At 74.8% G+C, this 56,951-nt stretch carries 54 protein-coding genes; 19 read left to right on the top strand and 35 right to left on the bottom strand.

Going from position 1 to position 56,951, the window contains the following annotated elements:
* Positions 1–57: 57 nt before the first annotated feature.
* From IR158_RS11490 to pdhA, 3 genes are read right to left on the bottom strand one after another with little or no spacing between them, the layout of a single operon-like run.
* Positions 58–1,635: a dihydrolipoamide acetyltransferase family protein gene (locus IR158_RS11490; RefSeq protein ID WP_291813103.1), complete on the bottom strand. Its 1,578-nt coding sequence runs from the start codon at positions 1,633–1,635 to the stop codon at positions 58–60.
* 41 nt (positions 1,636–1,676) lie between these two features.
* The gene (locus tag IR158_RS11485; protein WP_291813101.1) at positions 1,677–2,747 is read right to left on the bottom strand and encodes an alpha-ketoacid dehydrogenase subunit beta; all 1,071 of its coding nucleotides are present in this window, start codon (positions 2,745–2,747) and stop codon (positions 1,677–1,679) included.
* A complete protein-coding gene (gene pdhA, locus IR158_RS11480; RefSeq protein WP_291813099.1) occupies positions 2,744–3,907 on the bottom strand; it encodes a pyruvate dehydrogenase (acetyl-transferring) E1 component subunit alpha in 1,164 nt (387 codons plus the stop codon). The genes IR158_RS11485 and pdhA overlap by 4 nt, the downstream gene beginning before the upstream one ends.
* A 222-nt stretch (positions 3,908–4,129) precedes the next feature.
* Between pdhA and IR158_RS11475 the strand changes: the two genes are divergently transcribed.
* A complete protein-coding gene (locus IR158_RS11475) occupies positions 4,130–4,615 on the top strand; it encodes a DUF2243 domain-containing protein (protein ID WP_291813097.1) in 486 nt (161 codons plus the stop codon).
* On the top strand, positions 4,612–5,496 hold the full coding sequence (locus IR158_RS11470; RefSeq protein WP_291813095.1) for a cytochrome c oxidase assembly protein: 885 nt from the start codon (positions 4,612–4,614) through the stop codon (positions 5,494–5,496). The genes IR158_RS11475 and IR158_RS11470 overlap by 4 nt, the downstream gene beginning before the upstream one ends.
* Here the strand turns inward: IR158_RS11470 and IR158_RS11465 are convergent.
* The 3 genes from IR158_RS11465 to IR158_RS11455 all read right to left on the bottom strand — a co-directional run bounded on the left by IR158_RS11465 (position 5,438) and on the right by IR158_RS11455 (position 7,627).
* On the bottom strand, positions 5,438–5,734 hold the full coding sequence (locus IR158_RS11465) for a DUF805 domain-containing protein (protein WP_291813093.1): 297 nt from the start codon (positions 5,732–5,734) through the stop codon (positions 5,438–5,440). The genes IR158_RS11470 and IR158_RS11465 overlap by 59 nt on opposite strands.
* A gap of 74 nt (positions 5,735–5,808) precedes the next feature.
* The gene (gene hisC / locus IR158_RS11460; RefSeq protein WP_291813091.1) at positions 5,809–6,888 is read right to left on the bottom strand and encodes a histidinol-phosphate transaminase; all 1,080 of its coding nucleotides are present in this window, start codon (positions 6,886–6,888) and stop codon (positions 5,809–5,811) included.
* 226 nt (positions 6,889–7,114) lie between these two features.
* Positions 7,115–7,627, bottom strand: a complete 513-nt coding sequence (locus IR158_RS11455) for a MarR family winged helix-turn-helix transcriptional regulator (protein ID WP_291813089.1) — start codon at positions 7,625–7,627, stop codon at positions 7,115–7,117.
* Between the two features lie 84 nt (positions 7,628–7,711).
* Between IR158_RS11455 and IR158_RS11450 the strand changes: the two genes are divergently transcribed.
* Both IR158_RS11450 and IR158_RS11445 read left to right on the top strand, forming a co-directional pair.
* Positions 7,712–9,022, top strand: a complete 1,311-nt coding sequence (locus IR158_RS11450; protein ID WP_291813087.1) for a multidrug effflux MFS transporter — start codon at positions 7,712–7,714, stop codon at positions 9,020–9,022.
* Positions 9,023–9,113: 91 nt separating this feature from the next.
* Positions 9,114–9,488, top strand: coding sequence for a phage holin family protein (locus IR158_RS11445; protein WP_291813085.1), 375 nt, complete (start codon positions 9,114–9,116; stop codon positions 9,486–9,488).
* 9 nt (positions 9,489–9,497) lie between these two features.
* On the opposite strand, the gene IR158_RS11440 is transcribed toward IR158_RS11445, so the two are convergent.
* From IR158_RS11440 to IR158_RS11395, 10 genes are all read right to left on the bottom strand, one after another.
* Complete coding sequence (locus IR158_RS11440) at positions 9,498–11,075, bottom strand: hypothetical protein (protein ID WP_291813084.1); 1,578 nt, start codon at positions 11,073–11,075, stop codon at positions 9,498–9,500.
* Entirely contained in the window at positions 11,072–11,341 is a 270-nt protein-coding gene (locus IR158_RS11435; protein WP_291813083.1) for a hypothetical protein, read from the bottom strand. The genes IR158_RS11440 and IR158_RS11435 overlap by 4 nt, the downstream gene beginning before the upstream one ends.
* Positions 11,342–11,436: 95 nt before the next feature.
* Complete coding sequence (locus IR158_RS11430; protein ID WP_291813081.1) at positions 11,437–12,057, bottom strand: hypothetical protein; 621 nt, start codon at positions 12,055–12,057, stop codon at positions 11,437–11,439.
* Positions 12,054–13,436 (bottom strand): DUF58 domain-containing protein, encoded by a 1,383-nt coding sequence (locus tag IR158_RS11425; RefSeq protein ID WP_291813080.1) that lies wholly within the window; start codon positions 13,434–13,436, stop codon positions 12,054–12,056. Before IR158_RS11425 ends, IR158_RS11430 begins: the two co-directional genes overlap by 4 nt.
* The gene (locus tag IR158_RS11420; protein ID WP_291813078.1) at positions 13,433–14,413 is read right to left on the bottom strand and encodes a MoxR family ATPase; all 981 of its coding nucleotides are present in this window, start codon (positions 14,411–14,413) and stop codon (positions 13,433–13,435) included. The genes IR158_RS11425 and IR158_RS11420 overlap by 4 nt, the downstream gene beginning before the upstream one ends.
* Positions 14,410–14,952, bottom strand: a complete 543-nt coding sequence (locus IR158_RS11415; RefSeq protein ID WP_291813059.1) for a hypothetical protein — start codon at positions 14,950–14,952, stop codon at positions 14,410–14,412. The genes IR158_RS11420 and IR158_RS11415 overlap by 4 nt, the downstream gene beginning before the upstream one ends.
* A complete protein-coding gene (locus IR158_RS11410; RefSeq protein ID WP_291813057.1) occupies positions 14,949–15,677 on the bottom strand; it encodes a DUF4129 domain-containing protein in 729 nt (242 codons plus the stop codon). The genes IR158_RS11415 and IR158_RS11410 overlap by 4 nt, the downstream gene beginning before the upstream one ends.
* Before the next feature lie 59 nt (positions 15,678–15,736).
* A complete protein-coding gene (locus IR158_RS11405; RefSeq protein WP_291813055.1) occupies positions 15,737–16,294 on the bottom strand; it encodes a hypothetical protein in 558 nt (185 codons plus the stop codon).
* A gap of 108 nt (positions 16,295–16,402) precedes the next feature.
* On the bottom strand, positions 16,403–19,189 hold the full coding sequence (locus tag IR158_RS11400; protein ID WP_291813053.1) for a DUF2804 family protein: 2,787 nt from the start codon (positions 19,187–19,189) through the stop codon (positions 16,403–16,405).
* Entirely contained in the window at positions 19,186–20,484 is a 1,299-nt protein-coding gene (locus IR158_RS11395; RefSeq protein ID WP_291813051.1) for an MFS transporter, read from the bottom strand. Before IR158_RS11395 ends, IR158_RS11400 begins: the two co-directional genes overlap by 4 nt.
* 173 nt (positions 20,485–20,657) lie before the next feature.
* On the opposite strand from IR158_RS11395, the gene IR158_RS11390 reads away from it, so the two are divergent.
* Complete coding sequence (locus IR158_RS11390) at positions 20,658–21,779, top strand: methyltransferase (RefSeq protein ID WP_291813049.1); 1,122 nt, start codon at positions 20,658–20,660, stop codon at positions 21,777–21,779.
* A gap of 67 nt (positions 21,780–21,846) precedes the next feature.
* Here IR158_RS11390 and IR158_RS11385 read toward each other — a convergent pair whose 3' ends face one another.
* From IR158_RS11385 to IR158_RS11375, 3 genes are read right to left on the bottom strand one after another with little or no spacing between them, the layout of a single operon-like run.
* Entirely contained in the window at positions 21,847–22,089 is a 243-nt protein-coding gene (locus tag IR158_RS11385) for a hypothetical protein (RefSeq protein WP_291813048.1), read from the bottom strand.
* A 45-nt stretch (positions 22,090–22,134) separates the two neighbouring features.
* Positions 22,135–22,659, bottom strand: a complete 525-nt coding sequence (locus IR158_RS11380) for a hypothetical protein (protein ID WP_291813046.1) — start codon at positions 22,657–22,659, stop codon at positions 22,135–22,137.
* On the bottom strand, positions 22,656–23,189 hold the full coding sequence (locus IR158_RS11375) for a hypothetical protein (RefSeq protein ID WP_291813044.1): 534 nt from the start codon (positions 23,187–23,189) through the stop codon (positions 22,656–22,658). The genes IR158_RS11380 and IR158_RS11375 overlap by 4 nt, the downstream gene beginning before the upstream one ends.
* 368 nt (positions 23,190–23,557) lie before the next feature.
* Here IR158_RS11375 and IR158_RS11370 point away from each other — a divergent pair, with 368 nt between their 5' ends.
* The gene (locus tag IR158_RS11370; RefSeq protein WP_291813042.1) at positions 23,558–23,794 is read left to right on the top strand and encodes a helix-turn-helix domain-containing protein; all 237 of its coding nucleotides are present in this window, start codon (positions 23,558–23,560) and stop codon (positions 23,792–23,794) included.
* Entirely contained in the window at positions 23,791–25,038 is a 1,248-nt protein-coding gene (locus IR158_RS11365) for a HipA domain-containing protein (RefSeq protein ID WP_291813041.1), read from the top strand. Before IR158_RS11370 ends, IR158_RS11365 begins: the two co-directional genes overlap by 4 nt.
* A 99-nt stretch (positions 25,039–25,137) precedes the next feature.
* Here the strand turns inward: IR158_RS11365 and IR158_RS11360 are convergent, their stop codons facing one another.
* The 9 genes from IR158_RS11360 to IR158_RS11320 are packed head-to-tail and all read right to left on the bottom strand — an operon-like array spanning position 25,138 to position 35,235.
* On the bottom strand, positions 25,138–26,379 hold the full coding sequence (locus IR158_RS11360) for an AGE family epimerase/isomerase (protein ID WP_291813039.1): 1,242 nt from the start codon (positions 26,377–26,379) through the stop codon (positions 25,138–25,140).
* Positions 26,380–26,422: 43 nt separating this feature from the next.
* Positions 26,423–27,340 carry a dihydrodipicolinate synthase family protein gene (locus tag IR158_RS11355; protein WP_291813038.1) on the bottom strand — a complete coding sequence of 306 codons (918 nt, stop codon included), beginning with the start codon at positions 27,338–27,340 and terminating at the stop codon, positions 26,423–26,425.
* Entirely contained in the window at positions 27,340–28,953 is a 1,614-nt protein-coding gene (locus IR158_RS11350; protein WP_291813036.1) for an FAD-dependent oxidoreductase, read from the bottom strand. The genes IR158_RS11355 and IR158_RS11350 overlap by 1 nt, the downstream gene beginning before the upstream one ends.
* Positions 28,953–29,747, bottom strand: a complete 795-nt coding sequence (locus IR158_RS11345) for an ATP-binding cassette domain-containing protein (RefSeq protein WP_291813034.1) — start codon at positions 29,745–29,747, stop codon at positions 28,953–28,955. The genes IR158_RS11350 and IR158_RS11345 overlap by 1 nt, the downstream gene beginning before the upstream one ends.
* Complete coding sequence (locus tag IR158_RS11340; RefSeq protein ID WP_291813032.1) at positions 29,744–30,751, bottom strand: ABC transporter ATP-binding protein; 1,008 nt, start codon at positions 30,749–30,751, stop codon at positions 29,744–29,746. The genes IR158_RS11345 and IR158_RS11340 overlap by 4 nt, the downstream gene beginning before the upstream one ends.
* Before the next feature lie 5 nt (positions 30,752–30,756).
* Positions 30,757–32,289: an ABC transporter substrate-binding protein gene (locus tag IR158_RS11335; RefSeq protein ID WP_291813031.1), complete on the bottom strand. Its 1,533-nt coding sequence runs from the start codon at positions 32,287–32,289 to the stop codon at positions 30,757–30,759.
* A 26-nt stretch (positions 32,290–32,315) separates the two neighbouring features.
* Positions 32,316–33,236, bottom strand: coding sequence for an ABC transporter permease (locus tag IR158_RS11330; RefSeq protein WP_291813029.1), 921 nt, complete (start codon positions 33,234–33,236; stop codon positions 32,316–32,318).
* Positions 33,233–34,162, bottom strand: coding sequence for an ABC transporter permease (locus IR158_RS11325; protein ID WP_291813027.1), 930 nt, complete (start codon positions 34,160–34,162; stop codon positions 33,233–33,235). Before IR158_RS11325 ends, IR158_RS11330 begins: the two co-directional genes overlap by 4 nt.
* Positions 34,159–35,235: a LacI family DNA-binding transcriptional regulator gene (locus IR158_RS11320; protein WP_291813024.1), complete on the bottom strand. Its 1,077-nt coding sequence runs from the start codon at positions 35,233–35,235 to the stop codon at positions 34,159–34,161. Before IR158_RS11320 ends, IR158_RS11325 begins: the two co-directional genes overlap by 4 nt.
* Before the next feature lie 213 nt (positions 35,236–35,448).
* On the opposite strand from IR158_RS11320, the gene purB reads away from it, so the two are divergent.
* The gene (gene purB, locus IR158_RS11315) at positions 35,449–36,897 is read left to right on the top strand and encodes an adenylosuccinate lyase (RefSeq protein WP_291813022.1); all 1,449 of its coding nucleotides are present in this window, start codon (positions 35,449–35,451) and stop codon (positions 36,895–36,897) included.
* 206 nt (positions 36,898–37,103) lie between these two features.
* A complete protein-coding gene (locus tag IR158_RS11310; RefSeq protein ID WP_227578871.1) occupies positions 37,104–37,958 on the top strand; it encodes a hypothetical protein in 855 nt (284 codons plus the stop codon).
* Positions 37,959–38,185: 227 nt separating this feature from the next.
* Here the strand turns inward: IR158_RS11310 and IR158_RS11305 are convergent, their stop codons facing one another.
* The 3 genes from IR158_RS11305 to IR158_RS11295 all read right to left on the bottom strand — a co-directional run bounded on the left by IR158_RS11305 (position 38,186) and on the right by IR158_RS11295 (position 40,824).
* The gene (locus IR158_RS11305) at positions 38,186–38,458 is read right to left on the bottom strand and encodes a metal-sensitive transcriptional regulator (RefSeq protein ID WP_291813020.1); all 273 of its coding nucleotides are present in this window, start codon (positions 38,456–38,458) and stop codon (positions 38,186–38,188) included.
* A 291-nt stretch (positions 38,459–38,749) separates the two neighbouring features.
* The gene (locus IR158_RS11300) at positions 38,750–39,109 is read right to left on the bottom strand and encodes a rhodanese-like domain-containing protein (protein ID WP_291813018.1); all 360 of its coding nucleotides are present in this window, start codon (positions 39,107–39,109) and stop codon (positions 38,750–38,752) included.
* Positions 39,106–40,824, bottom strand: coding sequence for an FAD-dependent oxidoreductase (locus tag IR158_RS11295; protein WP_291813016.1), 1,719 nt, complete (start codon positions 40,822–40,824; stop codon positions 39,106–39,108). Before IR158_RS11295 ends, IR158_RS11300 begins: the two co-directional genes overlap by 4 nt.
* A gap of 135 nt (positions 40,825–40,959) precedes the next feature.
* On the opposite strand from IR158_RS11295, the gene IR158_RS11290 reads away from it, so the two are divergent.
* Positions 40,960–43,011, top strand: a complete 2,052-nt coding sequence (locus IR158_RS11290; protein ID WP_291813014.1) for a thioredoxin domain-containing protein — start codon at positions 40,960–40,962, stop codon at positions 43,009–43,011.
* 560 nt (positions 43,012–43,571) lie between these two features.
* On the opposite strand, the gene IR158_RS11285 is transcribed toward IR158_RS11290, so the two are convergent.
* Together IR158_RS11285 and IR158_RS11280 are read right to left on the bottom strand one after the other, a co-directional pair.
* On the bottom strand, positions 43,572–44,039 hold the full coding sequence (locus IR158_RS11285) for an SRPBCC family protein (protein ID WP_291813012.1): 468 nt from the start codon (positions 44,037–44,039) through the stop codon (positions 43,572–43,574).
* Between the two features lie 97 nt (positions 44,040–44,136).
* On the bottom strand, positions 44,137–45,414 hold the full coding sequence (locus tag IR158_RS11280) for a glutamyl-tRNA reductase (RefSeq protein ID WP_291813010.1): 1,278 nt from the start codon (positions 45,412–45,414) through the stop codon (positions 44,137–44,139).
* Between the two features lie 26 nt (positions 45,415–45,440).
* Between IR158_RS11280 and hemE the strand changes: the two genes are divergently transcribed.
* The 6 genes from hemE (at position 45,441) to hemL (ending at position 52,666) form a co-directional block, all read left to right on the top strand.
* Positions 45,441–46,526 (top strand): uroporphyrinogen decarboxylase, encoded by a 1,086-nt coding sequence (gene hemE, locus IR158_RS11275; protein ID WP_291813008.1) that lies wholly within the window; start codon positions 45,441–45,443, stop codon positions 46,524–46,526.
* Complete coding sequence (locus IR158_RS11270; protein WP_291813005.1) at positions 46,523–48,001, top strand: FAD-dependent oxidoreductase; 1,479 nt, start codon at positions 46,523–46,525, stop codon at positions 47,999–48,001. The genes hemE and IR158_RS11270 overlap by 4 nt, the downstream gene beginning before the upstream one ends.
* A gap of 210 nt (positions 48,002–48,211) precedes the next feature.
* Positions 48,212–49,240, top strand: coding sequence for a hydroxymethylbilane synthase (gene hemC / locus IR158_RS11265; RefSeq protein ID WP_291813003.1), 1,029 nt, complete (start codon positions 48,212–48,214; stop codon positions 49,238–49,240).
* Positions 49,241–49,530: 290 nt separating this feature from the next.
* Positions 49,531–50,307 (top strand): uroporphyrinogen-III synthase, encoded by a 777-nt coding sequence (locus IR158_RS11260; protein WP_291813001.1) that lies wholly within the window; start codon positions 49,531–49,533, stop codon positions 50,305–50,307.
* On the top strand, positions 50,304–51,296 hold the full coding sequence (hemB, locus tag IR158_RS11255; protein ID WP_291812999.1) for a porphobilinogen synthase: 993 nt from the start codon (positions 50,304–50,306) through the stop codon (positions 51,294–51,296). The genes IR158_RS11260 and hemB overlap by 4 nt, the downstream gene beginning before the upstream one ends.
* Complete coding sequence (gene hemL / locus IR158_RS11250) at positions 51,296–52,666, top strand: glutamate-1-semialdehyde 2,1-aminomutase (RefSeq protein ID WP_291812997.1); 1,371 nt, start codon at positions 51,296–51,298, stop codon at positions 52,664–52,666. The genes hemB and hemL overlap by 1 nt, the downstream gene beginning before the upstream one ends.
* 85 nt (positions 52,667–52,751) lie before the next feature.
* Here the strand turns inward: hemL and IR158_RS11245 are convergent, their stop codons facing one another.
* Both IR158_RS11245 and IR158_RS11240 read right to left on the bottom strand, forming a co-directional pair.
* Positions 52,752–53,732 (bottom strand): sulfite exporter TauE/SafE family protein, encoded by a 981-nt coding sequence (locus IR158_RS11245; RefSeq protein WP_291812995.1) that lies wholly within the window; start codon positions 53,730–53,732, stop codon positions 52,752–52,754.
* 170 nt (positions 53,733–53,902) lie between these two features.
* The gene (locus IR158_RS11240; protein WP_291812993.1) at positions 53,903–54,361 is read right to left on the bottom strand and encodes an Rrf2 family transcriptional regulator; all 459 of its coding nucleotides are present in this window, start codon (positions 54,359–54,361) and stop codon (positions 53,903–53,905) included.
* A 95-nt stretch (positions 54,362–54,456) separates the two neighbouring features.
* Between IR158_RS11240 and IR158_RS11235 the strand changes: the two genes are divergently transcribed.
* The 3 genes from IR158_RS11235 to IR158_RS11225 form a co-directional block, all read left to right on the top strand.
* Positions 54,457–54,804 carry a metal-sensitive transcriptional regulator gene (locus tag IR158_RS11235; RefSeq protein WP_291812991.1) on the top strand — a complete coding sequence of 116 codons (348 nt, stop codon included), beginning with the start codon at positions 54,457–54,459 and terminating at the stop codon, positions 54,802–54,804.
* A gap of 123 nt (positions 54,805–54,927) precedes the next feature.
* A complete protein-coding gene (locus IR158_RS11230) occupies positions 54,928–55,158 on the top strand; it encodes a heavy-metal-associated domain-containing protein (protein ID WP_291812988.1) in 231 nt (76 codons plus the stop codon).
* A partial coding sequence (locus IR158_RS11225; protein ID WP_291812987.1) for a cation-translocating P-type ATPase occupies positions 55,155–56,951 on the top strand: 1,797 nt, incomplete at its 3' end. The genes IR158_RS11230 and IR158_RS11225, both read left to right, overlap by 4 nt.

Here is a 56,951-nt window from a genome sequence, read left to right as displayed (position 1 = left end):
GACGCCCCAGCCCGGTCTCGCGGAGCCCTCGTCCCAGCACGCGGACGGTGGCGGCGCTCAGCTCCAGACGAGCGCCTGGGACGGGTCCGCGAGCACCGCGGCGACGTCGGCCAGGACCCGGCTGCCGAGCTCGCCGTCGACGAGCCGGTGGTCGAAGCTCAGCGCGAGCTGCGTGACGTGGCGCGGCTTGACCTTGCCCTTGTGGACCCACGGCTGCTGCCGGATCGCCCCGAACGCGAGGATCGCGGCCTCCCCCGGGTTGAGGATCGGCGTGCCGGTGTCGATGCCGAACACCCCGACGTTGGTGATCGTGATCGTGCCGTCGGACATGTCGGCCGGCGACGTGCGGCCGGCCCGGGCGGTCGACGTGAGGTCGCCGAGCCCGCGCGCGAGACCCAGCAGGTCGAGACGGTGCGCGTCCTTGATGTTCGGCACCACCAGCCCGCGCGGGGTCGCCGCGGCGATGCCGAGGTTCACGTAGTGCTTGTAGACGATCTCCTGCGTCGTCTCGTCCCACGACGCGTTGATCTCGGGCCGCCGGTTCACGGCCATGAGCAGCGCCTTGGCCGCGACGAGCAGCGGCGTGACGCGCACGTCCGCGAACTCCCGGTCGGCACGCAGGCGCTCGACGAGCTTCATCGTCCGCGTCACGTCGACCGTGTGGAACACCGTGACGTGGGGCGCGCTGAACGCGCTGGACACCATCGCCTCGGCCGTCCGCTTGCGCACCGACTTCACCGGGACGCGCGTCTGGCGGCCGTCCGGGCTGACCACGCCACCGGCGGCCCAGGGCCGGTCGTCGCCGGGGTACGTCGCCAGCTCGCGGCCCTCGGCGCGGACGGAGTGCGCGAGCACGTCCTCACGCGTGACGATCCCGCCCGGGCCGGTGGGGGTGACGGCGTCGAGGTCGACGCCGAGGTCACGTGCGAGCTTGCGGACGGGCGGCTTGGCGAGCGCGTGGGCGGTGCCGTCGGGGCGGGTCGCCGACGCGTCGACGTTCGACACCGCTGCGCGCGAGGCCGATCCGCTCGACGACGTCGCCGCGCTCCGCGTGCTCGACGCCGCCGGGCTCCGCGTGCTCGAGCCCTGCGCGGCGACCGCGCTCGATGCCGCCGCCGGGGTCACCGCGCTCGACGCGGCCCGCGCCGCGCCCGCACGCGGTCGACGCGCCGTCCCCCCGTCGGCCACGCCGTACCCCACGAGCACCGCGCCGGAGCCGCCGCCGGAGCCGCCCGACGCCTCGTCCACCGCCGCGTGCACCTCGTCGCGCGCCGCGTCCACCTCGTCCGCTCCCCCGGGCTCGGCCGACGACCGGCTGGGGTGCGGGTGCCGGGCGCGCACACCCGCCGCGGCGCCGCCGTCGGACGGCGCGTCATCCGCGGTGCCGTCCGGGTCGACGTCCACCTCGATGATGGGCGTGCCGACCTCGACGGTCGCGCCGACGTCGACGAGCAGCCGGGTCACGACGCCCGTCCACGGGCACGGCAGGTCGACCAGCGACTTGGCCGTCTCGATCTCGACGATCGTCTGGTTGACCTCGACGCGGTCGCCGACGGCGACGTGCCACGTGACGATGTCCGCCTCGGTGAGGCCTTCGCCGGCGTCGGGAAGGGGGAACTGCTGGTACGTGGGCACGCGAGGCTCTCCGGTGGCGCGATGGGTCGGAACGCGAAAGTTCAGAACGCGAGGGCGCGGTCGACTGCCTCGAGCAGCCGGTCGAGTCCGGGCAGGTAGTCGTGCTCGATCTTGGCGACCGGGTACGGGGTGTGGAAGCCCCCGACCCGCAGCACGGGTGCCTGCAGGTGGTAGAAGCACTCCTCGGTGATGCGTGCCGCGACCTCGGCGCCCGACCCGTACAGCACGGGCGCCTCGTGGGTGACGATGCACCGGCCGGTGCGCCGCACGGACGCGGCGATCGTCGCGGTGTCGAGCGGCGAGATCGTGCGCAGGTCGACGACCTCGATGCTCGTGCCCTCGGCGGCTGCGGCGTCGGCGACCTTGAGCGCGGTGGCGACCGTGGGGCCGTACGCGACGATCGTGACGTCGGTGCCGGCGCGCACGACGCGCGCGTGGTCGAGGTCCGACGAGCTGCCGTGCGGTGCCGGCAGCGGCGCGTCGAGGTCGACGTCGCCCTTCTCCCAGTACCGGCCCTTCGGCTCGAGGAAGATCACGGGGTCCGGCGACGCGATCGCCTGCTGGATCATCGTGAAGGCGTCGGACGCGTTCGACGGGGACACGACGCGCAGGCCCGGCGTGTGCGCGAACAGCGCCTCGGGCGACTCGCTGTGGTGCTCGATGGCGCCGATGCCGCCGCCGTAGGGGATGCGGATCACGACGGGCAGCCGCAGCCGGCCCTGCGAGCGGTAGTGCATGCGCGACAGCTGGGTCGTGATCTGGTCGAACGCGGGGAACACGAACCCGTCGAACTGGATCTCGCACACCGGCCGGTACCCGCGCAGCGCGAGGCCGATCGCGGTGCCGACGATGCCCGACTCCGCGAGCGGGGTGTCCACGACGCGGTCGTCGCCGAACTGCGCGAAGAGCCCGTCGGTGACCCGGAAGACGCCCCCGAGCCGCCCGATGTCCTCGCCCATGAGCAGGGTGCGCGGGTCGTTGGCCAGCGCCCGGCGCAGGCCGAGGTTGAGGGCCTTGGCCATGGGCAGGCGCTGCGTGCCCGTCGGGAACGGGGCCGGGGCGGGCGCCGGCGGCAGGTCGGTGAGGCGTGCGCGCTCGCTGGTGACGGTCATCGGTGACCTCCTGCCGTCTGGCGGCCGTCGTGGTCGACGAAGGACTGCTCGTACTGGGTGAACCACGCGCGCTCGGCGTCGACGACGGCGTTGGGCGTGGCGTAGACGTGGTCGAACATCGTGTGCGGCGACGGGTGGCCCATCGCGCGGACGGTCGTGCGGATGTGCTCGCCGAACGCGTCGGACTCGGCCGCGAGCTGCGCCTGGAACACCTCCGGCAGCTCGCCCGTGCGCTCGAGGTGCACGCGCAGCCGCTCGATCGGGTCGCGGCGGCGCCAGTGCTCCTCCTGCTCCGAGGTGCGGTAGCGGGTCGGGTCGTCCGACGTCGTGTGCGCACCCATTCGGTAGGTGTACGCCTCGATGAAGGTGGGGCCGCCGCCGCTGCGGGCGCGCTCGAGCGCCTGGCGCGTGACGGCGTACGACGCGACGACGTCGTTGCCGTCCACGCGCACGGACGGGATGCCGAAGCCGGGGGCGCGGGCCGCGAGGGGGACGCGCGCCTGGCGCGTCGTCGGCTCGGAGATCGCGAACTGGTTGTTCTGGCAGAACAGCACGACCGGCGCCTGGTTGACGGACGCGAACACGAGCGCCTCGCTGACGTCGCCCTGCGCGGTCGCGCCGTCGCCGAAGTACGTGACGACCGCGGTGTCGCGCGTCGGGTCGCCGGTCCCGACGAGGCCGTCGCGCTGCACGCCCATCGCGTAGCCGGTCGCGTGCAGCGTGTGCGAGCCGATGACGAGGGTGAACAGGTGGAAGTTGTGGTCGGCCGGGTCCCAGCCGCCGTGGTCGACGCCGCGGAACAGCCGCAGCAGGTCGGTCATCTCCAGGCCACGGACGTGCGCGACGCCGTGCTCGCGGTAGGAGGGGAACACGTGGTCCTGCGGTGCGAGCGCGTGGCCGGAGCCGACCTGCGCCGCCTCCTGCCCGAGCGACTGCGCCCACAGGCCCAGCTCGCCCTGGCGCTGCAGCGACGTGGCCTCGGAGTCGAACCGGCGCGTCAGCACCATGTCGCGGTACATCGCGCGCAGCCGCTCACCGTCGAGGTCGTCGGCCCACGTGTCGTACTCGGGGTGTGCGACGCGTTCGCCCGCTGGGGTGAGCAGCTGGACGAGACCGTCGTCGGTCAGGGGGCCGTCGGCCGCGGGTGCGGACGTGCTCACGCGGTTCTCCTTCACCTGGGGTGCGAACCTACGTCAGCGTAGGCTACGCATCCGTAGGTTAGAAGGACCCGAGACCGACAAAGCCCACGGCACCGCTCTTGTCGGGATCCCACACCTCACCACGGGGGCCCGGCGGCACGACGTCGGCCCAGCCGTCCCCTGCGGTGGCGCACGCCCCGCACCTGCGGCACCCTCGGCACACCCGTCCTTCGTGGAGGAGCCGTGACCACCGACGCCGCACCCCTGACCGTCCCCCGCCGGTCCGCCGGTGCGGCCGCGCTGGTCGGTGCCGGGGTCATGGCGGGGATCGACGAGATCGTGTTCCACCAGGTCCTCGCGTGGCACCACTTCTACGACCGTGGCACCCCCGACGTGGCGCTGCTGTCCGACGGGCTGCTCCACGCCGCCGAGCTCGTCGCCCTGGTCGCCGGCTTCTTCCTGCTGCTCGACCAACGCCGCCGCGGCGTGCTCGCCGTGCGCGCGGCGTGGGCCGGGTTCCTGCTCGGTGCCGGCGCCTTCCAGCTGTTCGACGCGCTCGTCGACCACAAGCTGCTGCGCGTGCACCAGATCCGCTACGGCGTGGACCTGCTGCCGTACGACGTCGCGTGGACCGCCAGCGCGGTCGTGCTGCTCGCGGCGGGCGCCGCGCTGTGGCCGCGCGCGCGGCGGCAGGCGGCACGGGAGGCGGCGCAGGACGCGACGACATGACGTCGGCGGTGGCGGTGGCGCACGCCGGGCACGGCGCGGGCGCGCCGGCGTGGCCCCCGGGGGTCGTCGTGCTCGTCGCCCTCGCCGTGACGGCCGCGCTGACGTACGTCGCCGCGACCGCCGCCTACCGTCGCCGCCGCCTGCGTCCGTGGCGCGTGACCCGCACGGTCACCTGGCTCACCGGGTGCGCGCTGGTCGTCGCCGCGATGTCGCCCGCGACCGCCGTCGCCCCGGACGACGCGAGCCGGCACATGCTCCAGCACCTGCTGCTCGGCATGCTGGCGCCCCTGGCGCTCGTGCTCGCAGCGCCGGTCACGCTGCTCCTGGGCGTCGCGCCGCCGGGTGCGCGCCGGACTGTCGGCCGGGTGCTGCGAGCGCGGCCCGTGCACGTCCTGACGCACCCGGTCACGGCGGCGTTCCTGCACGTCGGCAGCATGGCCGTGCTCTACCTGACGCCGCTGTACGCGCTGACGACGCGCTCACCGCTGGCCCATGCCGCCGTGCACGTGCACTTCCTGGCCGCGGGGTACCTCTTCGCGTGGGCGCTCGCGGGACCGGACCCGGCCCCGCGACGCCCCGGGACGACGACGCGGCTCGTCGTGCTCGTCGTCGCGGGCGGCGCCCACGCGGCGCTCGCCAAGCTGCTGTACGCGCACGCCGACCGGCTGCCCCCGGGCGGGGTGCACGCCCCGGCGGACGTCGAGGTCGCCGCGCAGTGGATGTACTACGGCGGGGACGTCGCGGAGGTGCTGCTGGCGGTCGCCGTGCTGGCGGGCTGGTACGGGTCGCGCGCGCGGCGTGGCCGCCCGGTGCCCGGTCCGCTCAGTAGCGCCCCTGCGCCCGCAGCCGCTCGTTCTCCTTCAGCACGGGCCACGTGCTGAACGCGAACACCAGGAACATCACGAGGTTGAGCACGGGGACGAGCCCGACCAGCACCCACCACCCGGAGTAGCCGGCCTTCTGGATGATGCGCACGTACGCGACGAGCATGATCACGTAGGCGCCGATGACGACGGCCAGCCCGATGCCCCCGGCCAGCCAGTCGGTCCACTGCGTGGCGGTATCGACGCCGTCGGAGGGGTCGACGACCGACGGCAGACGCATCAGCACGGTGTCCATGGGTTCATGGTGCTCCCGGCCGTTCGGCACGGCGAGGCGAAACCGGGCGGGGACGGGCCAGACGTCCGTCGAGGTCAGCGCGGTGCGTGCGCTGCGGCGACCTCGAGGAAGATGTCCGTCGCCTCCCGCTCGCCGACGCTGACGCGGACGCCGTCACCGGCGAAGGGCCGCACGATCGTCCCGGCCTGGCCGCAGCGCTCCGCGAACGTCGTCGCCCGGTCGCCGAGCGGCAGCCACACGAAGTTCGCCTGGCTGTCCGGCACGTCCCAGCCCTGGGCACGCAGCCCGGCGAGCATGCGGGTGCGCTCGGCGACGATCGTGTCGACACGCGCCAGCAGCTCAGCCTCGACGCGCAGCGACGCGAGCGCCGCCAGCTGCGCGACGTGGGAGACGCCGAACGGTGTCGACGCCGTGCGGATGCCCGCCGCCAGCCGGGGCCGCGCGACCGCGTAGCCGACCCGCAGCCCGGCCAGCCCGTACGCCTTGGAGAACGTGCGCAGGACGACGACGTTGGGGTGCTCGGCGAGCAGGGCGAGCGCGTCGGGCGCGTCGGGGTCGCGGACGAACTCGACGTACGCCTCGTCGAGGACGACGAGCACGTCGCGCGGCACGGCGGCCAGGAACGCGCGCAGCTCGGCGTCGCGCACGGCCGGACCGGTCGGGTTGTTGGGCGTGCAGACCAGGACGACGCGCGTGCGCTCGGTGACCGCGGCGGCCATCGCGGGCAGGTCGAGGCGCCCGTCCGCGCCGACGGGGACGCGGACCTGCTGCGCGTGCGCGAGCGTGACGGCGATCGGGTACGCCTCGAACGACCGCCAGGGCAGCACGACCTCGTCGCCCGCCTCGCACATCGCGGTCAGCACGTGCCCGAGCACCGCGACCGACCCGGTGCCCGCGACCACGGACTCGGGGGCGACACCCAGACGGTGGGCGATCGCCTCGGTGAGCTCGGTCGCGTACATGTCCGGGTAGCGGTTGACGTCCACGGCCGCGTCCGCGATCGCCGCGACCACCGACGGCAGCGGCGGGTACGGGTTCTCGTTGGACGACAGCTTGTACGCGGCGGCGCCGACGGCGGCACGCGCACCCGGCACGTAGGAGGGCAGGTCGGCGAAGGCACGACGGAGAGGGACGCGGCTCACGGCGGCCAGCATGCCACCGCCCCACCCCCGACGCGCTCACCGTCCACCCCACCCCCCCAACCCAGGCCGTGAGACGTCAATCCAGTCCCACCAGCCCCCCACCCCAGGCCGTGAGATGTCAATCCAGTTCCACCAGCCCCCCAAACCAGGCCGTGAGAAGTCGATCCAGTTCCACCAGCCCCCCGAACCAGGCCCTGAGATGTCAATCCAGTTCCTCCTCCGCCCCCGCGACGCCCGGTCAGCGCTGCGGGTGGTCGGCGCCCGGGACGGCCTGCTGGGCGCGGAGCCGGCGGTCGAGCGCCTGCAGCGCCCCGACCGCCGCGTCCAGGGCCGCGACGTGCTCGGGGGCGAGCGCCGCACGGGCCTCCGCAATGGGTCCGGCCCAGGCGTCGGCGATGGCCTCGTGCTCGACCTGCGCGCGCTCGGTGGGGACGAGCCGGGTGACGCGACGGTCCTCGGCGTCCGGCTCGCGCGCCACCAGGCCGCGCTCGTCGAGCGTGCGCAGGGCGGCGCTGGTGTTGCTCTGCCGCAGGCCCAGGTGACGGGACACCTCACCGACCGACACCCCCGGCGACTCCAGGACGTGCATGAGCACGGCGAGCTCGGTGGTGGGCAGTGGCTCCACGCCCGCGACCTGCGGGCTGCGACGGTGGACGGTCCACGCCAGGTCGCGGATCACGGCGCTCACGTCCGCCCTCGTCGAGCCCGGCCCGACCTCGGGCCGACCGGCGCTGGGGTGCGGTGTCGCCATGCTCACATCGTACTTCATATGTTGACATACGTATGTTCTCGTAAGTAATCTCGCACGATCCCCCTGCCGTCCGAGAGGTCACCCATGCCCGCGTCCGCCGACGCCCCTGCACGTCCCGCAGCCCCCGCGCTCCCCCTGGGCCCCGCGCTGGTCGCGGTCCTCGCGCTGCTCACCGCCGTCGCCCCGCTGTCCATCGACATGTACCTGCCCGGCTTCCCGGCCATGGCGGTCGAGCTCGGCACCACCGCGAGCGGCATCCAGCTCACGATGACGGCGTTCCTCGTGGGGCTCGGCCTCGGGCAGCTCTTCATCGGGCCGCTCTCCGACGGCATCGGGCGTCGCCGGCCGCTGCTCGGGGGCACCGCGCTGTGCCTCGTCGCCAGCGTCGCGTGCGCACTGGCCCCCACCGTCGAGGTGCTCGCGGGCGCACGGTTCCTGCAGGGCGTGGGCGGCGCCGCCGGCGTCGTGCTCGCACGCGCCGTCATCTCCGACACCTCGCGCGGCCCGGCGGCCGCCAAGCTGCTCGGCGTCCTGATGATCGTGAGCGTCATCGCGCCCGTCGTCGCGCCGCTGGCCGGCGGACTGCTGGTCGCGCAGTCGGGCTGGCGCCTGGTGTTCTGGGTGATCAGCGCGCTCGTCGCCGTCATGCTCGTCGGTGCAGCGGCCTGGGCGCGTGAGACCGTGCCTCCCGCCGACCGCACGCGCGGCGGCATCCGCACGACCCTCGCGACGGCCCGCGAGGTGCTGTCCAACCGCCACTACACCGGGTACGTCCTGACGTTCTGCTTCTCGTTCGCCGGCCTGTTCGCCTACATCTCGGCGTCACCGTTCGTCGTGCAGACCATCATGGGCCTGTCCGAGAGCCGGTACTCGCTGGTCTTCGCGCTCAACGCCCTGGCCATCACCGCCACCTCGGCGATCTCGGCGTCGCTCGCGGGCCGCGTCCCCTACCGCACGATGATCGGCACCGGACTCGTGGCCGCGGCCCTCGCCGGCGCGGCCCTGCTCGTCGCCGTGCTCAACGGCGTCCCGACGGTCCCCACCCTCATCCTGCTCGCCGTGTTCCAGGGCTCGTTCGGCCTGGTCTTCGGCAACGCCACCGCCCTGGCGCTCGGCGAGGCCGGCCGCCACGCCGGCACCGGGTCGGCGTTCCTCGGGTTCCTGCAGTTCGCGCTCGCCGCCGTCGTCGCGCCGCTCGTCGGCATCGCGGGCGAGGCGACCGCCGTGCCCATGGGTGTCGCCATGGTCGCCTCGGCCGCGCTCGCCATCGTCGCGTTCGTCGTCCTGACGCGCGGCGCGACCGAGCCGTCGCCGCACACGGACGAGGCCGTCGGCATCGAGCGCGATACCGACCCGTCGGACGAGGCCCCGGTTCCCGTCGCGCTGGGGGCATGAGCGCCCGCTCGCGGGGGTGAAGACCACCCGCAGGACTCGCCGGAACGCGCTGGACCTGCGCGATCGGTCCCGGACAGGGCAGGATCAGGTCATGGGATTCGTCGTGCGAGTTCTCGTGAGCGGGGTCGCCATCTGGCTGGCGTCGCTGATCCTGCCCGGTCTGGAGATCATCGGCGGGCAGACCACAGCGGGCAGGATCGGCGTGATCCTGCTCATCGCGCTGGTGTTCGGCATCGTCAACGCCATCGTCAAGCCGATCGTCGCGCTCGTGTCGATCCCGCTGTACATCCTCACGCTCGGTCTGTTCACGCTGGTCGTCAACGCGCTGATGCTGATGCTGACGTCGTGGATCACGGAGCAGACGGACTGGGGCCTGCGGATCGACAACTTCGGCACGGCGGTGATCGGTGCGCTCATCGTGTCGCTCGTCAGCTTCGTGCTGTCGTCGGCGATGTCGAACGACTGAGGCGCCGGCTCATCGGGCCCACGGCACCCGGGGCTCCGGAGGCCACGGTTCCCGAGCCCCGAGTGGCAGGACGACCGACGGCGGGACGACCGACGGCGGAACCTCGCGCGGGCGGATCACCACCGGCGCGACCGGTTCCGGCGCGACCAGCGGCGCCGCCGTCACCGTGGTCTGCGTCGTCGTCGCACCCGCGGGCGCGCGTCCGAGCACGTCGGTGAGCGCGCGCCGCACCGGGTCGTCCGCGGGCAGGTCGCCGAGCGCGTCGTCGACCATCGCACCGGTCCGCACGTAACCGGCCACGGCGTGCGCCTCGCTGAACGACGGGCGGGCGGGCCCGCCCGTCGCCGCCAGGTCGCGCACCACCGACAGCGCGCGCGGACCTCCGCGCTCACCGACCTTGCCGTCCAGGAGCGAGACCGCGTCCTCGCGGTGGCGCAGCGTGACGGTCGCGACGCCGGGTGGTGGTGCCGCCGGGACGTCGGGAGACCCCGCGGTCACGACCAGCCGCACCGCGTACGTCCCGACCGCGGCAGCAGCGACGTTGGCCGCGACCATGCCGCCCTGGCTGTGCCCCACGAGCGCGACGGGCTCGTCGGCCCCGATCCCCGCCTCTGCCATCGCGGCGAGCACCGCGCGTGACATGACGTCGGGCACGCCGCCCTCGAGCGCGAGGTTGGTGCCGTTGTCGGTCGGCACGTCGCCCGTGAGCCCGGCGGCCCGGGTGCCGGGCACGGCGACCACCCATGAGCGCGTGCCGTCGGCGTGATCGAGGCGCTGCACGGTGACCGTCGCGAGCGGCGTGCCCGGCTCACCCGTGGCCGTGTCCTCGTCGTAGGTGCGGGCGACGAGGTCCACGAGGTCCTCGACGCCGCGCGGCGCGGGCAGGTCCGGCGGGTCGGCGCGCGGCACGAGCCGGACGTCGCGCGCCGGGAGCAGGCCCGCGACGTGCGCCGAGAACCGGCGCACCGGGTCCAGCTCCGGTGCGAACGCCCCCGTCACGGACCCGAGCGCGGCCGCCAGGAGCTGCAGCACCAGGGCCCCGCGCCCGTCGGCGACCACGCGCTGCGGCACGGAGGCGAGCCGCGCCAGGTCGTCCGGCAGCCCCGCCGGTGACATCGCACCCCACGGGTCGACGGCGAGCTGCCGCGCCTCGTCGAGCAGCAGGTCCCCCACCGCGACCCCGAACGCCGCGCTGCTGAGCAGCGCGGCCCCGACCGGTCCGGCACCGAGCACGAGCCCCAGGCCGCCGACCACCCGCGTCCACCGCGCCTGCGCGTCGGTCTCCGCGAGGTCGTAGGCACCGGCCGCGTCACGCGTGCGCGTCGCGAGGTCGACCAGGTCCCGCGCCAGCCGCGCCGGCCCCCACGTCGCACGCCGCAGCGCGTCGAGCGCGTCGGCCAGGGGCTGCACCTGCGGCACCTCGGTGGCGAGCGTCGCCGCGTGCCACGCCGCAGCGCGCAGCCGCGCGTCCGCCACGTCGAGGCCGTCGCCCGCCCCGCGCAGGCGCTGCGCCGCGACGCCCAGCTCGGCCGCGTCGACGAGCACGCGGCCACCGCTCCCCAGCGTGAGCGACCGACCCTCCCTCACGCCCACGCCGCCACCCCCGCGTGCACGAGCGGCCGGGGCGGCAGGCACTGCTGCTCGGCCCGACGCGCGACCTCCGCGAGCCGGTCCGCCGCGTCCAGCGCGTCGAGGCAGCGCCGCAGGTCGGTCAGGACCTCCTGCCGGTGGACCGCTGCGGCGTCGGCGGCGCCTCCCGTCCACGTGGCAGCGCCCGCCCGCACGACGGCGACCTGCGCGGCCCACACCTGGGCGCGCACGTCGGCGAGCGCTGCTGCGATGACGGTCGACATGCCGTCGACGCTAGGGCGGTCACACCGGCAACGACCGGTGCGGTGGCGGATCTGGGGACGGGCCCGCCGACGGACATGGCTGGGGTCGGCTCAGGTCACGGCCGGGCGCTCCACCACGGCCGCGCAGGCCGGGTGAGCGCCAGCACCGACAGGCCCAGCACGGCGACCAGCCCGGCCACCCGCCACACGTCCTCGTCGGCCGCCGCCGCCCCGCCGGCCACCAGCGCGAGCACCTGCGCACCACCCTGCACGACGAGCGCCGCGCGCCAGTCGTCGGCCAGCACGGCGAGCTCGACGCGCGTGCGCCACGTCGTGCGCGCCGCCACGGCCGCGAGCCGCAGCACCGCGTGCAGCAGCAGCACCAGCGCTGCCAGGACCAGCGGCGACGCCGGGTCCGCGATCAGCACCCGCGCGCCCACGACCAGCAGGAGCACCGCCGTCACGGGCCACCGCGGCACCACCGCGGGCAGCACGCCCACGGCCACCATGAGCGCCAGCACCTCCACAGGCACGACGCGCCCGGGCATCGTGGCGGCGACGAGCACGGCCGCGACCCCCGCCAGGGCGAGCGCGAGCCGCAGGGTCACGGCCGGCACGGTCGGCCCGGTGCGCACGTCGACCTCGGTGGGCTCGCCGCGGCGCCGCGGCGTACGCGCGCCCGGGACACGGTCCAGGACCCACGCCCCCAACCCCTCGGAGCCGAACCTCAGGCTCATCGCGGCACCCCCGCCCCGGCGTGCCGCTGGGCGCGCCGCGCGAGGACCCGCAGGGCGACCGCGGGCTCGTCGCGCCACGTCACGAGCTCGACGTCCTGGTCGGCGAGCTCGGCCATGCGGTCCTCGCGGGTCAGCGTCATCATGCGCAGCGCGAGCCGCTCGCGGTCGTACAGCCCTGAGACGCGCAGCCGCGGCAGCACGTCGACGGCCACCACGCGGTGCCCGGCGTTGCGCCAGCGTGCGGCGACGGCCGCGGACTCGTCGTCGAGGAACGTCGAGAACACGACGACCAGTGCGCCCGACGGCAGCCGCGGGGGCCGCAGCCGCGCGGCGGGCTGGCCCTCCGGTGCCGTGAGCGCGAGCGTGTGCCGGATGCGGTCGAGCTGCCGGCGTCCTCCGCCGGGCGGCACCGGGCGGCGCCGCACGCCCAGGTCGTCCAGGCCGACGCGGTCCCCGCCCTCGAGGTACGCGCGGGCCAGCGACGCGGCGGCCTGCCGGGCGCGGTCCAACGAGGTGGCGTCCTGCGGGCGCGGCGCGACGGACCCGCGCCACGTCCGCGGGTCGGGTCCCACGTCGTCGCGGGAGTCGACGACGAGCACGACGACCGCCTCGGCCTGGGCGTGCTCGCGACGCACGTACAGCTCCGACAGGTCGGGCGACCGGCGCGCCGTCACCCGCCAGTCGATGCGGCGCAGCCGGTCCCCGGGGACCCAGGGGTGCACGTCGCGCAGCCCGCCACCCTCACCGGGACGGCGCGACTCGTGCGGGCCGGTCAGCCCGCGCAGCCGTCGGGGCAGCGGCAGGTCGAGCAGCGGGGTCGTGGCGGGCAGCACGACGGTCGAGCGGGTCACGGGCGGGGTCGGCTGGGCGACGGACACGCCGTCCGGCCCGACGCCCTGCACGTCGGCCGTCGCGACCTCCTGCGGCCCGGTGCGCACGGTCCGCGCGACGACGGGGAGCCGACGCGGCCCGACGGTGCGCACGAGCACGTCGGCGCCCGGGCGGCCCTGGCGGGTGGTCGTGACGGCGGCCCACCGCCCGGGCCCGTCGACGACGAGCGTCGCCTGGAGACGACCGGCCCGGCCCCGCGCGTCCGGGTCGTCCTCGTCGTCGCCCGCCTCGAACCTGACGTCGACCGCACCCGTCGGCCGCGCGCGCAGCGCCCGCACCGCCAGCACCAGCGGCGCGGCGCCCAGCACCGCGACGTCCGGCCGCGCCGCCAGCACGCCGAGCACCACGAGGACCAGGCACGCCGCCGACGCGCACGTCACGGCCAGCGCGGGCGTCCACGGCCCGGCGGCCACGCCCGCCGCCACGTCGGGACGCCGGTCCGGCTCCCACGTGGGCGGGCGTGCCGGGAGCGGCTCGGGGACGCTCACGCGCGGCGTGCCGTCGTCGGCCCGGCGACCTGCGCGAGCACCTCCCGCACGACCGCCTCGGGAGCCAGGCCCGCGGCCCACGCCTGCGGCGTCAGGGACAGCCGGTGCGCGAGCGCGGGCGCGGCGACGGCCTTGACGTCCTCCGGTGCCACGAAGTCGCGCCCGTCGAGCACCGCGAGCGCCCGGGCGACGAGGACGAGGGCCTGCGACCCGCGCGGGGACGCCCCGACCTCCACGGCCCGGTGCGCGCGCGTCGCCGCGGCGAGGTCCACGCAGTACGCGAGCACGTCACCGTCGACGGCGACGGCCTCGACGCCCGCCTGCATCGCCAGGAGCGTCTGCGCGTCCACGACCTGCCGCACGGACGCACCCTCCTGGCGCCGCGCCAGGCGCCGTGCCAGCACGTCGACCTCCGACGCGCGCTCGGGGTACCCCACGGCCAGCCGCACCATGAAGCGGTCGAGCTGCGCCTCGGGCAGCGGGTACGTGCCCTCGTACTCCACGGGGTTCGACGTGGCGACGACGTGGAACGGCGCGGGCAGCAGGTGCGTGGTCCCGTCGACGCTGACCTGCCGCTCGGCCATCGCCTCGAGCAGCGCGGACTGGGTCTTGGGGGCCGTGCGGTTGATCTCGTCGGCGAGCAGCAGGCCCGTGAAGACCGGGCCGGGGCGGAACTCGAACTCCGACGTCTTCGGGTCGAAGACGCTCGACCCCGTGACGTCCGACGGCAGCAGGTCCGGCGTGCACTGGATGCGCCGGAAGTCCAGGCCCAGCGCCGTGGCCAGGCTGCGCGCGGCGAGCGTCTTGCCGAGCCCCGGCACGTCCTCGAACAGCACGTGCCCGCCGGCCAGCAGCGCCGCGAGCGCGATCCGCAGCGGCTCCGCCATGCCGACGACCGCCGTGGCGACCTCGTCGAGCACGGCACGGCCGCTGCGCTGGACCTCGGCGACGGGCAGCGGCTCGGGGGTCGACGTCATCGGGTGCTCCTCGGTTCGGGGTCGGGGTCGGGCGTCGCGGGGCGCGTGCGGGTCGCGCCCAGGCGTTCCAGGACGCCCAGGGTGTGCACGAGGTCGGAGACGCTCGGCAGCGGGTGGCTGCGTCGCGTGAGCGTCGCGTGGGCGCGCGTGCCGAGCAGGTCCTTCAGTGCGTCGGCCTGCTCGGGGTCCCTCAGGTCCAGGCCGTGCCGGGCGACGCGTCGGGCGCCGGCGTCCCGCAGGCGGCGCAGCGCGCGCTCACCGGCTCGCCCGTCGCGGCCGACCATGGTCCACGCCAGCTCCAGCACCTCGCCGCGGGCGCCGTCGCTGGCGTCGTGGTAGCGGCGGGCGGGCCGGGGCTCGGCGGTGGCGTCGACGCGCTGCAGGACGGCGGCCAGCGTGGCGGCAGCGAGCGCGACGACGGCCGCCGACGACGGCTTCATCCCCAGCGCCCAGACGACGATGCCGACCGCCGCACCGACCACGAGCGGACGCCACACGAGCGCCCACCCGGCTCGCACCACCGGTCGGACGCGGGTCACGGCGCGCTCCCGTCGTCGGCGCGCGGCACGAGCCCCTCCCCGACGACGGTCAGCAGCTCGCGCGCCAGCCGGACGTCGTCGGCGTCGACGCCACGGGCACTGAACCGTGCCCCGAGGTACAGGGCCAGCAGCTCGCGGGTCGCCGAGGGGTCGGCGCGCGTGGCGCCGAGGACCCGCACGGCGAACTCGCTGGCCGTCTCCGCGGGGTCGCGGACGACGCCCGTGCGCGCCGCCGCGGTCTCCACCGCGACCCACGCGCCGATGACGGCGTCACCCGGGGGGACGTCGTCCTCCAGCGCCCGCGTCGCGGCGCGGACGCCCTCGCGCAGGACGGCGACGGCCGTGTCGCTCAGCTCGTCGCCCGTCTCGTCACCGGGCGGCACGTCGTCCTCGCCGTCGTCGCCGCGGACTCCCCGCCAGCCGCGGGCCGCGTGGCGCAGCAGCAGGGCGAGCGCCGTCAGGACGGCGAGCACGACGAGGGCCTGCACCACCCAGACGAGCCAGACGGCCCAGCGCGGGGTCGGCGGCACCTCCCCCGGGCCGTCCTCGGACGGCGGGAGGGTCGCCGTCGTGGTGACGGTCGGTGCGGGCGGTGGGGTCCACGTCGGCCCGTCGTCCGGCCGCGCCTCGAGCGACACCGGCCCGCTCAGCGCCGCGGCGAGCACGCCCACGACCACCAGCAGCGCGGCCAGGACCGTGGCCACGCTGGTGCGGCGTGCCGGCACAGGACTCCTCGGGGCGATCGGCGGCGATCGGACGGGTCGTCAGGCTACCGGGCGCGAGGTCAGCAGGTGTGACCCGCCTCGCACCACTGGTGCGCCACGTCGACGACGAGCCGTGACCCGCCCCCCGGCCCCGCGAGCACGAACGCGCGGAACGGCAGACGTGCCCGGACACCGAGCCCGACGGTGCTGACGCCCTCGAAGCTGCCCGCCCAGCGCACGTCGCGGAACGTCGAGTAGGAGGACGTGTCCACCAGCGAGCCGCTCGGCGTGAACCACGAGTCCGTCGGGACGACGCCGACCCGCGCGACGACCTCGAGCCGCGCACCGCCGCGCACCGGGACGACGAACCCGGAGCCGTCCTGCACGACCTGGTCGACGTACCGCACGGACCAGCCCGTCAGCGGTGCGTCGACGTCGAGGACGAGACGGTCGTAGCAGGCGTTGCGTCCGGCGCGGACGTTCGTGAGGGAGCCGGCGGACATGCCGCCGGCGGCCTTGTCGTGCGACCCCCACGTCAGGCCGCAGTACGGGTGGGCGGCGGCGCCGGGTGCGAGCGCCAGTCCCGGCACGACGACCAGGAGCAGCGCGAGCACGACCCGCCAGGTGCGGTTGCGCATGATGGACCCCTTCTCGAGACGACGGTCGAGCGGGGACCGGGTGGTTCCCGGGCCGTCACCCCAGAGGAATCGCCCGGCCGGCCGCCTGATACGTCGGGCGGCCGCACGTCACCAGCGGTTGTGCACGTCCTCCGCCCACCCGACGACGTCCCGCACCGGCACCCACGTGCCGCTCGAGTCCCGCACGCGCCCCTCCCAGTGCCCGAAGCACTGCGAGGTGCGCGCCGCGAAGACCGTGAGGTCGGTGACCGACTGCTTGAGGTGGAACGGCGTGAGCGTGAGCTCGACGTCGGTGCCGGTCACGTGCCACGGCGCGAGCCAGTCGTCGCGGTCGTACTCCCAGACCAGCTCCTCGCTGATCTTCGTCAGGCGCCCGTCGACCACCAGGGAGTTCTCGACCGACCCCGTGCCGTCCGTCCACCGCCCGCCGACCTGCAGGCCGATGACGCGGCCGTCGGTGCGTCCCGACCCGGCGCCCCAGTTCCAGCGCACGTCGTAGGGCCAACGGCCGCGGCCGTGGTCGAGCGTCGCCCACGACTCGCCCGCGGGCACGTCGGCCGCGACGCCGTCGACCCACACCGTGCCCGTCGCAGGGCGGGCCACGTCCTTCACCGTGTACTGGAACAGCGTCTCGCTCCAGGGCACGACGACCCCGAGGGACTCGTGACCCTCGGGCCGGTGCGCGACGACGTCGACGCGCACGCGGTCGCCGCGGGCCCGCAGCCGCGTGCCGCCGGGGACCTCGTCGATCGCGATCTTCACGGCGCGCGTGCTCGCGCGGACCTTGCCGCCGCCGAGCGTGCCGGGCAGCGTCGCGGACCCGGTGAGCACGCCGATCGCGTCGTGCGCGACCGCCTGCCCCGTCGTGCGGTCGAGCACCCAGATGCCGTGCACGGCCGCGTAGTCGATCGCGGAGACGACGAGCGCGACGACGTGCGTCGGCGTCGTGACCGCCCAGTACTCCCACCGCTTGTTGCGGCCGAGCCCGCGGGCGCCGCGGCCGATGCCGTCGGTGGTGACCAGCGGGGTGCGGGTCCAGCCGACGGCGTCGGGGTTGAGGCGGCCGTCGGGCAGCGTGAGGCTCACGGGCGCGGTGATCTCGCGCTCGGTCACGGCCAGCGGCGGCGCGGCACGGACGCCCGCGGCGGCGTCGTGCCGGGCGCGCAGCCGCCGGTTCGAGGCGCGGACGGCGTCGGCGCCCACCTTCACGACCCGCCGGTCGTACGTCAGCAGGCCGTTGGTCTCCTCCTCGACGTCCGCGAGCTGCGTGTAGACGAACGCGGCGAGCCCGTCGTCGACGGCCGGCCCGACCTGCGCGTGCTGCAGCCGCAGGAACGCGCGCTCGAAGGCCCCGCGGTCGCGGTAGCGCCGGTACCCGAACTCCTGCTCGGACCACGTGTGGCCGGCGACGCGGTGCGAGTAGCCGCCGTACTCCGAGAGCACGGCGGCGCGTGGGTCGGCGGCGTCGGCGCGCGACAGCCGGTAGGGCCGGAAGTAGACGTGCCGGCTGACCAGGTCGCCGGCGCCCTGGTCGTGCCAGCCGGACGCGTGGTCGACGGGCCGCGTGGGGTCGAGCGCGGCGACGCGGGCCGCGGCGGCGGCGGCGTCGAACTGCCCCCAGCCCTCGTTGAACGGCACCCACACCGCGACGGACGGCACGCTGCGCAGCAGCTCGACGGTGGCGTCGGCCTCGGCGAGGAACTCGTCGCGACCCTGCGCGTCCTGCCGGCCGAACACGCGGTACCGGGAGTCGTCGAGGCGCAGCGGTGTGACGACGGGCGCGGTCACGACCGCCGGGTGGTACGTCCGGCCGCCGTTGACCATGTCCTGCCACACCAGCATGCCGAGGCGGTCGCAGTGGTGGTACCAGCGCAGCGGCTCGATCTTGATGTGCTTGCGCAGCATCGTGAAGCCGAGGTCCTTGGCGGTGCGGATGTCGTGGACCAGCGCGTCGTCGGACGGTGCCGTGTACAGGCCGTCGGGCCAGTAGCCCTGGTCGAGCAGCCCGGCGTGCAGGTACGGCTCGCCGTTGAGCAGCAGGCGGGTGCGGCCGTGCGCGTCGGGGCCGACGCCGAACGAGCGCATCCCGACGTAGGAGGTGACGCGGTCGTCGCCCAGGCGGACCTCGACGTCGTAGAGGTGGGGGTCGTCGGGTGACCAGGTGCGCACGTCGTCGCCGAGCGGCAACCGCGTCGGGACGCCGGTCGGGACCGTCCGGCGCACGACCTCGCGTCCCCCGGTCGAGACGACGACCTCTGCCTCCCCCGCGCCGCCGCCCGCCACGACCGTCACCTCGACCTCGCGCTCCGCGAGGTGCGGCGTGAGGACGAGCCGGTCCACCCACCGCGCGGGCACCGACTCCAGCCACACGGTCTGCCAGATGCCCGACTGCGCGGTGTACCAGATGCCCCCGGGCGCGAGCTTCTGCTTGCCCCGGCCGCGGTACGACGTGTCCGTGACGTCGCGGACGCGCACGACGACCTCGTGCTCGTCGCCGACCAGGGCGTCCGTCACGTCGAGCGTGAACGGCAGGTACCCGCCGCGGTGCCCGCCGACGTCGGTGCCGTCGACCCACACCTGCGCGTCCTGGTCGACCGCGCCCAGGTGCAGCAGCACGCGGTCGCGCACGAAGCCGCCGGGCAGCGTGAACGCGCGGCGGTACCACAGCGCCTCGTCCGGCTGCAGCGTGCGGCCGACGCCCGACAGCGGCGCCTCGGGCGAGAACGGCACGACGATCGGGCCGTCCCAGCGGTCCGGGGTCGGCGCGTCGGCGGACGTGAACGCGTGGTCCCACCGGCCGTTGAGGTTGACGTACGAGTCGCGCACGAGCTGCGGGCGCGGGTGCTCCGGCAGCGGGGCGTCGTCGTCCAGGGCCTCGCCCCAGGGGGTGATCACGGCACGACCTCCACGTCCTGCGTCCGGTCGGCGCGGGCCAGGCGCCGCGCCGGGATCACGACGAACGCCACGACGACGGCCGCCGCGAGGAACACCCACGGAGTGGGGACCTGCTTGACGACGCCCAGGTCGACGTACGTCTCGTCCGCGCCCGTGATGACCGCCGCGCCCAGGAACGGGCCGACGACCATCGGGATCAGCACCGCCGCCACCATGCGCAGGCCCTGCACCTGGCCCGCGCGGTCCGGCGGCGTCAGGTTGCGCACGGTCGCGGAGATCGCGGCGACGCCCAGCATGAAGCCCGACATCATGACGATCCCCGCGCCGATGACCGCGAGCATGCCGCGCGCCGGGAGCATCAGCAGCAGCCCCGCCGCGTACACCCCGACGACGGGCAGGATCGCGCGGTGCGGGCCGACGCGGTCGAGCACGCGGCCACCGAGGACGCTGACGACCGCGGCGCCCAGCAGCACCGACGCCAGCACCACCGCGTAGCCGTCGATCTGCAGGTACCGCTGCACGTAGATGATGAGGAACGGCATGAACACCTGCGTGCTGGTCCCGAGCACCGCCCACGCCGCCAGCGCGACGTACAGCCGGGGGTGGGCGCGCACCGTGCCGGGCCGCAGCCCGTGCACGACGGACGCGAGGTACGTGCCCCCGGGGCGCGGCACGCGCGGCGCCCGCAGCCCGAACCACGCCACGACACCCACCACGGCCGTCACGCCGCCGACCACCGCGAAGAACACGGACCAGCGCCCGTCGCGCGTCAGCGGGTCGAGCGCCCCGAACACCAGCAGCATCGCCAGCAGCGGCAGGGTGGCCAGCACGCCCTCGACGCGTCCCCGGTTGGTCTCGTCGGTCGCGTCGGTGACCCACGCGTTGAACGCCGCGTCGTTGGCCGTCGCGCCGAGCACGCTCATGACGCAGTCCAGCAGGACGATCGCGACGACCGCGACCACCACGGCGTCCAGCGCCGGGGCCAGCGACGCGGCCGTGTCGACGCCGACGACCCCGAACGCCGCGGTGCACGCGCCCCACAGCACGTACCCGCCCGCGATGAGCTCGCGCCGCCGGCCCGTGCGGTCGGAGTACGCGCCCGCGAGCAGCGTCGCGAGGGTGGCCGCGACCGCGCTCGTCGCCACGATGACCGCCAGCACCGTCGCCGACCCGGTGATCGTGTCGTGGACGAAGACGTTGAGGTACATGTTCTCGACCGTCCACGCCAGCTGTCCGGTCAGCCCCAGCAGGACCACCCAGACCCACAGGCGACGGTCCACGTGGCTCCGTTGCACGGCGCGACTGTAACCACGCGCACGGCCCGGCGGGCGTTGCGGCGCGAGAGGCGGGCGATACGTCCGCATCGGGCGGCCGGGCGCACGTCGTCGTCGGGCACGGCAGGACGCCTCCGGAGCGCGACCGGCCCCGTTGCTAGCCTCGGCCGGGTGACCCGATCCCGGTGCCTGCGATGAGCGACGTCCTCGACGACCTGCGTCGGTACCCCGACGTCGAGGCGCCGAACCTCTACGCCGTGGACGCGACGGACCGGCTGGTCCTCGACGAGGCGGCGGCGGCGCTCGCGGACGCCCCGGACGGGACCGTCGTCGTGATCGGCGACCGGTACGGCGCGCTGACGCTCGGCGCGATCGCCCGCCACGGCGTCACGGGCGTCCGCGTGCACCAGGACCGGCTGACCGGCGAGCGGGCGCTGCGCGCGAACGCCGAGCGGCTCGGGCTCGGTGGGTTCACGTCGCACGGGCTGACGCCCGAGCTGGTCGCCGGCGCGCGCCTCGTGCTGCTGCAGCTGCCGCGCTCGCTCGACGCGCTCGACGAGGTCGCGGCGCTCGTCGCGGAGCACGCGGACCCGTCGGTCGTCGTCGTGGCCGGCGGGCGGGTCAAGCACATGACGACCGCCATGAACGACGTCCTCGGGCGGCACCTCGCGGTCGTCGAGGCGCGGCTCGCGCGGCAGAAGTCGCGCGCGCTCGTCGCGTCGTCTCCGCGCCCGGCGTCCGAGCGACCCGCGCGACGCTGGCCCGAGTGCGCGACCCACGGGGACCTCGTGGTGTGCGCGCACGGCGGCGCGTTCGCCGGCACCGGCATCGACATCGGGACGCGCGCGCTGCTCGCTCACCTCGACCAGGTGCCGCAGACCACCGGCACGGCCGTGGACCTCGGGTGCGGCACGGGCGTCCTGGCCGTCGCGGTCGCCCGCCTGCGCCCCGGGATGGCCGTGGTCGCGACCGACGAGTCCGCCGTCGCCGTCGCGTCGGCGCGCGCGACCGTCGAGGCGAACGGCGTGGCCGACCGGGTGACCGTGACGCGCGCCGACGGCGCGGGCGACCTGCCCGAGGCGAGCGTCGACCTCGTGCTGCTCAACCCCCCGTTCCACGTCGGGGCGGCGGTGGTCCCCGCGGCGGCCTGCACCCTGTTCGCCGACGCGGCACGCGTCCTGCGGCCGGGCGGCGAGCTGTGGACGGTGTGGAACTCCCACCTGCACTACCGGCCGACGCTCGAGCAGGTCGTCGGGCCGACGCGGCAGGTCGGGCGGGACCCGAAGTTCACGGTGACGGTGTCGACGCGGCGGTGAGCGCTGTCCGACGCATGCGGACGCACGCGGACGAGCACCGCCGCTGACCGTCGCCTCCCCGGTGCGCTCAGAGCAGGCCGGGGACCGCGTCCAGCTCCGCGAAAGCCGGCGCCATCCTCTCGACCTCGGTCGGCGTCAACCAGCGCGCTGCGACCTCACGCCAGGGGCGCACGGCCGCGCCGACCTCCCGCAGGACGCGTCCGGCGTCTGCCGCGGAGAGCCGGAGCATGGGCGCGACGGACATCGCGAGGGCGACGGACGCCGTGCCGTCACCTGTGTCGATGGCGGTCGAGAGGTGCTTGGGCCCCAACGGACGGAGCACTGCTCGTGACCACGTCCGCTCCACGCGAGCCGCTCACTGGCGTGCGGCGGCACCGTGGTGGATCCGCAGCCTCTCCGCGGCGATGTTCCGGATCTTGCGCGTCCGTCCGTCGCGGGCCAGTTGCTCGAGGACGTCGGGAACGGTCGACTGCTCGGCCGACGTGCGCTGCAGCCAGTGCGTCCACGCAGTGACGTCCGGGACGTCGGTGAGCGAACCGTCGCACACGCCTTCCAGGACGGACAGGTCGTCGGCCCGGCGCGCGACGAACGCCCGCCGGTCCGCCGGTAGCGCGTCGACCCACCGGGCCCGGTGTTCCCGCACGGGATCGCGGTCGAACGCCAGCAGCACCACGCTGGTCGCGACGCCCTCGTCGGGCTCCGACGCGAGCGCCTCCCGCAGCGACGGGCCCAGTGCGCACAGCGCGACCGCCGCCTGGTAGACGTGCCAGCGGTCGTGCTCGTCGGCCCAGCCCGGCACACGGGCGGACGCCGTGGCATCGGCCATGTGGTCGAGCAGCTGCCGCAGGCGGGCGCTGGGCAGCCCGTCGGTCACGCTCACGGGCAGCCAGCCCCCTCGTCGCCCTCGCGTCGGACGTCGAACCACAGGGTCCGGGCGAACGACCACCCGTTCGTCCGCTCGGCCTGGTCTCGCCAGCAGCTGTACGACGCCTCCACCCACAGACCGTCGCCCAGGTCCCGGACGACGCGGTCGTAGCCCACGCGGTACTCCTCCCACCCTCCCGTCAGGCGTTCCAGGTTGCGGCGGACGACGTACAGGCCCGGCGGGTGGAAGGTGTCGTGGAGCGTCTCGACGTCGTCGAGCGCGGGCGCCCGTGCGTCGAGGGTCGGCGACCCCGCCAGCGGCACCGCCAGTCGCGGCGCGACGTCCGGCGCGTCGGCGAGCGTCGCGTGCGCGGCCGCGAGGACCTCCAGGCCGGTCGGGACGGCGGTCCGCACGTCGTAGGCGGTGCCCAGCAGGTCGTCCAGGTCGATCTGGTCGACGTACGACGTGCCCCCGCGGAGGGCGGTGACCGCGTCGGCGGCCCACCGCCGCACCGGGTCCTCGACCGTCACGGCCGGTCCTGTCATGCCCCCATTCTGCCTGGCCGAGCCGCCACCTCGTCCGCGTCCACGCAGGTCACGCCCGACGTGCGCCGGTATTCACCCTTGGTGGGGGCACGGGCACGGTCAGCCCGCCCGCCGGGCCACACCGTGACCGCCGGGCGGTTGGCCGCGTGGAGCTCGGGGTGCCACGAGCCACCTCGCGGTCGTCGAGGCGCGGCTCGCGCGGCAGAAGTCACGTGTCCTCGTCGCCTCGGCGGCGCGATCGCCGGCACCGGCATCGACATCGGCACGCGTGCCCCGCTACGTGCGCGGATATCTACCCGTGGGCGGCACGGGCTGATATCGTCGCATCCGTGTGATGGGCGAATATTCGCGCAGCGACGGGAGCTCTCGTGAACGATCAAGGCACACCCACGTGGGCCGCGGTCAACAGCGCGGCCGAGCTCGGGATGTACCTGCGCCACGTCCGTGAGCGCCGAGGGCTCTCCCAGGAGGACCTCGCGGACGAGCTCGGCATCGACCGCCGCTACGTCTACCAGATCGAGTCGGGGACGCCGACCCTCTACACACGACGCCTGTTCGCGCTGCTGCGTCTGCTCGAGGTGCGCATGGAGGTCCACGCGCGATGAGCCCCCGCGCCCTCGACGCCTGGCTCTACGGCACGCTCGTGGCGCACGTCGAACGCGATCGCGAGGACGGCGTCAGGCTGACGTTCTCACCTGAGGCGCTCACCCGGTGGGGCCACGGCTCCGCCGTGATGTCGGGTCTGCTGCCGTTGTCCGAGCGGTCACCGTCCACAACCGCGGTCGCCGCCTGGCTGCGCGGTCTCATGCCCGAGGGCCGCGCGCGCGGCCACCTCGCCGAACGCGCGGGGGTCCCGCCGGACGATGTCGTCGGATTCCTGGCCGTGTACGGCCGAGACACCGCCGGAGCGGTCACGCTGGTGCCCCGAGGCGCCGCCCCCGACCGACCGAAGGTCCCGCTGCGGACACTCGACGACGCCGAGATCGGTGAGCTCCTCGACGAGGCCACCGCCCAGGGTGTCGCCGACCAACCCACCTCCATCGCCGGCCTCGAGGCCAAGGCCGTCCTGACGAGCACCGTCGACGGGTTCGCGCACCCGACCCCCGACCGACCCTCGACGCACATCCTCAAGGTCGCCCGACCGGCCGACTCGCGCTCGGCCGACCTCACCGACACCGAGGCGGCAGCGCTCGCACTCGCCCGCGCGTGCGGACTCGGCGACGTCGAGGCCCAGCACCGCGAGTTCGCGGGGCGACGCACGCTCGTCGTGCGCAGATACGACCGCGTCGTCCTCGACGACCGGACCGAGCGGGTCCACCAGGAGGACATGGCGCAGCTGCTGGGGCTCGACACCTCCGACCCCGAACGCAAGTTCCAGTACGGCAAGCGCCTGCCCGCCCTCCGGGAGATCGCTCTGCGGCTCGACCGCCTCGGTGTCCCCCTGCGCGACCTGCTCGCCCTGACGACGTTCAACCTGGCCATCGGCAACGCCGACGCCCACGCGAAGAACGTCTCGGTCCTCCATCTCGAGGACGGCACCCACCGACTCGCACCTGTGTACGACGTCGCGATGCACATGCACCACGAGCATGCCGAGCAGCGGTTCGCGATGGACGTCGACGGCGGACGCGGGATGCACGAGCTGTCGTCCGCGCACCTGACGGCCGAGGCGGCGTCCTGGGGCGTGCCGCCTCGGCTCGCCTCCAGGGTCGTACGCGAGACGCTCGAACAGCTCGACCGGACGCTCGCGGCGGTCGCACGCACCGATCACCCTGGCGTCGGTGAGAGCGCCTGGGCGACGGTCGAGAGCAGGGTTCGACGTCTGCTCGGTGGCGATCCGGCTCGCTGAGGCCCACCGCCGCACCGCAGGCGAGGCCGCCACCGATCTTCCACGCCATGAGGCCGGCGCCCGGCCCGCGCGGTCATCCAGCGTCGGGTTGCCGCACCGTCATCTCAACGCGCCGTCACGCAGGGCGCCCGCCACCATCGGGGCGAGCGGCAGACGCGGGATCAGGGTGCACTGCAGCGCGTGGTAGACGTCGGGCTTGCCGGGCCACACCGTGGCCGCCGGGCGGTTGGCCGTGTCGAGCTCGTGGTGCCAGGAGCCCTTGCGCTCGTCGACCAGATGACGCTCGGCGTAGTCCCACCAGGTCGCGTACCGGTCGGCGAAGCGCGTGTCGCCCGTACGCTCGTAGAGGGCCGCGGCAGCCGCGATCGCCTCCGTCGCGACCCAGTGCATGCGGGTGCGCACGACCGGGGCGCCGCTCCAGTCGGTGGTGTAGACGAACCCGTCGGCGCCGTCGACCGCCCACGCGTCGGCGGCCGCGCGGTCGAAGAGCACCGTGGCCGTGTCGAGGAGCTCCTGGGAGCGTGCGGTCATCGCCTCGAGGTGCAGCAGCAGCCGCGCCCACTCCAGCCCGTGACCGGGCGTCGCGCCGTAGGGCTTGAACGGGTCGTCGGGCCGGTCGGCGTTGAGCTCGAGGTCCGGGACCCAGTCGGCGTCGAAGTGCTCGGGCAGGCGGCCGTCGTGGGTCCGTGCGAGGTCGACGACGAACGACGCGGCCCGCGCCGCCCGGTCCAGCCAGGCACCGGACTCCTCCGGAGGGACGGCTGACGCGACGGCGAGCATGGCCTCGACCGAGTGCATCGTGGCGTTCAGACCCCGGTAGCCGTCGAGGTCGGTGAAGGCGACGTCCCAGGTGTCGACGGGCCGCCCGTGCACGTCGTCCCAGAACCGCTCCAGGTAGGTCGACGTGGCGACCGCGAGCAGGTCCGCGCCCCCGCGCAGGCCCGCGGTCGTGGCGGAGGCCCCCGCGAGCATCACGAAGGCGTGGTCGTACGCGGACTTGCCGGCGGTGACCTCCGGCGTCCCGGACTCGTCGACGGAGTGGAACCAGCCGCCGTCGCGCGCGTCGTGCAGCGGACCGGTGAGGCCCGCGAGCGCCGCCTCGGCGACCGCTGCGCACCCGGGGCGCCCCAGGAGGTGGCCGAGCGCGTACGAGTGCACGGTGCGGCACGTGATCCACGTCAGGGTCCCGCGCGCCGGGTCCGGGTGCCCGTCGGCGTCGAGGTACGCGGCGCCGACGCGCCCGGGGCGGGCGGCGCCCGCACCGAACGCGAGCAGCCGGGCCGCCTCGCGGTCGAGCCGTGCCCGGTGGTCCGGGCTGGTGATGAGGGTGTCGGCGGTCATGCGGGTCCTCCTGAGGGGGGCGTCACCGGTCGGAGCGGGCTCCTCACCCGTGGTGCGGACGGATCAGGTGCTGCTCGAGGGGGTCGAGGACGTCGCGCAGCCGCTCGTACTCGGCGTCCGTGCAGGGCACGAGCGGCTCCGCCACGACCGGCGACCCGAGTCCACGCTCGCTGAGGATGCGCTTGACCGTCGGGACCCCGGGGCGGACCCGGTGGATCGCGACCAGGGCCGTCGTCACGTCCTGGAGCCGCTGGGCCGTGTCGCGGTCGCCACGACGCCACGCCTCGTACAGCCCGACGGCGAGCTCGGGGGCGATGTTCGCCGTCCCCGGCAGCAGGCCGACGGCACCGCGGTCCAGACCGTCGAGCAGTCGGGTCTCGTCCCCCTGGCTGACGCCGAAGCCGGGCCTGCCTGCGGCCGCGGCGACGACGGCCGCCAGGCCCTCGATGTCACCCGAGGAGTCCTTGACCCCGATGACCCGCTCGTCGGCCACGAGACCGTCGACGACCTCCGGCGAGAGCGGCCCGGCGACACGGGGCAGGTGGTAGACGATGACGGGGATGCCGATCCGGGCGACGGCGTCGACGTGGCGGAGCACCTCGTCAGGCCGGTGCCGGAAGTACGACGGCGCCGTCATGGTCAGCGCGTCGGGCGCGGCGTCCGACGCCGCCCGGGCACGGTCGACGGCCTCCGCGGTGCCGGCGGCCGACACGTTGACGATGAGCCGCCCGCCGGGCCGCGCGGCCCGCCACCGCCGCGCGATCCCCTGGACGAAGGCACCGGTCTGCTGCGGCGGGACGAGCGCACCCTCACCGTTCGAGCCGAGGAGCATCAGGCCGTCCACCCCGGCGACGGCGAGGGCCTCGAGGTGGTGGCCGGCGAGCTCGGCGTCCGGAGCCCCCGGGCTCGCCATCTGCGTGGCGAGCGGGACGAACACACCCGCCAGGACGTGGTCGCTCATCAGTAGCCCCCCACCACGGGCCAGTCGATCTCGACCCCGTCGGCGACGACGACCCGCTGGAACTCGGCCACGTTGTCGGCATCGGCGTGCACCTCGTGCGGCGTGAGCCCCCTGTCGAGGCAGTGCACGGCCAGGAGGCCCGCCGCCTCGCCCGCGTTCCACTCCACGGGGTGCAGGCGGTAGCACCCGTTGGTGATGTGGGTCGTGCCGATGTTCTTGGCACCGGCGAGCACGTTGGTGACCCGCTGCGGGATCAGCGCACCCAGCGGCAGGTAGAACGGTGTCGAGGCGACGTCGACGTAGTTGTCCCCACCCGTCGACGGGTGCAGGTCGATGCGGTACATGCCCACGCCGACGGAGTCCGGGTAGCGCACGGCACCCTGCTCCCCGCGCACCTCCAGGGAGACGTCCTGCTCGCGGACCGTCGTCAGCGCCTTGATGCGGCGCCCCTCACGGATGTACGGCGCGAGCGCGAAGCCGTCGGCCGACCCCATGACGTCGCCGCGCGGGCGCAGGCCGGGGAAGCCGGTACCGCCGTCGGCGCGGGGCGCCTCCGTCTGCAGGTAGTAGAGGAACGAGCGCGCCTGCTCGTAGGCGCCGGCGACGTGCCGGGCCACCTCCGCCGGGTCCGGCGACATCGGGTGGCCGTCCAGGTAGTCGATCATCGGCCAGTTCACGATGGTGACGTCCGAGTCGAGGAAGCCCGGCTGGAACGTGGAGCGGGCCAGGATGCGGCGGAACGCCCACAGCTCGCGGTCACCGGGGTCCTTCGACTGGTCGGCGACGACGGGCCCCTCGACCCCGTTGGGCACGAACGCGCGCTCGAGCGGCTCGAGGGTGCGCGGGTCGGGCGCCGTCAGGCTGAGCAGCGGCGCCGGCCAGAACTCCGGGTGGACGGACCGGAAGTAGTCGTAGCGCTCGGGGCGCTCGATGACGTGGTTCTCGCCCTCGCGGTGCTCCAGGGCGAACACCCAGGACATCGCCTGGACGTTGTCGGGCTGCGCCTCGTCCGGGGCCGACGGCTCCCCCGTCTCCGCACGGGACTCGAAGCCCGTCACGTGCTCGATGCCGGCCAGCGGGAGCAGGTCGCCCAGCTCGGTCGCGTCGATCACGTACGGGGCACGCACCCACGTGTGCGTACCGTCGGCGTCCCGGAGCCGGACGGCGGTGACGACGTCGCCGTCGCACGTGGCCTCCACGGGCTCGGTGTGCCGCAGCACCCGCAGGCGCCCGGCGGCCTCGTAGGGGCCGACGAGGCTGTCGATGACGGCGGCCGCGACGCGCGGCTCGTGGCACAGCCGGCTGACCCGGCCCTGGCCCGGGTTCAGGTGCGGGTCGTTGCGCGCCGCCTCCGTCAGCGGGTACCAGGTGCGGTAGTGCTCGCGGATCGCGTCGCGCAGCCGGCGGTACGACGCGGTGCAGCCGAACATCTCGATCCACGGGTGCTCGTCCGGCGGGACCGCCTGGCTGGTGAGCTGGCCGCCGAGCCACTTGGTGGGCTCGGTGAGCACGACCCGCCTGCCATGACGCGCTGCGGCGAGCGCCGCCGCGACGCCACCGAGTCCACCGCCGACGACGAGGACGTCGGTGTCGATCTCCTGCGTGCTGGTCATCAGAGAAGTCCTCGTGTTCCGATCGAGTCGTCGGCGACGTCCAGGGCAGCCTGGAGCAGCTCGACGGTGTAGGGGTCCTGCGGGTCGGTGAAGACGGACTCGGTGTCGCCGAACTCGACGATCCGACCGTGCTGCATGACGGCGACACGGTCCGAGATCTGCCGGACGACGCCGAGGTCGTGCGTGATGAAGAGGAGCGAGAGGTCGAGCTGCTCGCGCAGGTCGACGAGCAGCCGCAGGATCTGCGCCTGCACGGAGACGTCGAGCGCGGAGACGGCCTCGTCGCAGACGAGCAGCTTCGGCTTGAGCGCCAGCGCACGGGCGATCGACACCCGCTGGCACTGCCCCCCGGAGAGCTTGGACGGGCGCCGGTCCATCACCGACGGGTGAAGCCCCACCTGGGTGAGCAGCTCGGCCACGGCGGCGCGCCGGTCGCCCGCGGGACGGGCGGAGGGATGGACCCGCCACCCCTCCGCGACGATGTCGACGACCGTCATGCGGGGGTTGAGGGACGAGCGGGGGTCCTGGAAGACCATCTGCATCAGCTGGCGCACCTCGGACGAGCGCGCCGATCCGACGAGCTGCGTGCCGTCGAACGAGATGACGCCCTCGGCGGCGGGCAGCAGCCCGACGACGACGCGGGCGACGGTGGTCTTGCCGGAGCCCGACTCCCCGACCAGCGCGACGACCTCGCGCGTCCCGACGTCGATGCTGACGTCGTCGACGATGGTCGGACCGCGGCTGCCGTACCGGGCGCGGAGGTTCCTGACGCTCAGGAGCGGTTCGTCGCTCATCCGAGTACCTCCTCTGCGAAGTGACAGGCCACGGTGCGGTCGGGCGCGACCTCCCGGACGGGTGGCACGACCTCACGACAGATGTCCTGGGCGATGGGGCACCGCGGGTTGAAGGCACACCCCGAGGGCCGGGCGTACGGGCTCGCCGGAGCGCCCGGGAGCGGCGACGGCAGCGCCTTCTTCTGGTGCACCGACGGGATCGACCTCGTCAGGGCCCGCGTGTACGGGTGGGCGGGGCGCCCGATGACCGTCGAGGCCGGACCGGCCTCGCACACCCGCCCGGCGTACATGACGACGAGGTCGTGGGCGACGTGCGAGACGACGCGCAGGTCGTGCGAGACCAGGAGCATCGACATGTGCCGCTCCTCCTGGAGCCGCTTGAGCAGCGCCAGGATGCGCGCCTGCACGGTGACGTCGAGGGCCGTCGTGGGCTCGTCCGCGAGGAGGAGCTCCGGCTCGCCCGCGAGCGCGAGCGCGATCATGACGCGCTGGCGCAGACCGCCGGAGAGCTGGTGCGGGAAGACGTCGAGCCGCTGTGCCGGCTCCGGCACACCTGCCTCGGCGAGCCTGTCCAGCGCCAGGCGGCGCGCGTCGGCGCGCGAGGCGCCGTCCCGCCGCGGGATCTCGGAGATCTGCTTCCAGATGCGCTGCGTGGGGTTCAGCGCGGACAGGGGGTCCTGGAAGACCATCGAGATCTCCCGACCCCGGACCGCCCGTCGGCGGGCGGCGGGCACCGCGGCGAGGTCCTCGCCGCGGAACAGGATCTCGCCCCCGACCACGGCCGCGTCGGGCAGGAGACCGATGAGGGCGTTCGCGAGCATCGTCTTGCCGCTGCCGGACTCACCGATCAGGCCCAGGGTGCGGCCGGTCCGGATCGTCACGTCGACCTCGTCGACGACCGCCACCGGCCCCACGGCGGTGGGGAACGACACGGACAGCCGCCGCGTCTGGAGGAGGGCACCGTCGCCCGGCCCGGCCGAGGGCCGGGCGACGGTGGGGCTCACTGAGCTCATCGGACCGATGCGCCCCGGAAGTCCGGGAGGAAGGAGCCCGAGAGCTCGATCCCCTGGACCCCGTCGACCCACGCGTACGGGATCTCCATGAACATCGGGTACATGCCCACGGCGTCGTCCCAGATGATCTCGATCGCGTCGGCGTAGGCGGCCTCGCGGACCGCGAGGTCCGAGCTGGAGCCGGCCGCTGCGAGCAGCTCGTCGAGCTCCGGGTTGCAGTAGCCGTTGCGGCCCGCGGCGCACGTGTAGAGGCGGCCGAGGTTGGTCGCCGCGTCGAACGTCGGGGTGGACAGCGCCTGGAAGTTGATGTCCCAGCGCATGGCCAGCAGGTCCTCCGTGAACACCGCCGACTCCTTCTCGACGGCCTCGGCCTGGACGCCGATGGCGTTCAGGTCGGACGCCACCGCGGCGGTGAACTGCCGCCAGTCCGCACCGGAGAACTGCAGCTCGAGGCGCTGGCTGAAGTCGAAGCCCGCGTCCTCGAGCGCGGCCTTCGCCGCGTCGGGGTCGTGCTCGACCGGAGACTGCGGGGCGTGACCCAGGATCGCCGAGGCGACGACCGAGTCCGCCGGGCTGCCGGTCTGCGGGAACAGTGCCGAGATGATCGTCGGGAAGTCGATGGCCTGCCACAGGGCGCGGCGCACCTCCGCGGAGCCCAGGGCGTCGCGGCCCGAGTTGAACCACATGGTGATGACCGACGTCGCGGGGATCGTCTCGACGGTGATGCCGGCGTCACGGATCGCGGGGACCTGGTCGTCCGGCAGGTTCCAGGTGGCCTGGATCTCACCGGCCTGGAGCGCCGCGACCCGCGACGAGACCTCGGGGATGTTGCGGACCACGAGCTCGTCGAGGATCGGGACGTCGCCGAAGAACTTCTCGTTCGGCTTCAGCACCATCTGCTCGCCCGGCGCGAACGACTCGACCGCGAACGGTCCCGCCCCGACGGGGCTGGTGAACGAGTCCTCGGTGACGTCGCCCTTGGTGACGAAGAAGAGCGAGAGCTTGCCGAGCAGCGCGGCCTCGGGGTTGGCGGCGGTGAACACGACGGTGGAGTCGTCCGTCGCCTCGATGGTGACGCCGGCGAAGTTGCCGGACACCGGGCCACCGAGCTCCAGGACGCGCTCGAACGAGCCGGCGACGTCGGCGGAGGTCACCGGGGAGCCGTCGGAGAAGGTGGCGTCACGCAGGGTGAACGTCCACTCCTTCGCGTCCTCGCTGGCCGTCCACTCCGTGGCGAGGTCGGGGATGACCTCGCCCTCGGGGCTGACCCGCACGAGGCGGTTGAAGATCGCCTGCGCCGCGAAGCTCGTGCCGCTCGACGCACCGAGCGGGCCGTGCGGGTCGAGCGACTCCACCGGGTAGGGGCTGGCGACCGTGAGGGTCCCGCCGGCCTCCGGCGTGCTGCTCGTTGCTGCGGCGTCGGGTTCCTCCGCCGCACCTTGGGCCCCGCCGCACCCCGACAGGGTGAGAGCGAGCGCCAGGGTGGCGGCCGCCAGCAGCGAGGACCGCGTCTTCGAGGTCTTCCGCATCAGTCTTCCTTTCCTCGGGCGCCGCTTCACGGCGCCGGCTTCTGGTTCGTCTCCGCGGTGGCGATGTCGCCGCCGCGCTGGTAACGGGAGTTGAGGTGGTCGCCGAGCAGGCCGACGCTGACGACGAGCAGGGCGAGCGCGAGGCCGGGGAAGGCGGAGATCCACCAGGCCGTGTCGAGGTAGTCGCGGCCGTTCGCGATCATCTGGCCCCACGACACGACGGTCGCCGGCAGGCCGATCCCGAGGAAGCTCAGGCCCGCCTCGGCGAGCACCACCAGACCGAACTCGATGGTGATCAGGGCGGCGATCGGGCCGACGAGGAACGGCAGGATGTGCCGCGCCATGATCGAGAGCGACCGGACGCCCAGGACGCGCGCCGCCATGACCCAGTCGCGCTCGCGCAGGGCGAGCGTCTCGCCGCGCGTGAGCCGCGCGAACCTGATCCAGCCCGTCAGGGCCAGCGCGATGACGACGACGGCGATGCTGCGGGTGAAGAGGCCCGCGACGACGATGGCCAGCACGATGCTCGGGAACGCGAGCAGCACGTCGATGAGGCGGCTGAGGACCGAGTCGGTGATGCCGCCGCGGTAGCCGGCGACGATGCCGACCACCACACCGATCACCAGGCAGACCACGACGGTGAGGAAGCCGATCAGGATCGACGTGCGGGCACCGTGGACGAGCATGGCGGCGATGTCGCGGCCGACGGCGTCCGTGCCCATCAGCGCGAGCGAGCCGGCCGCCGTGGTGGAGCCGGGAGCGAGGAGCCGGTCGGCGAGCTGGACCCGGACCGGGTCGAGCGGGACGAGCACCGGGCCCAGCACGGCCACCAGGACGTAGAGGCCCACGACCGCCGCGGGGACCACCGCGAACCCGGGACGGCGGCGGCGGCGGCGACGCGGGGTCGCGACGGTGTCGGGCTCCGAGGTGCGGTCGACGGTGGTCATGAGCGGCCTCCCACTCGGATGCGGGGATCGATGAGCCCGTAGGAGATGTCCGTGAGCAGGTTGAGGACGACGACGAAGCCCGCGATCAGCAGGGCGGCGGCCTGCACGACCGCGTAGTCACGGTTGGCGACGGCCTGCACGATCAGCGAGCCGAGCCCCGGCCACGCGAAGACGTTCTCGACGACGACCGCACCACCGAGCAGCGCACCGATCTGAAGGCCGACGATCGTGACGACCGGGGCCATGGAGTTGCGCAGCGCGTGGCCGCGCACCGTCTGACCCTCGGTGAGGCCCTTGGAGCGAGCCGTCTGGATGTAGCCCGACTGCATCGACTCCGAGATCGACGCCCGGGCGATGCGGGCGACGATCGCGATGAACGGCATCGAGAGGCTCACCGCCGGGAGCACCAGGTGACGCCAGGTGCCCGTGCCGGAGCTGGGCAGGACGCCGAGCCGGACGGTGAACAGCAGGACGAGCATGATGCCGACCCAGAAGGTGGGCATGGCCTGGAAGGTGATCGCGAGGGCCGACACGGCACGGTCCATGCGGCTCTCCGGCCGACGACCGGCGGCGATGCCGAGTGCCATGCCGACGACGACGGCGATCACCGTCGCGGCCGCCGTGAGCATGATGGTGGCGCCCAGCCGGCCGGTGACGACCTCCATCGCAGGCGCCCGGAAGCGGAAGGAGTCCCCGAAGTCCAGCCGCACGACCTGACCCAGGTAGTTCACGTACTGCTGGAGCATCGACTGGTCGAGGCCCAGACGCGTCCGCATCTGCGCGATCTGCTCCGGCGAGGCGTCCGTGCCGAGCATGAGTGTGGCCGGGTCACCGGGAGCCAGGCGGAGCAGGACGAACATCAGCGTGACTGCGCCCCACAGCACGAAGACGCCCACGGCGAGGCGCTTGAGGACGAGGCGGCTCATGCGCGGGCACCGCGCGGCGCGAAGGTGTCGCCGACGACGAGCGTGCAGGCCATGAGCTGGTGGCGGGGTGCGTCACCGTCGTCGAGGATGTCGGTGAGCAGGCTGACCGCGGCGCGGCCGAGGTCGGCACGCGGCAGCTCCAGACGCATCCAGTCGGGGCTGCCCGGCGTGCGCTGCGGGTCGCCGAGCACGGCGAGCGTCAGGTCGGCCGGGACCGCGACACCGGCAGCGGCGCAGGCCAGCTCGACGGCCTCGAGCGCGCTGTCGTCCTCCGAGGGCTCGACCAGCAGCGCGTCGGCGCCGTCGCGGTGCCAGGCTGCGACCTGCTCCGCCGTGGGCACGCCCTCCACGACCTGGGCGTCCTCGACCTCGAGCCCGGCCTGGTTGCAGCCCGCGAGGAACCCGGCCAGCCGGTCCTCGCCCGGCTCCTCGCCGTCGGGCTGGCGGATCAGCACCGGCCGGCGGTGGCCGGTGTCGGCCAGCGTCCGCACCAGCTCCGCGGTCGCCCCGCGGTAGTCGGGTGCGACGTAGTCGATGGCGCCGGTCTCGGTCTCGCGGCGTCCGATGAAGACGAACGGGAAGCCGTCGGCGCGCATGCGCTCCAGGACGTCGCGGTCCACGTGACGTCCCAGCAGGACGCACCCGTCGGCCACCTTGAGCCGGTTGGACCCGTCCTCGTAGACGCCGCGACGTGCGCGCCCGGCGGACGCGCTGAAGAGCAGCAGGTCGTACCCGAGCTCCGCGGCTCGCTCCTCGACGCCGAGCAGGAAGGGGAAGTAGAAGTCGCGCTGGTCCACGGGGAACATCGCCTCGAACGTGTACAGCCCGAGCAGGTGGTTGCGCCCACCCTTGAGCGCGCGCGCCGCGGCGTTCATCGTGTACCCGAGCCGGGCGGCCGCCGACAGGACACGCTCGCGCGTCTGCTCCGAGACGCGCGAGGGGCGGTCCGGCGTCTCGTTGATGATCAGGGAGACGGTCGCCTGCGAGACCTCGGCTGCGCGGGCCAGGTCGACCTGCGTCGGGCGCCGCGGCGGGCCGCTGTGCGGATCGGGGTGCGGGGGTGTCGTTGCCACCGAGACTCCATCGGGTCGGTTATACGTACCAGTGGTACGTATAACGAATCGTCGGCGACGCCGAGTCGCCATGTCAAACGGCGTCGCCCGAACGCACCAGTCCGCGCGCCGGACCACCCCTCGCGACCGCCGTCCGCACGCCTACCTCCACACGCCGACCGGCCGTCGCGGACACGACGACGGACCCCCGCCGCGCTCTGAAACACTGACCCCATGCCGCTCGACGACGCCCCTGCCCCCCGCGTCCCCCTCGCCGACGTCACCCCCGCCATCGCGCTCGGCCCGCTCGACGGGCGCTACCGCCCGACGGTCGCGCCACTGGTGGACCACCTGTCGGAGGCGGCGCTCAACCGGGCGCGCATCGAGGTCGAGGTCGAGTGGGTCATCCACCTGACGTCGCACGCCGTGGTGCCGGGCGCCCCGGAGCTGGCCCCGGACGAGGAGCAGTACCTGCGCGACGTCGTCGCGACGTTCGGCGCCGCGGAGATCGCGGAGCTCGCGGAGATCGAGCGCACGACGGTGCACGACGTGAAGGCCGTCGAGTACTTCATCAAGCGCCGCATCGCCGCCGCGCCCGACGCCCTGCGCGCCGACACCGTGCTGCCCCAGGTCAACGAGCTCGTGCACTTCGCGCTGACGAGCGAGGACGTCAACAACCTGTCGTACGCGCTCATGGTGCGCGGTGCCGTGCGCGAGGTCTGGTTCCCCGCCGCGGTCGCGCTGACGGACGAGGTCGCGGCGCTCGCCGCGCAGCACGCGTCCGTGCCGATGCTCGCCCTGACGCACGGCCAGCCGGCGACCCCGACGACGCTCGGCAAGGAGCTCGCGGTCCTCGCGCACCGCCTGCGCCGGCAGCTGCGCCGCATCGAGGGCGACGAGTACCTCGGCAAGCTCAACGGCGCGACGGGCACCTACGGCGCGCACCTGGCAGCGGTGCCGGACGCCGACTGGCAGGTCGTGTCGCGCACGTTCGTCGAGCACCTGGGCCTGACGTGGAACCCGCTGACCACGCAGATCGAGTCGCACGACTGGCAGGCCGAGCTGTACGCGGACGTCGCGCGGTTCAACCGGGTGCTGCACAACCTGGCGACCGACGTGTGGACGTACATCAGCCGGGGCGTCTTCACGCAGATCCCCGTGGCGGGCGCCACGGGCTCGTCGACGATGCCGCACAAGGTCAACCCCATCCGCTTCGAGAACGCCGAGGCGAACCTCGAGATCTCCAGCGCGCTGCTCGACACGCTCGCCTCCACGCTGGTGACCAGCCGCCTGCAGCGCGACCTCACGGACTCCACGACGCAGCGCAACATCGGCCCCGCCTTCGGGCACTCGCTGCTCGCGATCGACAACGTGCGCCGCGGTCTGCGCGGGCTCGCGGTGGACGAGGCGATGCTCGCGCGCGAGCTCGACGGCAACTGGGAGGTGCTGGGCGAGGCCGTCCAGTCCGCCATGCGGGCGGCGTCCGTGGCGGGCGTGCCCGGCATGGAGAACCCCTACGAGCGACTGAAGGAGCTGACCCGCGGGCACCGTCTGACGGCGCAGGACATGCGCGTCTTCGTCGACTCGCTCGGGCTCCCGCAGGACGTCGCGGAGCGGCTGCGAAACCTCTCGCCGGGCTCGTACACCGGTCTGGCGGCGTCGCTCGTCGCCCACCTGGAGTAACCTGTCGTCCGGTTCGTCCGGATCGGGGGTACAACGTCCCCCGTCTGCTTCACCCGTTCGGCCTAATTGCGCGCCTCGGAGTGGGAGCGGTCCCCGTCGATACGTTTCGACTCCTGGACATGTGCCCGGGATCGGGTGAGAATCGTCGGCGTCGTCGGAATCCTCCCCTTCAGTCCGATCCGGCAAGGAAGCCCAACGTGACACTGATGCAGAAGGCGATCACCCCGTCGCTGGCGCACGCTCACCTCACGCAGGGTCACGACCGCATCGCCGGTTACGTGGTCCGCGCAGAGGACGTCGCCTTCGCGACCACCCCCGCCCAGCTCTTCGAGGTGCACGGCCTGGGCTACCCCGGCTCGCCGTTCAGCCCCTACGACCGCTCCATCGACATCCTGCGGTTCGAGTCCTCGCCCCAGCTGCAGTACCGCGACGTCCCCGGCTACATCGTCCCGCTGTGGTGGCTGCGGCACTCGCGCATCCCCCCGGGCGCCGAGCTCATCCGCGTGCACGACGACGGCACGTCGACGCTCCTCGCCCGCTACGGCGACGTGGGCACCGGCTGGACCGTCACCCAGCTCGGCGCACCGCGACCCGCGCTCGCCTCGCTGTCGCGGTGCGTCGGACCCGTCGCCAAGTGGCACGGCGCGTACCTCGAGGCGGACGTGGTCGACGGTGGCCACACGGTCGTGCTCGCGCTGGCCAACCCGCCGCTCGCGGAGACCGGCTTCCACCAGTCGCCGTCGGGCCGCTGGTACCGGCGCGTGGCCCGCGAGGACGTCACCGAGCTGTTCGAGCTCGACCTGACGGCCCGCTGGAACGGTCTGTCGGTCCGCGTGGTCGACCAGTGGCAGGACGCGCAGCGGTACGTCGTGGCGCGCATCTCGCACCTGGGCGACGACATCGAGCGCGCCGAGCGCCTGCACCTCGACCGCGTCGAGGCCGGCGTCTACGAGGCGATCGTGTACGCCGCCGAGCTGACCGACATCGAGACCAACCAGGTCGTCCCGCACACGTGGGCTCCCGGCCCGGCGGCACAAGAGCGACACTGGGCACATTCGTGACAATCTGATCGGTGAAACTTCACCCACAGGACGCCACCTTCGCGTAGCATCCCTAGACATACCGGCACGAACCCGAGCGGCACTCGACGAAGAGCCCCGGTCACCCGGTCGGCCCCCACGGGGCGTCGGCCCACAGACCGCACCGGGCCTGGTCCTCCCCCCCGACCAGGCCCGGTGCGCTTTTTCCTGCCCCTACCGGAGCGGCCGGACACGGGCTCCCGGGCCGCTCACGCCAGCGACAGGAACAGCTTCTCCAGCTTCGCGACGTCGAGCGTGGGCGCCTCGTCGGACGACTCCGGCTGCGTGAGGCACTGCCGCATCCCCGACGCGATGATCGCGAACCCCGCCCTGTCGAGGGCCCGTGACACGGCGGACAGCTGCGTGACGACGTCCTCGCAGCTGCTGCCCCCGTCGAGCATGCGGATGACGGCGGCGAGCTGCCCCTGCGCCCGCTTGAGCCGGTTGCTCACCTTGGTCATCTCGCCGGGGTCAAGCTCCACGGTGTCCTCCTCGGATCGTCGGCCCACCGCAGGCGAGCGCCGTGTCGTGGGGTGGCCGCGTCCGCGTGCGCAGCCGCGACGTCAGGGGCAGGTGCACTGCTGCTCCTGCGGCACGTCGGCCATGACGGCGTCGACGTGCAAGCCGCAGCCGGTCCAGGTGACCTTGCCGCAGCGGTTGCAGAGGATGGGGCTGCACATGGTGGCGCTCCTTCGGATGTCTCGGGTCGGAGGTCTCGGGTCGGAGGTCTCGGGTCGGGCGTCGCGGGTCGGGTGTCTCGGGCTCGGGGCGATCTAGCGGCGGACCCCGCCGCCGGCAGCCTGCCAGGCGCCGATGCCGCCGGACAGGCTCGTGGCCTGCACACCGAGGGCACGCAGCTGCTTGGCCGCGGTGCGCGAGCGCATCCCCGACGCGCACATGACGACCACGGGGGCGCCCGCGGTGAGGCGGCGCGGGGCGTCGGCGACCTTGGCCAGCGGCACGTGCACGGCCTGCGGCGCGTGACCGGTGCTCCACTCGGAGCGCTCGCGGACGTCGAGCAGGCCGGCGCCGTCGCGCACGAGCTGCACGGCGGTCGGGCCGTCGACGGCGGACGGGAGCGTGCCGTCGTCCGTACGCCCCAGGACGCGGTCGACCAGGGTGCGGATGCTCATACGAGGGCTCCTTCAGGCGTGCGTGCGAGGTCGGGGCGGGTGGTGACGAGGCTGATCCAGCCACCCGAGAGGTTGCGGGCCGCCATGCCGTCCTGGAGCAGGACGCGCGTGGCGATGTAGGAGCGGACGCCGCTGGCGCAGTGCACCGCGACCGGGCGGCCGGCCGCCGCGTCCCGGACCTCGTCGAGCCGGTCGCGGAGCTCGGTGTGCGGGATGTTGAGGGCGCCCTCGAGGTGACCGCGCGCGAACTCACCGCGCGAGCGGACGTCGAGGACGAGGCTCGTGGTCAGGACGTCGTCGAGGTCCCGCGCGTGCCACTGCGGCATGGTGCCGTCCAGGACGTTCTGCGCGACGAAGCCGAGCATGTTCACCGGGTCCTTGGCGGAGCCGTACGGCGGTGCGTACGTCAGCTCGAGCTCGGCGAGGTCGTCGGCGGTCATCCCGGCGCGCAGCGCGGTGGCGAGCACGTCGATGCGCTTGTCGACGCCCTGCCGTCCGACGGCCTGCGCCCCGAGCAGGCGCCCGTCACGGGCGAAGCTCGCCACGACGTGGATCTGCTCGGCGCCGGGGAAGTAGCCCGCGTGGTGGGCGGCGTGGACGCGGACCACCTCGTGCTCGATCCCCGCACGTTCGAGCGCGACCTGGCTCGCGCCGGTCACGGCCGCGGTGAGGCCGAAGACGCGGACGATCGCGGTGCCGAGCACGGTCGCCTGGGGCGTCGTGCGGCGGCCGAGCATCGCGTCGGCGGCGCGGCGGCCCTGACGGTTCGCCGGACCGGCCAGCGGGACGGGCCCGGTGACGCCGGTGACGGCCTGCGTCACCTCGACCGCGTCGCCGACGGCCCAGATGTGCGGGTCGGAGGTGCGCTGGTCGGCGTCCACCCGGATCGCGCCGCGGGCGCCGAGCTCGAGGCCGGCGTCGCGGGCGAGGTCGCTCGCGGGGCGGACCCCGACGTTGACCACCACGACGTCCCCGACGACCTGCGTGCCGTCGGAGAGGGTGACGCGCGCGGCGCCGTCGTCGTCCGTGATGCTGCGGGCCGAGACGCCGAGGTGCAGGCCGACCCCGTGGGACCGGAGCTCGTCGGCGAGCAGGGGTGCGAGCTCCGCGTCGAGCGGGGGCAGCACGTGGTCGGCGAGCTCGACGAGGTCGACCTGCAGCCCGCGGCCCGCGAGCGCCTCGACGGCCTCCAGACCGATGAACCCGGCGCCGACGACCACGGCCCGGCGGGGGCCGTCCGCGGGCAGGCCGGCCACGCGGGCGGTGAGCGAGTCCAGGTCGGGGATCGTGCGCAGCGAGTGCACGGCCGGGTGGTCGAGACCCTCGATCGGCGGCGTCACGGCGACGGCACCCGGTGCGAGCAGCAGGGCGTCGTACCCGAGCCGGTAGGTGCCGTCGGCCGTCGCGACCGTGACGGTGCGCGCGTCGCGGTCGACCGCGGTCACGCGGCTGCCGGTGCGGACGTCGAGCGCGAGCGCGGCGCGCAGCGACTCGGGTGTGTGCAGGAGCAGGGCGTCGCGGCTCTCGATCTCGCCGGACAGGTGGTACGGCAGGCCGCAGTTGGCGAACGAGACGTACGGCGACTGCTCGAGGACGACGATGGAGGCGGACTCGTCGAGGCGGCGGGCACGCGCGGCGGCGCTCATGCCACCGGCGACCCCGCCGACGACGACGATGCGCCGGGGCGCGGTGGCGTCGGGTGCTGTCGTGGCCATGGCACCACCATACCCCCGGGGGTATGTGCGACGGAGCCGGCGACGGTGTGCCCGTCGTCACCGCCACGAGCGGCACGAGCAGGACCGGTCGCGTAGCGTCGACAGCGACCAGCGCCTCCCGCACCGAGGAGTGAGATGGCCAACCGCCTCGCCGCCAGCACCAGCCCCTACCTGCAGCAGCACGCGGACAACCCCGTCGACTGGTGGGAGTGGGGCGACGACGCCTTCGCCGAGGCCGCGCGCCGCGACGTCCCCGTCCTGCTCTCGGTCGGCTACGCCGCCTGCCACTGGTGCCACGTCATGGCGCACGAGTCGTTCGAGGACGCGGCCACCGCCGCCTTCATGAACGAGCACTTCGTGTGCGTGAAGGTCGACCGCGAGGAGCGCCCCGACGTCGACGCCGTCTACATGACGGCCACGCAGGCGATGACGGGTAGCGGCGGCTGGCCGATGACGGTGGTCACCACCCCGGACGGCCGCCCCTTCTTCTGCGGCACCTACTTCCCGCCCCGGCGCGTGCAGCAGATGCCGTCGTTCCCCGAGGTGCTGGCCGCGCTCGCCGCCGCCTGGACCACGCGCCGCGACGAGGTCCTGAGCAACGCGGGCACGATCGCAGACGCCCTCGGGCAGCGGCCGGTCGCCGGCTCCGGCGGACCCACGGGCAGCGACCTCGTCGACGAGCGCGTCGTCGCCCGTGCGCTGGGCGCGCTGGGCGCGTCGTTCGACGAGCGCGACGCCGGGTTCGGCGGTGCACCCAAGTTCCCGCCGTCGATGGTGCTGGAGTGGCTGCTGCGCCACCACGCCCGCACGGGTGACGCCGACGCGCTGGCGATGGCGCAGGCGACGCTGGACGCCATGGCCCGCGGGGGCATGTACGACCAGCTCGCCGGCGGGTTCGCGCGGTACTCCGTCGACGCGACCTGGACCGTTCCCCACTTCGAGAAGATGCTCTACGACAACGCGCTCCTGCTGCGCGTGTACCTGCACGCGTGGCGGTCGACGGGCGACCCGCTGCACCGGCGCGTCGCCGAGGAGACCGCCGACTGGCTGCTGGCGGACCTGCGCACGCGCGATGGCGGGTTCGCCTCTGCGCTCGACGCCGACAGCGAGGGCCGCGAGGGCGCGTTCTACGCGTGGACGCCCGGGCAGCTGCGCGACGTGCTCGGCGACGACGACGGCGCTTGGGCGGCCGAGGTCCTCGGGGTCACCGACGAGGGGACCTTCGAGCACGGCGCGTCCGTCCTGCAGCGCCGGCACGACCCCGACGACGACGCGCGGTTCGCCGCGGTGCGCGAGCGCCTGCGCGCGGCGCGCGCGGCGCGCCCTCACCCGGCCCGCGACGACAAGGTCGTCTCGGCGTGGAACGGGTTGGCCATCGCCGCCCTGGCCGAGGCCGGTGCGCTGCTCGACCGGCCCGACCTCCTCGACGCGGCCCGTGCGTGCGCCCGGCTGCTGGCGGACCTGCACACGCGCACCGGCCCGGACGACGGCGACCGGCTGGTGCGGACGTCGCGCGACGGCGTCGCCGGGAACGCGCCGGGGGTGCTGGAGGACTACGCCGACGTCGCGGAGGGCTACCTGGCCCTGGCCGCCGCGACCGGCGAGCACGAGTGGACGGCCCGCGCCCAGCGGCTGCTGGCCACCGTGCGCGCGCACTTCGGTGACGAGGACGGCGGCCTGTTCGACACCGCGGACGACGAGACGGACGCCGTCCTGGGCACCCTGCGCCGACCTCAGGACCCGGCCGACGGACCCACGCCCGCCGGACCGCCGGCCGCCGCCGCGGCGCTCGTCACGCTCGGCGCCCTGACCGGCGACCTCGCCCTGCGCGAGGCCGCCCTCGCCGCCCTGCGTGCGCCGCTGCAGATCGCCGCCCGCTACCCCCGCGCGGCGGGCTGGGCCCTCGCGACCGCGGAGGCGCTGCTCGACGGCCCGCGCGAGGTCGCCGTCGTGGGCGCGTGGGACGCCCCGGCCACGCGCGCGCTGCACCGGACTGCCCTCGCGTCACCCGCACCGGGCCTCGTCGTCGCCGTCGGCGAGCCGGACGACCTCGCGCCCGACGCCCCGGCCCTGCTCCGCGACCGCCCCCTGGTGGACGGCCGACCCGCGGCCTACGTGTGCCGAGGCTTCGTCTGCGACCGCCCGACCACCGACCCGGCCACCCTCACCCGCCAGCTCCACCCCTGACCCCCACCCCCCGGCCGCGAGACGTCAATCCAGTCACTGGCACCTCCCCTCACTCAGGCCGCGAGACGTCAATCCAGTGCGCCCCACCCCCCACCCAGGCCGTGAGACGTCAATCCAGTCACCGGCGCCTCCCCTCGGCGACGGCCGCGACCGACAGCCGGGGGTGACTGGATTGACACCTCGCGCCCCACGGGGCGGGCACGGGCCGGACTGGATTGACACCTCACGCCCGACGGGGCGGGCACCAGCGCACTGGATCGACATGTCACGCCCCCACGGGGCGAGCGCCGGCGGACTCGATTGACACCTCGCGCCCACGGGGGGGCACGGGCAGGACTGGATTGACATCTCACGCCCCACGGGGCGGGCACGGGCGGACTGGATCGACGTCTCACGCCCAACGGGAGGTGGACCGGGCGGACTGGATTGACATCTCACGCCCCAGACGGGAGGTGGACCGGGCGGACTGGATTGACATCTCACGCCCGGAGGAGGGGAGGGGCAGGCCTGGATCGACCTCTCACCCCCGTGGGGTGAGAGGTCGATCCAGCGCATGCGCGTCAGGTCGTGGGGTGGCCGCCGTGGACCTCACCGCGCCACGCGCCCGTCTCGGTGCGGCGGCCCTCGATGAACTCCTTGAAGCGGTGCAGGTCCTTCTTGACCTGCCGGTCGTCGGCGCCGATCGCGGCGCCGACCTTCTCGCGGAAGCCCTCGGGCTCCCACTCGATGTGTGTGGTGACCCGCGTCGACCCGGGGCCGAGCGGCTCGAAGGTGACGCGTCCGGCGTGCGTGGTGCCGTCGACGCTCGCCCACGCGACCACGACGTCCGGCTGCTGCTCGAGGATCGCGGCGTCGAACTCGCGGTCGACGCCTGCGATGCTGGTCGTCCAGCGCGTCAGCGTGTCGCTGATCTGCTTGACCTCGTCGACCCCGCTCATGAAGTGCGGGAACTCGGCGAACTGCGTCCACTGGTCGTACGCGGTGCGGACCGGGACGTCGACGTCGATGGTCTCGTCGATCGTGGCCATGGTGTCGCCTCCGTAGCGTTCCGGGGATGAGTGCCCGCTCGACGCTACGTCGGTCCCGGCCGGCGCGCGCGTCGAGACGGCGACGCCCGGGACGACCTCAGGCCAGGGCGCGGCCGACGTCCGGGACCTCGATCGCGGCCATCTCCGCGAGCGCCCGGGCGTAGCCCGCGGCGTCCCCGTCCCGCGCCGCGGCGCGGGCCGCCACCGTCGGCCCGTGCAGCACGGCCCGCGTGCGTCGCCGCAACGACCGGGCCAGCGTCTCGTCCCGGTCCGCCGGCGGCAGGGCGTCCAGCGCCACCTCGAGACCACCGAGCACCCGGGTCCGCTCGGCGACGACCGCGGGGTCCCACTCGCGCACCCGCCGGTCGCCCTCGAAGTCCTCGGCCGCGCGCAGCACCACCTCGCGCGCGTGACCCAGCGCGGCGTGCTCGGCCGGCGCGTGCTCCGCCACGGACTGCAGCGAGACCAGCGCGACGCCCGGCAGCGATCGGACGTCGGGGTCGACGTCGTGCCGCAGCGCGAGGTCGACGACCGTCAGCGGCTGCGGCACCCCGCGACGCGCGGCGGCGAGCGCCTCGACGCCCAGCACCGCCCCGGCGGCGCCGGAGCAGGCGACGACGAGGTCCGTGCACGCGACCTCCGCGAGCAGGTCCGCACCCGCGGGCAGCGCCCTGACGCCCCGCGCCGACGCGAACGGCCCGGCCCGCCCACTCGGCGAGAACACGCGCACGTCGCGGACGCCCCGCGCCTTGAGGGCCGCGAGGCTCGCGCCGGCGTACGAGCCCGTCCCGACGAGCACGCACCGCACCGACGCCCAGTCCGCGCCGCCGTCGACCTGCGGCAGCGTGCGCGACGCGAGGTCGAGCGCGACGCCGACCACCGAGCGGCCGGTCGAGCCGAGCCCTGTCGACTTCTCGACCGCACGCGACGCCCGGGACGCGGCCTGGAACAGCGCCTCGAGCGTCGACGTCGTCGTGCCGTCGCGGCGCGCGGTGGTCAGGGCGCGTCGCACCTGCCCGGCGATCTCCCGCTCCCCCACCACCATCGACTCGAGCCCCGAGGCGACGGCGAACAGGTGCTCGCTGGCGTCGGCGCCGACGAGGGGGTGCAGGTGCTCGGCGACGTCCTCGGGGCTGTAGCCGGAGCGGGCCGCGACGGCCTCGGCGACGGCCCGGCGGGCGCGCGGGGTGTGGGCCGTGTCGTCGACATCCAGGTACAGCTCGAACCGGTTGCACGTCGCGAGGACGACGGCACCGGTCACGGCGTTCGTCGCGGCGACGAGCTCCCTGCCCACTGCGTGGACGTCCGACTGCAGACGTTCCAGCACGGTCAGGTCGAGGGAGTGGTGGCTCGCGACGAGAGACAGGAGCACCACGGGACCCGATTGAATCATCCCCAGAAATGTCCGGCACAATCCCAGGTGTGAGTCTTCCCCCACACCATCCGCTCCTTGACGGCCGCACCGGCGATTCCGCGCTCGTGACCGCCTATTCCGGCACGCGTCCCGACCGCCTGCCGGTCTGGTTCATGCGGCAGGCCGGACGTTCGCTCCCCGAGTACCGCGCGTCGCGCGCGGGCACCGCGATGCTCGACGCGTGCCTGGACCCGGACCTGGCCTCCGAGATCACTCTGCAGCCGGTGCGTCGCCACGGTGTGGACGCGGCCGTGTTCTTCTCGGACATCGTCGTGCCGCTCACGCTCGTGGGCGTCGACGTCGAGATCGTGCCCGGCACGGGCCCCGTGATCGCGTCGCCCGTGCGCACCCTCGACGACGTCGCGCGGCTCCGGGACCTGGGCCCGCTGGACACCGCCCGCCTCGCGCCCGTCGCCGCCGGCGTGGAGCGCACCGTCGCGCAGCTGGGCAGCACCCCGCTCGTCGGGTTCGCGGGAGCCCCGTTCACGCTGGCCGCGTACCTGGTCGAGGGCGGGCCGTCGCGCGACCACCTCGCCGCGCGCCGGCTCATGCACGCCGACCCCGCCGCGTGGTCGGCGCTCATGGACTGGACCGCGGAGGTGACCGGCGCGTTCCTCGCGGCGCAGGTCACGGCCGGCGCGAGCGCCGCGCAGCTCTTCGACTCGTGGGCCGGTGCGCTGTCGCTCGCGGACTACGCGGCGCACTGCGTGCCCGCGTCGGCCCGCGTGCTGGCACAGGCCCGTGCGCTCGGTGTGCGCACCGTGCACTTCGGCGTCGCGACGGGCGAACTGCTCGTCGCGATGCGCGACGCGGGCGCCGACGTCATGGGCGTCGACTACCGCGTGCCGCTCGACGAGGCGTCCGCGCGCCTCGGTGGCGGCACGCCGCTGCAGGGCAACGTCGACCCGGCGCTGCTGTCCGCCCCGTGGGACGTCCTCGAGGCGCACGTCCGCGACGTCGCGCGACGCGGCGCGGCGGCGCCCGGGCACGTCGTCAACCTGGGCCACGGCGTTCCCCCCGACACGGACCCGACCGTGCTGACGCGGCTCGTGCAGCTCGTCCACTCGCTGTGAGCGGGGACGCCGCGCCGGGGCTCGGCGGGCCGGACTCCGGCTCGCCCGGGTGGGAGGCGGTCGTCGTCGGGGCGGGCGTCGCGGGGCTCGTCGCCGCCCGGGAGCTGGCGCGCGCGGGCCTGCGGACACTCGTCCTCGACGAGCGCGACGCCCCGGGCGGCGCGGTCCGCGGGCACGACGTCGCCGGGCTGCGGCTCGACGCGGGCGCCGAGTCCTACGCGACGCGCAACGGCTCGGTGGCCGCGCTGCTGACCGAGCTGGGCATGGCCGAGGACGTCGTGGCTCCCGAGCCGCGTGGTGCCTGGGCGCACCTGACCAGCGGTGACGGCCCCCTGCCCCGCACCGGGCTGCTCGGGGTGCCGGCCTACCCGCTGGCCCCGGACGTGCGGCGCACCCTGGGCACCGCGGGCGCGCTGCGGGCCGCGCTGGACCTCGTGCTGCCGGCGCGCGTGGGCACCGACGCGCCGACGCTGGGCGCCCTGGTCCGCGCGCGCATGGGCGACGCCGTCGTGACGCGGCTGGTGCACCCCGTGGTGGGCGGCGTGCACGCGGCAGACCCCGACGACCTCGCCGTCGAGGCGGCGGCACCCGGGCTGCGTGAGGCGCTGGCTGCGAGCGGAGGGTCGCTCGCCCGTGCGGTGCGCCGGCTGCGCGCGTCGGCGCCCGCCGGCACCGCCGTCGAGGGCGTCGCGGGCGGTGTGCACCGGCTGGTCGACGCGCTCGTCGCCGACATCACCGCGCACGGCGGCGTGCTGCTGACCCGCACGCGCGCGGAGTCGGTGACACGGACGGCGGACGGCACCCTCGCGCTCGGCACGCAGGACGTCCACGATCCCCCGCGCCCGTCGCGCGACCTGCGCACGCAGCGGCTGGTCGTGGCCGCGCCGGGTGCCGCGGGCCTGCTCGACGGGCTCGACGGCGCGGACCTGCGGGACGTGCAGCTCGACGACGGCGCGCCGGTCACGCTCGTCACGCTGGTGCTGGACGAGCCCGCCCTGGACGCCGCCCCGCGGGGCACGGGCGTCCTCGTGGGGCCCGGTGCCGTCGACGTGCGCGCGAAGGCCCTGACGCACGCGAGCGCGAAGTGGCGCTGGGTCGCGCAGGCCGCGGGACCCGGGCGGCACGTCGTGCGGCTGTCCTACGGGCGCGCGGGCGGTGAGCCGGTCCCGGACGCCCTGCCGACGGGTGACGAGTTCCTGGAGCTCGCGCTGCGGGACGCCGCGACGCTGCTCGGGGTGCCGCTGGGGCGTGACGTGCTGCGCGGGTCCGCGGTCGTGCGGTGGACGCAGTCGCTGCCGCGGCCGAGCGCTGCCCACCGGGCAGCCGTGGCGGCGGTGCGGCAGGCCGTCGACCCGATGCCCGGGGTCGCGGTGTGCGGGGCGTGGGCCGCGGGCAACGGGCTGGCCTCGGTCGTCCCCGACGCCCGGGCGGCAGTGACGGCCCTGCTCGCCGACAGCAGGGCCGAGCCGTCCTGACCGGTGGCGCCGACCTCGCGCTCGACATCGAGATGACGAGGCGTCAGAATTGCCGCCGGAATGACGTGCGTCACATTCCTGCAGCGCGGTGATGGTCATTCTGACAATACGTCACATCGATGCCCGGCGTGCATTTCGCCGTCACCTGCGATGATCCCGGACGCGGCGGCCGGTTTCGACATCCGCGGACTCGGGCACGACACTGGACGCATGCCTCAGCAGGTGCGTATCGGCACGCGCGCGAGCGCCCTGGCCCTCACCCAGACCGGCCACGTCGCCGACGCGCTGGCAGCGCTCGCCGACGTGGCCGTCGAGACCGTGCGCGTGCGCACCGAGGGCGACCGGGTCCGCGCGTCCCTGGCGACCCTCGGCGGCACCGGGGTCTTCGTCACCGCGCTGCGGGACGCCCTGCTCGACGGCCGCTGCGACGTCGCGGTCCACTCGCTCAAGGACCTGCCGACCGGCCCGGCCGACGGCCTGGTCGTCGCGGCCGTGCCGCCCCGCGCGGACGCACGCGACGCCCTGTGCGCCCGCGACCGGCTGACGCTCGCGACCCTGCCGCCCGGCGCCCGCGTCGGCACGGGGTCACCCCGCCGGGCCGCGCAGCTGCGGGCGCTGCGCCCCGACCTCGACGTCGTGGACATCCGCGGCAACGTCGGCACCCGCCTGGGCCGCGTCCGCGGGCTCGACCCGACGACGCTCGCCGACGGGCCGCACGTGGGCGCGGACGCCCCGCACCCCGGGGTCGCGACCGACGCCCCGCGCGGCGACCTCGACGCCGTGGTGCTCGCGGCCGCGGGCCTGGGCCGGCTGGGCCGGCTCGACGCCGTCAGCGAGTGGTTCGAGCCCGACGTCCTCGCGCCGGCACCCGGCCAGGGTGCGCTGGCGGTCGAGGTCCGCACCGGCGACGCGGACGCCGACACCCCGCTCGCCGACGCGCTGCGCGCGCTCGACCACGGCCCCACGCGCCGGGCCGTCGTCGCCGAGCGCGCCGTGCTCGCCCGGCTGGAGGCCGGGTGCGCGGCACCCATCGGCGCGTGGGGGCGGCTCGACGAGGCGACCGGGACGCTCGCTCTCGACGCCGTGGTCGCGGCCGTGGACGGCTCCCGCGTGCTGCGCCTCGCCGCACGCGGACCCGCCGGTGACGACGGGGAGGCCGACGCCCTCGGCTCCCGCCTCGCCGAGGACCTGCTCGCCGCCGGTGCCGCCGACCTCGCCCCCCTGGGACCGCGCCCGTGACCGGTGACGCCCCCGTACCCACGGGCCCGCTGACGGGGTGGCGCGTCCTGGTCCCCCGCCCTCCCCTCGACCCCGCTCCACCCACCCCCCCACCCACAAACCTGGCCGTGAGAGTGCAATCCAGTCACCCCGACGGCGCCCCGGCGGTGGCTGGATCGCACTCTCACGCGCAGGAGGGGGTGGCTGGATCGCACTCTCACGCGCAGGAGGGGGTGGCTGGATCGCACTCTCACGCGCAGGAGGGGGTGGCTGGATCGCACTCTCGCGGCTGGGGGGGTGGCGGGGGCGCGGTGAGCCCCGCCGCGATGGCGCTGGTCGCCGCGGGTGCCGAGCCGGTCGTCGTGCCGCTGGTCCGGACCGTCCCGCTCGACGACCTCACGCCGCTCGACGACGCCCTGCTCGCCCTGGGGTCCGGCTGGTACGAGTGGCTCACGGTGACCAGCCAGGCGGCCGTGGCCGTCCTGGCCGAGCGCGCCGCGACGCACGACGACGGGCTCGCCGCCCTCCTGGGCCGCGCGGACGTGCGGGTCGCGGCCGTCGGTCCGGGCACGGCGCGCGCACTCGAGGCGCTCGGCGTCCGCGTGGACGTCGTGCCACCCGTGCGCTCGACGGCCGTGGACCTCGTCGCCGCCCTCGTCGCGACGGGCGCGGCCGGCCCGCGCACGCTGTTCCCCCGCGGCGACCTCGCCGCCACCACGCTCGCCGACGGGCTCACGGCCGCGGGCTGGGCCGTAGACGACCTGGTCGTCTACCGCACGGTCCCCGCCGGGCCCCCCGACCCGCAGGTCGCCCACGCCTGGGCCGGCGGCGACGTCCACGCGGCCCTGCTCACGTCCGCGAGCACCGTGCGCGCGCTGCTCGACCACCTGGGCCCTCCGCCCCCGGCGACGCGCGTCGTCGTCATCGGACCCAGCACGCAGGCCGAGGCCGACCGCCTGGGCCTGCGGGTCGACGCGGTCGCCGACCGCCAGACCCTCGCCGGGCTCGTCGACGCACTGGCGATCCACGTCGCCCGCACGGGCGCCACCCCCGGCACGCCCCCCACCACCACGGAGGACTCCCCGTGACCGTCCCCACGCCCGGCCGCATCCGCCCCCGGCGTCTGCGCCGCACCCCCGCGATGCGCCGCCTGGCCGCCCAGACCCGCCTGCACCCCGCGGACCTCGTGCTGCCGGTCTTCGTGCGTGAGGGGCTCGACGCACCGCGCCCGCTGACGTCGATGCCGGGCGTCGTGCAGCACACCCGCGACTCGCTGCGCCAGGAGGCCGCGCGCGCGGCCGCGGCCGGCATCGGCGGCATCATGCTGTTCGGCGTTCCGGTGCACCGCGACGCGGTCGGGTCCGGCGCCACGGACCCGGACGGCATCCTCAACGTCGCGCTCGCGGACGTCGTCGCGGAGGTCGGCGACGCACTCGTCGTGCAGGCCGACCTGTGCCTCGACGAGTTCACCGACCACGGGCACTGCGGCGTGCTCACCGCCGACGGCGTGGTCGACAACGACGCGACCCTCGAGCGGTACGCGGCGATGGCCGTCGCCCAGGCCGAGGCCGGGGCGCACCTCGTGGGGCTCAGCGGCATGATGGACGGCCAGACGGGGGTCGTGCGGGATGCGCTCGACGCCGCCGGCCACCACGAGGTCGCCGTCCTGGCGTACGCCGCCAAGTACGCGTCGGCGTTCTACGGCCCGTTCCGTGAGGCCGTGGAGTCGCAGCTCGACGGCGACCGCCGCACCTACCAGATGGACCCGGCCAACCGCCGCGAGGCCGCACGCGAGGTCGCGATCGACGTGGCCGAGGGCGCCGACGTCGTCATGGTGAAGCCCGCGATGTCGTACCTCGACGTGCTCGCCGACGTGGCCGCGTCCTCAACCGTGCCCGTCTGGGCGTACCAGGTGTCCGGCGAGTACGCCATGATCGAGGCGGCGTCCGCGCGGGGGTGGATCGGCCGTCGGAGTGCAGTCACCGAGTCGGTGCTCAGCATCCGTCGCGCCGGTGCCGATGCCATCCTGACGTACTGGGCGACGGAGCTGGCCGGTTGGCTCGCGGAGGAGCAGTGATGACACAGGTGGAGGACGACACCGTCGCACCGGGGAACGCGTTGGCCTGGACGGCCACGAGCGTGGAGGCCTTCGCCCACGCGACCGCCGTGATCCCCGGCGGCGTCAACTCACCCGTGCGGGCGTACCGCTCGGTCGGCGGCACGCCGCGGTTCCTGGAGTCGGCGCTCGGAGCGTACGTGCGCGACGTCGAGGGTCGCGACTACGTCGACCTGGTCGGGTCGTGGGGCCCCGCGCTGCTCGGGCACGCGCACCCGCAGGTCGTCGAGGCGGTGCAGCAGGCGGCCGCACGCGGGCTGGGCTTCGGTGCGCCGACGACGACCGAGGTCGAGCTCGTCGACGAGATCCGCGACCGCGTCCCGGTGGCCGAGCGCGTGCGCCTGGTGTCGACCGGCACCGAGGCCGTGATGACGGCCCTGCGGCTGGCCCGCGCCTGGACGGGTCGCGACAAGATCGTGAAGTTCGCCGGTTGCTACCACGGGCACTCCGACTCGCTGCTCGCCGAGGCGGGCTCCGGCATCGCGACGCTCGCGCTGCCCGGGTCGGCGGGCGTCACCGCGGCCGTCGCCGCCGAGACCATCGTCGTCCCCTACAACGACGTCGCCGCGCTGCAGGCCGCGTTCGACGAGCACGGCTCGTCGATCGCCGCCGTGATCACCGAGGCAGCGCCGGCCAACATGGGCGTCGTGCCGCCGCTGCCGGGCTTCAACCGCGAGCTGCGCCGCATCACGCAGCACCACGACGCCGTGCTGATCCAGGACGAGGTGCTCACGGGCTTCCGCGTCGGTCGCGCCGGCTGGTGGGGGCTGGAGGGCGCGTCGGAGCAGTGGGCGCCGGACCTGCTGACGTTCGGCAAGGTCATCGGCGGCGGCCTGCCCGTCGCCGCGGTCGCCGGGCGCGCGGACATCATGGAGCAGCTCGCACCGGTCGGGCCCGTCTACCAGGCCGGCACGCTGTCGGGGAACCCGGTGGCCACGGCCGCGGGCCTGGCGACGCTGCGCCTCGCCGACGCCGAGGTGTACGCGCGGGTCGACGCGGCGGCGGTGCACCTGCGCCGTGCGGTCACCGGTGCACTCGCCGAGGCGGGGGTGCCGCACGCGCTGCAGTGGGCGGGCAGCCTGTTCAGCGTCGTGTTCGGTGAGCAGGCCGCGGCGGAGGGTGCGCGCGACTACGCGGGCGTCCAGGCCTCGGAGCACTGGCGGTACGGGCCGTTCTTCCACGCGCTGCTCGACGCGGGCGTGCTCGCGCCCCCGTCGCCGTTCGAGGCGTGGTTCGTCAGCGCCGCGCACGACGAGACCGTGCTGGACCGCGTCATCGAGGCGCTGCCGACGGCGGCGCAGGCCGCGGCGGAGGCCCGGGCGCCCGAGTGACCGGACCGCGGTGACGGGCAGCTGACGACACGACGGCGGGCCACCCGGTACGGGTGGCCCGCCGTTCGTCGTCCCGCGACGTGGCTCAGCGGGTCGGTCGCTCGTCGACGGCGGCCACGAGCTCCGGCTCGTCGTCCGGCGCGCCGCCGGGCGTCGACGGGCCGTGGCCCACGGCGGCGACGTCACCGCGACCCGCGGCGAGGTCCTGGCGGTAGGCGCGGACCGACCACGTGACGGCCGCGACCCAGACCAGCGCGATGGCACCGAGCACGAGGCCCTCGGTCGGGGTGTCACCGACGCCCACCCAGTCGGAGCGCAGGATCGTGCGGGTGTTGGTCAGGACGATCACGCCGCCGACCGCGGAGCCGAGCACACGGCCCGGGACCTTGCGGACGAGCCACGCCGCGATGGGCGCGGCGATGAGCCCGCCGATGAGCAGGGCCAGGACCCACGTGAAGTTGACGCCCTGCGAACCGAGCGCGAACAGGAAGCCCAGGCTCGCGGCGATCGCGACGAGGAACTCGGACGTGTCGATCGAGCCGACGACCTTGCGGGGCTCGAGGCGGCCGCTGGCCAGCAGCGCGGGGGTGCCGACCGGGCCCCAGCCGCCCCCACCGGTCGCGTCGACGAAGCCGGCGACCAGGCCCAGCGGGGCGAGGAACCGCTTGCGCAGCGGGAGGTTCTGCCGGTCGGTGCGCAGACCCTTGAGGGTGAACCGGACCAGCAGGTACACGCCGAGCGCCAGCAGGATCAGCGACATGACGGGCTTGGCGGCGTCGGTCGAGAGGTTCGCGAGGAACGTCGCACCGGCGAACGCACCGATGGCGCCGGGCACGCCGATGCGCAGCACGACCTTCCAGTCGACGTTGCCGAACTTCCAGTGGGCGGCGCCCGACGCGAGCGTCGTGCCGATCTCGGCGAGGTGGACGGTGGCCGACGCGGCGGCGGGGTTGGTCCCGATCGCCAGCAGCAGCGTCGTCGAGGTCACGCCGTAGGCCATGCCCAGGCTCCCGTCGACGAGCTGCGCGGCGAGGCCGACGAGTGCGAGCAGGACGATCGTGGGCACGGGGACCACCTCGGGGGCGGCCCGGCACGGTGGCCGGGCGATCGGATCGGGATGAACGGACGCGGACGTTCATCCGCACTCCGATAATTCCGACCTGACTGCTCGGGTTACAAGACCCTTTCGTATCGTGAGACGTCGTCCCACGACTCAGACGGTGACCGCCGCGACCGTCACGGGTTCTCCCACGCGTCCTCGCGCGCCGCCAGGACGTGCACCGACTCCGGGAGGTCGCGCGCCACCACGTCGGCGAGCGTGACCACGTCGAGCACGTCGCGCACCGACGCCCGCAGTGCCACCCACACCTCGAGCAGCGCGGTCGCGGAGCCCTCGTACGTGAGCCCGGGCGGCCGCACGTCCCGGACGGTCACCAGCGGCCCGTCGACCGCGCGGATCACGTCGGCCACCGTGATCTCGTCCGCCCCGCGCGCCAGCAGGTACCCGCCGGAGCGCCCCCGCACGCTCGTCACGACACCGCCGCGCCGCAGGTCCCCCATGATCCGCTCGAGGAAGCTGGTCGGGATGCCCTGGCCGGCGGCCAGCACGTCGCTCGGGACCGACTCGCCCCCCGGCCTGCTCGCCAGCTCGGCGCACGCCCGCACCGCATAGTCCGCCTTCGCCGAGACACGCATGCGCCGATTCTCCCCTGCCGCACGTGCTGCGAGGCGCAGGCGGGCACCCGCGCCCGGGTGAGCGTCGGAATACCCCCTGGGGGTACCTTGTTCGGATGAGCGTGACGCCAGCACCCTCGCACCCCGCCGTCGACGACCCCGTGACGCACGACGACGCACCCGTTCACGGCTACACCCCCGCCAAGGACGAGTACCTGCGTCGGCTGCGCCGCGTCGAGGGCCAGGTCCGCGGCATCGCGCGCATGGTCGACGAGGACGTGTACTGCATCGACGTCCTCACCCAGATCGCCGCCGTCACCAAGGCCCTGCAGGCCGTGGGCATCGGCCTCGTGGAGGACCACCTGGGGCACTGCGTCGTCGACGCGGCCCGCCAGTCCCCCGAGGCGGGCGCCGAGAAGGTCCGCGAGGCGTCGGCCGCGATCGCCCGACTCGTCCGGAGCTGAACCGGGCGGCTCCCACCCCCACCAGGAGAGCCGCCCCCACCCCTCCCGGTCGCACCGGCCGCCCGCCGCACACCGCGCGGGCCCCCGCCGCACCGGACCACCGAGAACCGAAGGAGCACCCCCATGAGCACCACCACCTTCCGCGTCGACGGCATGACCTGCGGCCACTGCGTGAACGCCGTGACCGAGGAGCTGTCCGCGCTGCCCGGCGTCACGGACGTCGCCGTGGAGCTCGTGACGGGCGGCTCGTCGCCCGTCACCGTCACGTCGGACGCCGCGATGGACGCCGACGCCGTCGCGGCCGCCGTCGCCGAGGCGGGGTACGCCGTGACACCCGAGAGGTCGCTGCTGTGAGCGCCGAGGCGACCCGGCGGGCCCCGGACGGCGTGGCCGCCGCGGGCATCGACCTGGCCATCGAGGGCATGACGTGCGCCTCGTGCGTCGCGCGCGTCGAGAAGCGGCTCAACCGCGTGCCCGGTGCACAGGCGACCGTGAACCTCGCGCTCGAGACCGCGCACGTCGACCTGACCGCCACGGACGACGCACCTGCGCCGACCGTCGAGGCGCTGGTCGCGGCCGTGCAGGCCGCCGGGTACGACGCGCGCCCGCTCACCCGCCCGGGAGCGTCGGCACCCGATGCGCACGACGCGCACGACGGCGCCGGTGACCACCCGGTCGCGCACGGTGCGTCGCACGGCGCCTCCCATGACGCGCACGACGACCTCACCCACGCGCTGTCCGGCATGCAGCACGCCGGCATGGAGCACGACCCCTCCGACGACACGTCGGCGCCCGACGACACGCGCGGCGCCGACCTGCGGCGCCGCCTGCGCGTCGCGGCGGTGCTCACGGTGCCGGTGCTCGTGCTGAGCATGGTCCCGGCGACGCAGTTCCGCGGCTGGCAGTGGCTCGTCGCGGCGCTCGCGCTGCCGGTCGCGACGTGGGCGGCGTGGCCGTTCCACCGGGCCGCGTACCGCGCGGCACGGCACGGCGCGTCGACCATGGACACGCTCGTGTCGATCGGCGTCGTCGCGGCGACCGCCTGGTCGCTGTGGGCGCTGCTGCTGGGCGGTGCGGGCGAGCTCGGGATGCGCATGACGCCGACGCTCTTCCCCGCCGCGGGCGCCGGCCACGGCACGGCCATGCCGGAGCTGTACTTCGAGGTCGCGGCCGTCGTCACGACGTTCCTGCTGGCCGGCCGGTACGCCGAGCACCGCTCACGCCGCCGCGCCGGTGACGCGCTGCGCGCCCTGCTCGACCTGGGCGCGAAGGACGTCGCCCTGCTGGTGACGGGACCCGACGGGCGACGCGTCGAGCGGCGCGTGCCCGTGGACCGGCTCGCGGTCGGCGACGAGTTCGCCGTGCGGCCGGGCGAGAAGATCGCCACCGACGGGGTCGTGGTGTCCGGCACCAGCGCCGTCGACACCTCGCTGCTGACCGGCGAGCCCGTCCCCGTGGACGTCGGGCCCGGCGACGAGGTCACGGGTGCGACGCTGAACACCGCCGGGCACCTCGTCGTGCGCGCGTCGCGCGTCGGCGAGGAGACGCGCCTGGCGCAGATCGGCCGCCTCGTCGCCCGCGCGCAGACCGGCAAGGCGCCGGTGCAGCGGCTCGCCGACCGGATCTCCGCGGTCTTCGTGCCCGTGGTGCTGGTCATCGCGCTCGGGACGCTCGTCGTGTGGCTCGCGACGGGCGGCGGCGTGCAGGCCGCGTTCACGGCGGCCGTCGCGGTGCTGATCATCGCGTGCCCCTGCGCACTGGGTCTGGCGACGCCCACCGCGCTGCTCGTCGGCACGGGACGCGGTGCCCAGCTCGGCATCCTCATCAAGGGCCCGGAGATCCTCGAGGAGACCCGGCGCGTCGACACCGTCGTGCTCGACAAGACCGGCACGGTCACGGCCGGGCGCATGGCGCTCGTCGACGTCGTGCCCGCCGCCGGTGAGGACGCGGCCGAGGTGCACCGCCTCGCCGCGGCCGTCGAGCACCTCTCGGAGCACCCGGTCGCCCGCGCCATCGCCGGCACCCTCCTCACCAGCACCCCGACCCCCACCCCCTCCCGCACCCCCTCCCCCTCAGGCGTGACAGTGCAATCCAGTCACCCCACCCGCACCCCCTCCCCCTCAGGCGTGACAGTGCAATCCAGTCAC

Origin of the sequence: Cellulomonas sp. (assembly GCF_015234515.1) — a bacterium.
Taxonomy (GTDB): domain Bacteria; phylum Actinomycetota; class Actinomycetes; order Actinomycetales; family Cellulomonadaceae; genus Cellulomonas.
The sequence above is the reverse complement of the archived record's forward strand: the minus strand, read 5'-3'. Positions and strand labels throughout refer to the sequence as shown.

Bases quoted from the DNA above. Each gene is read 5' to 3' on its own strand.
- IR158_RS11375 (WP_291813044.1), bottom strand. From the start codon at position 23,189: ATGACAGGACCGGCCGTGACGGTCGAGGACCCGGTGCGGCGGTGGGCC.
- IR158_RS11300 (WP_291813018.1), bottom strand. From the start codon at position 39,109: ATGAGCATCCGCACCCTGGTCGACCGCGTCCTGGGGCGTACGGACGAC.
- IR158_RS11345 (WP_291813034.1), bottom strand. From the start codon at position 29,747: ATGAGCGACGAACCGCTCCTGAGCGTCAGGAACCTCCGCGCCCGGTAC.
- IR158_RS11330 (WP_291813029.1), bottom strand. From the start codon at position 33,236: ATGACCACCGTCGACCGCACCTCGGAGCCCGACACCGTCGCGACCCCG.
- hemE (WP_291813008.1), top strand. From the start codon at position 45,441: ATGTCCGGCACAATCCCAGGTGTGAGTCTTCCCCCACACCATCCGCTC.
- IR158_RS11365 (WP_291813041.1), top strand. From the start codon at position 23,791: ATGAGCCCCCGCGCCCTCGACGCCTGGCTCTACGGCACGCTCGTGGCG.
- IR158_RS11335 (WP_291813031.1), bottom strand. From the start codon at position 32,289: ATGCGGAAGACCTCGAAGACGCGGTCCTCGCTGCTGGCGGCCGCCACC.
- IR158_RS11230 (WP_291812988.1), top strand. From the start codon at position 54,928: ATGAGCACCACCACCTTCCGCGTCGACGGCATGACCTGCGGCCACTGC.
- IR158_RS11420 (WP_291813078.1), bottom strand. From the start codon at position 14,413: ATGACGTCGACCCCCGAGCCGCTGCCCGTCGCCGAGGTCCAGCGCAGC.
- IR158_RS11430 (WP_291813081.1), bottom strand. From the start codon at position 12,057: ATGAGCCTGAGGTTCGGCTCCGAGGGGTTGGGGGCGTGGGTCCTGGAC.
- IR158_RS11405 (WP_291813055.1), bottom strand. From the start codon at position 16,294: ATGCGCAACCGCACCTGGCGGGTCGTGCTCGCGCTGCTCCTGGTCGTC.
- IR158_RS11290 (WP_291813014.1), top strand. From the start codon at position 40,960: ATGGCCAACCGCCTCGCCGCCAGCACCAGCCCCTACCTGCAGCAGCAC.
- IR158_RS11240 (WP_291812993.1), bottom strand. From the start codon at position 54,361: ATGCGTGTCTCGGCGAAGGCGGACTATGCGGTGCGGGCGTGCGCCGAG.
- IR158_RS11455 (WP_291813089.1), bottom strand. From the start codon at position 7,627: ATGGCGACACCGCACCCCAGCGCCGGTCGGCCCGAGGTCGGGCCGGGC.
- IR158_RS11310 (WP_227578871.1), top strand. From the start codon at position 37,104: ATGCAGAAGGCGATCACCCCGTCGCTGGCGCACGCTCACCTCACGCAG.
- IR158_RS11465 (WP_291813093.1), bottom strand. From the start codon at position 5,734: ATGGACACCGTGCTGATGCGTCTGCCGTCGGTCGTCGACCCCTCCGAC.
- IR158_RS11350 (WP_291813036.1), bottom strand. From the start codon at position 28,953: ATGACCAGCACGCAGGAGATCGACACCGACGTCCTCGTCGTCGGCGGT.
- IR158_RS11485 (WP_291813101.1), bottom strand. From the start codon at position 2,747: ATGACCGTCACCAGCGAGCGCGCACGCCTCACCGACCTGCCGCCGGCG.
- IR158_RS11325 (WP_291813027.1), bottom strand. From the start codon at position 34,162: ATGAGCCGCCTCGTCCTCAAGCGCCTCGCCGTGGGCGTCTTCGTGCTG.
- IR158_RS11295 (WP_291813016.1), bottom strand. From the start codon at position 40,824: ATGGCCACGACAGCACCCGACGCCACCGCGCCCCGGCGCATCGTCGTC.
- IR158_RS11360 (WP_291813039.1), bottom strand. From the start codon at position 26,379: ATGACCGCCGACACCCTCATCACCAGCCCGGACCACCGGGCACGGCTC.
- IR158_RS11450 (WP_291813087.1), top strand. From the start codon at position 7,712: ATGCCCGCGTCCGCCGACGCCCCTGCACGTCCCGCAGCCCCCGCGCTC.
- hemC (WP_291813003.1), top strand. From the start codon at position 48,212: ATGCCTCAGCAGGTGCGTATCGGCACGCGCGCGAGCGCCCTGGCCCTC.
- IR158_RS11445 (WP_291813085.1), top strand. From the start codon at position 9,114: ATGGGATTCGTCGTGCGAGTTCTCGTGAGCGGGGTCGCCATCTGGCTG.
- IR158_RS11285 (WP_291813012.1), bottom strand. From the start codon at position 44,039: ATGGCCACGATCGACGAGACCATCGACGTCGACGTCCCGGTCCGCACC.
- IR158_RS11470 (WP_291813095.1), top strand. From the start codon at position 4,612: ATGACGTCGGCGGTGGCGGTGGCGCACGCCGGGCACGGCGCGGGCGCG.
- IR158_RS11390 (WP_291813049.1), top strand. From the start codon at position 20,658: ATGAGCGACGTCCTCGACGACCTGCGTCGGTACCCCGACGTCGAGGCG.
- hisC (WP_291813091.1), bottom strand. From the start codon at position 6,888: ATGCTGGCCGCCGTGAGCCGCGTCCCTCTCCGTCGTGCCTTCGCCGAC.
- IR158_RS11235 (WP_291812991.1), top strand. From the start codon at position 54,457: ATGAGCGTGACGCCAGCACCCTCGCACCCCGCCGTCGACGACCCCGTG.
- purB (WP_291813022.1), top strand. From the start codon at position 35,449: ATGCCGCTCGACGACGCCCCTGCCCCCCGCGTCCCCCTCGCCGACGTC.
- IR158_RS11355 (WP_291813038.1), bottom strand. From the start codon at position 27,340: ATGAGCGACCACGTCCTGGCGGGTGTGTTCGTCCCGCTCGCCACGCAG.
- IR158_RS11435 (WP_291813083.1), bottom strand. From the start codon at position 11,341: ATGTCGACCGTCATCGCAGCAGCGCTCGCCGACGTGCGCGCCCAGGTG.
- hemL (WP_291812997.1), top strand. From the start codon at position 51,296: ATGACACAGGTGGAGGACGACACCGTCGCACCGGGGAACGCGTTGGCC.